Annotated in this window: 50 protein-coding genes (2 of these 50 only partly in view); 13 read left to right on the forward strand and 37 right to left on the reverse strand. The window is 70.4% G+C overall.

The features are described from left to right. The 5 genes in view from BZB76_RS09635 to BZB76_RS09655 are tightly spaced (at most 18 nt apart) and all read right to left on the reverse strand, a layout consistent with a single transcriptional unit that may run on beyond the window. Nucleotides 1–641, reverse strand: the 5' portion of a protein-coding gene (locus BZB76_RS09635) for a thiamine pyrophosphate-dependent dehydrogenase E1 component subunit alpha (RefSeq protein ID WP_121433943.1). The gene continues 340 nt to the left of window position 1, outside the view; 641 of the gene's 981 nt are visible here — the first part of the coding sequence; its start codon is at nt 639–641; the stop codon falls past the left edge of the window. Further along, on the reverse strand, nt 638–1,093 hold the full coding sequence (locus tag BZB76_RS09640) for an FAS1-like dehydratase domain-containing protein (RefSeq protein ID WP_121433944.1): 456 nt from the start codon (nt 1,091–1,093) through the stop codon (nt 638–640). Before BZB76_RS09640 ends, BZB76_RS09635 begins: the two co-directional genes overlap by 4 nt. Next, the gene (locus BZB76_RS09645; RefSeq protein ID WP_121433945.1) at nt 1,090–1,557 is read right to left on the reverse strand and encodes an FAS1-like dehydratase domain-containing protein; all 468 of its coding nucleotides are present in this window, start codon (nt 1,555–1,557) and stop codon (nt 1,090–1,092) included. The genes BZB76_RS09640 and BZB76_RS09645 overlap by 4 nt, the downstream gene beginning before the upstream one ends. Next, complete coding sequence (locus tag BZB76_RS09650) at nt 1,554–3,119, reverse strand: AMP-binding protein (protein WP_121433946.1); 1,566 nt, start codon at nt 3,117–3,119, stop codon at nt 1,554–1,556. The genes BZB76_RS09645 and BZB76_RS09650 overlap by 4 nt, the downstream gene beginning before the upstream one ends. Before the next feature lie 18 nt (nt 3,120–3,137). After that, entirely contained in the window at nt 3,138–4,283 is a 1,146-nt protein-coding gene (locus BZB76_RS09655; RefSeq protein WP_121433947.1) for an acyl-CoA dehydrogenase family protein, read from the reverse strand. 360 nt (nt 4,284–4,643) lie between these two features. Between BZB76_RS09655 and BZB76_RS09660 the strand changes: the two genes are divergently transcribed. Continuing rightward, nucleotides 4,644–6,041, forward strand: coding sequence for an amidase (locus BZB76_RS09660; RefSeq protein WP_121433948.1), 1,398 nt, complete (start codon nt 4,644–4,646; stop codon nt 6,039–6,041). Here BZB76_RS09660 and BZB76_RS09665 read toward each other — a convergent pair. After that, the gene (locus tag BZB76_RS09665) at nt 6,022–6,870 is read right to left on the reverse strand and encodes an LLM class F420-dependent oxidoreductase (protein WP_246006850.1); all 849 of its coding nucleotides are present in this window, start codon (nt 6,868–6,870) and stop codon (nt 6,022–6,024) included. The genes BZB76_RS09660 and BZB76_RS09665 overlap by 20 nt on opposite strands. A 383-nt stretch (nt 6,871–7,253) precedes the next feature. Here BZB76_RS09665 and BZB76_RS09670 point away from each other — a divergent pair, with 383 nt between their 5' ends. Continuing rightward, entirely contained in the window at nt 7,254–8,642 is a 1,389-nt protein-coding gene (locus BZB76_RS09670) for an MFS transporter (protein ID WP_121433950.1), read from the forward strand. Between the two features lie 42 nt (nt 8,643–8,684). Here BZB76_RS09670 and BZB76_RS09675 read toward each other — a convergent pair whose 3' ends face one another. Further along, a complete protein-coding gene (locus tag BZB76_RS09675) occupies nt 8,685–9,257 on the reverse strand; it encodes a TetR/AcrR family transcriptional regulator (protein ID WP_211342921.1) in 573 nt (190 codons plus the stop codon). A 318-nt stretch (nt 9,258–9,575) separates the two neighbouring features. Here BZB76_RS09675 and BZB76_RS09680 point away from each other — a divergent pair, with 318 nt between their 5' ends. The 3 genes from BZB76_RS09680 to BZB76_RS09690 all read left to right on the forward strand — a co-directional run bounded on the left by BZB76_RS09680 (nt 9,576) and on the right by BZB76_RS09690 (nt 12,898). Continuing rightward, nucleotides 9,576–10,025 carry a helix-turn-helix transcriptional regulator gene (locus tag BZB76_RS09680; protein WP_121433952.1) on the forward strand — a complete coding sequence of 150 codons (450 nt, stop codon included), beginning with the start codon at nt 9,576–9,578 and terminating at the stop codon, nt 10,023–10,025. A gap of 5 nt (nt 10,026–10,030) precedes the next feature. Beyond that, nucleotides 10,031–10,444 carry a VOC family protein gene (locus BZB76_RS09685; RefSeq protein WP_121433953.1) on the forward strand — a complete coding sequence of 138 codons (414 nt, stop codon included), beginning with the start codon at nt 10,031–10,033 and terminating at the stop codon, nt 10,442–10,444. A 72-nt stretch (nt 10,445–10,516) separates the two neighbouring features. After that, entirely contained in the window at nt 10,517–12,898 is a 2,382-nt protein-coding gene (locus BZB76_RS09690) for an ATP-binding cassette domain-containing protein (protein WP_246006851.1), read from the forward strand. Nucleotides 12,899–13,011: 113 nt separating this feature from the next. Here BZB76_RS09690 and BZB76_RS09695 read toward each other — a convergent pair whose 3' ends face one another. The 16 genes from BZB76_RS09695 to BZB76_RS09765 all read right to left on the reverse strand — a co-directional run bounded on the left by BZB76_RS09695 (nt 13,012) and on the right by BZB76_RS09765 (nt 35,212). Further along, nucleotides 13,012–13,803 carry a DUF3050 domain-containing protein gene (locus BZB76_RS09695; protein ID WP_121433955.1) on the reverse strand — a complete coding sequence of 264 codons (792 nt, stop codon included), beginning with the start codon at nt 13,801–13,803 and terminating at the stop codon, nt 13,012–13,014. A gap of 29 nt (nt 13,804–13,832) precedes the next feature. Continuing rightward, nucleotides 13,833–15,017, reverse strand: a complete 1,185-nt coding sequence (gene ispG / locus BZB76_RS09700; RefSeq protein ID WP_420534770.1) for a flavodoxin-dependent (E)-4-hydroxy-3-methylbut-2-enyl-diphosphate synthase — start codon at nt 15,015–15,017, stop codon at nt 13,833–13,835. 26 nt (nt 15,018–15,043) lie between these two features. Beyond that, a complete protein-coding gene (locus tag BZB76_RS35800) occupies nt 15,044–17,065 on the reverse strand; it encodes a 4-hydroxy-3-methylbut-2-enyl diphosphate reductase (RefSeq protein ID WP_246006852.1) in 2,022 nt (673 codons plus the stop codon). Nucleotides 17,066–17,377: 312 nt separating this feature from the next. Further along, complete coding sequence (locus tag BZB76_RS09710) at nt 17,378–18,538, reverse strand: AfsR/SARP family transcriptional regulator (RefSeq protein WP_211342922.1); 1,161 nt, start codon at nt 18,536–18,538, stop codon at nt 17,378–17,380. 622 nt (nt 18,539–19,160) lie between these two features. Further along, nucleotides 19,161–19,367: a hypothetical protein gene (locus BZB76_RS34190; protein WP_147449393.1), complete on the reverse strand. Its 207-nt coding sequence runs from the start codon at nt 19,365–19,367 to the stop codon at nt 19,161–19,163. Between the two features lie 5 nt (nt 19,368–19,372). Beyond that, nucleotides 19,373–21,646, reverse strand: coding sequence for an ATP-binding protein (locus tag BZB76_RS09715; protein ID WP_211342923.1), 2,274 nt, complete (start codon nt 21,644–21,646; stop codon nt 19,373–19,375). 67 nt (nt 21,647–21,713) lie between these two features. Then, nucleotides 21,714–22,706, reverse strand: coding sequence for a class I SAM-dependent methyltransferase (locus tag BZB76_RS09720; protein WP_211342924.1), 993 nt, complete (start codon nt 22,704–22,706; stop codon nt 21,714–21,716). Then, complete coding sequence (locus BZB76_RS09725; protein ID WP_121434599.1) at nt 22,703–23,863, reverse strand: DegT/DnrJ/EryC1/StrS family aminotransferase; 1,161 nt, start codon at nt 23,861–23,863, stop codon at nt 22,703–22,705. Before BZB76_RS09725 ends, BZB76_RS09720 begins: the two co-directional genes overlap by 4 nt. 23 nt (nt 23,864–23,886) lie before the next feature. Then, nucleotides 23,887–24,411 carry a cupin domain-containing protein gene (locus BZB76_RS09730; protein ID WP_121433957.1) on the reverse strand — a complete coding sequence of 175 codons (525 nt, stop codon included), beginning with the start codon at nt 24,409–24,411 and terminating at the stop codon, nt 23,887–23,889. Beyond that, nucleotides 24,408–25,547 carry a type III polyketide synthase gene (locus BZB76_RS09735; protein ID WP_121433958.1) on the reverse strand — a complete coding sequence of 380 codons (1,140 nt, stop codon included), beginning with the start codon at nt 25,545–25,547 and terminating at the stop codon, nt 24,408–24,410. Before BZB76_RS09735 ends, BZB76_RS09730 begins: the two co-directional genes overlap by 4 nt. A 110-nt stretch (nt 25,548–25,657) precedes the next feature. Beyond that, nucleotides 25,658–27,295: a prenyltransferase/squalene oxidase repeat-containing protein gene (locus BZB76_RS09740; protein ID WP_121433959.1), complete on the reverse strand. Its 1,638-nt coding sequence runs from the start codon at nt 27,293–27,295 to the stop codon at nt 25,658–25,660. 92 nt (nt 27,296–27,387) lie between these two features. After that, nucleotides 27,388–28,347 (reverse strand): aromatic prenyltransferase, encoded by a 960-nt coding sequence (locus tag BZB76_RS09745; protein ID WP_121433960.1) that lies wholly within the window; start codon nt 28,345–28,347, stop codon nt 27,388–27,390. 203 nt (nt 28,348–28,550) lie between these two features. Further along, a complete protein-coding gene (locus BZB76_RS09750; RefSeq protein ID WP_121433961.1) occupies nt 28,551–30,068 on the reverse strand; it encodes an FAD-binding oxidoreductase in 1,518 nt (505 codons plus the stop codon). A 94-nt stretch (nt 30,069–30,162) separates the two neighbouring features. Further along, nucleotides 30,163–31,941, reverse strand: a complete 1,779-nt coding sequence (locus BZB76_RS09755) for an FAD-dependent monooxygenase (protein ID WP_121433962.1) — start codon at nt 31,939–31,941, stop codon at nt 30,163–30,165. Nucleotides 31,942–31,997: 56 nt separating this feature from the next. Continuing rightward, nucleotides 31,998–33,521, reverse strand: a complete 1,524-nt coding sequence (locus tag BZB76_RS09760; protein WP_121433963.1) for an MFS transporter — start codon at nt 33,519–33,521, stop codon at nt 31,998–32,000. Nucleotides 33,522–33,640: 119 nt separating this feature from the next. After that, nucleotides 33,641–35,212: a class I adenylate-forming enzyme family protein gene (locus BZB76_RS09765; RefSeq protein WP_170180562.1), complete on the reverse strand. Its 1,572-nt coding sequence runs from the start codon at nt 35,210–35,212 to the stop codon at nt 33,641–33,643. A 265-nt stretch (nt 35,213–35,477) separates the two neighbouring features. Here BZB76_RS09765 and BZB76_RS09770 point away from each other — a divergent pair, with 265 nt between their 5' ends. From BZB76_RS09770 to BZB76_RS09780, 3 genes are all read left to right on the forward strand, one after another. After that, on the forward strand, nt 35,478–36,053 hold the full coding sequence (locus BZB76_RS09770; RefSeq protein ID WP_121433965.1) for a snapalysin family zinc-dependent metalloprotease: 576 nt from the start codon (nt 35,478–35,480) through the stop codon (nt 36,051–36,053). A 134-nt stretch (nt 36,054–36,187) separates the two neighbouring features. Next, nucleotides 36,188–37,360 carry a 4-hydroxybenzoate 3-monooxygenase gene (locus tag BZB76_RS09775; RefSeq protein WP_211342925.1) on the forward strand — a complete coding sequence of 391 codons (1,173 nt, stop codon included), beginning with the start codon at nt 36,188–36,190 and terminating at the stop codon, nt 37,358–37,360. A gap of 286 nt (nt 37,361–37,646) precedes the next feature. Beyond that, complete coding sequence (locus tag BZB76_RS09780; protein WP_121433967.1) at nt 37,647–38,150, forward strand: lytic polysaccharide monooxygenase auxiliary activity family 9 protein; 504 nt, start codon at nt 37,647–37,649, stop codon at nt 38,148–38,150. On the opposite strand, the gene BZB76_RS09785 is transcribed toward BZB76_RS09780, so the two are convergent. The 3 genes from BZB76_RS09785 to BZB76_RS09790 are packed head-to-tail and all read right to left on the reverse strand — an operon-like array spanning nt 38,144 to nt 42,799. Then, a complete protein-coding gene (locus tag BZB76_RS09785) occupies nt 38,144–39,196 on the reverse strand; it encodes an FAD-dependent monooxygenase (protein WP_170180563.1) in 1,053 nt (350 codons plus the stop codon). The two genes, BZB76_RS09780 and BZB76_RS09785, sit on opposite strands and share 7 nt — an antisense overlap. Next, nucleotides 39,193–41,454, reverse strand: coding sequence for a LodA/GoxA family CTQ-dependent oxidase (locus BZB76_RS34675; protein ID WP_170180564.1), 2,262 nt, complete (start codon nt 41,452–41,454; stop codon nt 39,193–39,195). Before BZB76_RS34675 ends, BZB76_RS09785 begins: the two co-directional genes overlap by 4 nt. Continuing rightward, complete coding sequence (locus tag BZB76_RS09790; protein ID WP_147449394.1) at nt 41,447–42,799, reverse strand: ferritin-like domain-containing protein; 1,353 nt, start codon at nt 42,797–42,799, stop codon at nt 41,447–41,449. The genes BZB76_RS34675 and BZB76_RS09790 overlap by 8 nt, the downstream gene beginning before the upstream one ends. On the opposite strand from BZB76_RS09790, the gene BZB76_RS09795 reads away from it, so the two are divergent. Further along, nucleotides 42,768–43,346, forward strand: a complete 579-nt coding sequence (locus tag BZB76_RS09795; protein ID WP_246006853.1) for a hypothetical protein — start codon at nt 42,768–42,770, stop codon at nt 43,344–43,346. The two genes, BZB76_RS09790 and BZB76_RS09795, sit on opposite strands and share 32 nt — an antisense overlap. 5 nt (nt 43,347–43,351) lie before the next feature. On the opposite strand, the gene BZB76_RS34680 is transcribed toward BZB76_RS09795, so the two are convergent. Then, nucleotides 43,352–43,552 carry a DUF6059 family protein gene (locus tag BZB76_RS34680; protein WP_281273860.1) on the reverse strand — a complete coding sequence of 67 codons (201 nt, stop codon included), beginning with the start codon at nt 43,550–43,552 and terminating at the stop codon, nt 43,352–43,354. Nucleotides 43,553–43,907: 355 nt separating this feature from the next. Here BZB76_RS34680 and BZB76_RS09805 point away from each other — a divergent pair, with 355 nt between their 5' ends. After that, entirely contained in the window at nt 43,908–44,342 is a 435-nt protein-coding gene (locus BZB76_RS09805) for a GNAT family N-acetyltransferase (protein WP_170180566.1), read from the forward strand. Here the strand turns inward: BZB76_RS09805 and BZB76_RS09810 are convergent. After that, nucleotides 44,294–45,592: a helix-turn-helix domain-containing protein gene (locus BZB76_RS09810; protein WP_121433972.1), complete on the reverse strand. Its 1,299-nt coding sequence runs from the start codon at nt 45,590–45,592 to the stop codon at nt 44,294–44,296. The genes BZB76_RS09805 and BZB76_RS09810 overlap by 49 nt on opposite strands. Before the next feature lie 471 nt (nt 45,593–46,063). Between BZB76_RS09810 and BZB76_RS09815 the strand changes: the two genes are divergently transcribed. Further along, on the forward strand, nt 46,064–46,270 hold the full coding sequence (locus BZB76_RS09815; RefSeq protein ID WP_121433973.1) for a hypothetical protein: 207 nt from the start codon (nt 46,064–46,066) through the stop codon (nt 46,268–46,270). Nucleotides 46,271–46,330: 60 nt separating this feature from the next. Here the strand turns inward: BZB76_RS09815 and BZB76_RS09820 are convergent, their stop codons facing one another. The 9 genes from BZB76_RS09820 to BZB76_RS09860 all read right to left on the reverse strand — a co-directional run bounded on the left by BZB76_RS09820 (nt 46,331) and on the right by BZB76_RS09860 (nt 55,431). Beyond that, on the reverse strand, nt 46,331–47,092 hold the full coding sequence (locus BZB76_RS09820; RefSeq protein ID WP_246006854.1) for an aldo/keto reductase: 762 nt from the start codon (nt 47,090–47,092) through the stop codon (nt 46,331–46,333). Between the two features lie 48 nt (nt 47,093–47,140). Continuing rightward, entirely contained in the window at nt 47,141–48,397 is a 1,257-nt protein-coding gene (locus BZB76_RS09825) for an ABC transporter substrate-binding protein (RefSeq protein WP_121433975.1), read from the reverse strand. Then, nucleotides 48,315–49,427: a branched-chain amino acid ABC transporter permease gene (locus BZB76_RS09830; RefSeq protein WP_246006855.1), complete on the reverse strand. Its 1,113-nt coding sequence runs from the start codon at nt 49,425–49,427 to the stop codon at nt 48,315–48,317. The genes BZB76_RS09825 and BZB76_RS09830 overlap by 83 nt, the downstream gene beginning before the upstream one ends. Next, nucleotides 49,420–50,307 (reverse strand): branched-chain amino acid ABC transporter permease, encoded by an 888-nt coding sequence (locus tag BZB76_RS09835; protein ID WP_121433976.1) that lies wholly within the window; start codon nt 50,305–50,307, stop codon nt 49,420–49,422. The genes BZB76_RS09830 and BZB76_RS09835 overlap by 8 nt, the downstream gene beginning before the upstream one ends. Further along, nucleotides 50,304–51,062 (reverse strand): ABC transporter ATP-binding protein, encoded by a 759-nt coding sequence (locus BZB76_RS09840; protein WP_121433977.1) that lies wholly within the window; start codon nt 51,060–51,062, stop codon nt 50,304–50,306. Before BZB76_RS09840 ends, BZB76_RS09835 begins: the two co-directional genes overlap by 4 nt. Next, entirely contained in the window at nt 51,059–51,841 is a 783-nt protein-coding gene (locus BZB76_RS09845) for an ABC transporter ATP-binding protein (RefSeq protein ID WP_121433978.1), read from the reverse strand. Before BZB76_RS09845 ends, BZB76_RS09840 begins: the two co-directional genes overlap by 4 nt. A gap of 130 nt (nt 51,842–51,971) precedes the next feature. Continuing rightward, complete coding sequence (locus BZB76_RS09850) at nt 51,972–52,835, reverse strand: IclR family transcriptional regulator (protein WP_121433979.1); 864 nt, start codon at nt 52,833–52,835, stop codon at nt 51,972–51,974. Nucleotides 52,836–52,981: 146 nt separating this feature from the next. Next, nucleotides 52,982–54,559, reverse strand: coding sequence for a class I adenylate-forming enzyme family protein (locus BZB76_RS09855; RefSeq protein WP_121433980.1), 1,578 nt, complete (start codon nt 54,557–54,559; stop codon nt 52,982–52,984). 149 nt (nt 54,560–54,708) lie between these two features. Further along, the gene (locus BZB76_RS09860) at nt 54,709–55,431 is read right to left on the reverse strand and encodes a TetR/AcrR family transcriptional regulator (protein ID WP_121433981.1); all 723 of its coding nucleotides are present in this window, start codon (nt 55,429–55,431) and stop codon (nt 54,709–54,711) included. Between the two features lie 117 nt (nt 55,432–55,548). Between BZB76_RS09860 and BZB76_RS09865 the strand changes: the two genes are divergently transcribed. Both BZB76_RS09865 and BZB76_RS09870 read left to right on the forward strand, forming a co-directional pair. After that, the gene (locus tag BZB76_RS09865; RefSeq protein WP_121434602.1) at nt 55,549–56,388 is read left to right on the forward strand and encodes an alpha/beta fold hydrolase; all 840 of its coding nucleotides are present in this window, start codon (nt 55,549–55,551) and stop codon (nt 56,386–56,388) included. Further along, nucleotides 56,385–56,543, forward strand: the 5' portion of a protein-coding gene (locus tag BZB76_RS09870; RefSeq protein ID WP_121433982.1) for a hypothetical protein. Its footprint extends 135 nt past the window's final position; the window shows 159 of its 294 coding nt (coding positions 1–159); its start codon is at nt 56,385–56,387; its stop codon lies beyond the right edge, outside the window. The genes BZB76_RS09865 and BZB76_RS09870 overlap by 4 nt, the downstream gene beginning before the upstream one ends.

Raw genomic sequence — 56,543 nt, forward strand, 5'->3', positions numbered from 1 at the left:
CGGCGGACGGCCGTCACGTCGTTGCCGTCCACCCGGACACCCGGGACGCCGTACGGGGCGGCGTGGTCCGCGACGTGCCGAGCGGCCAGATGCACGGAGACGGGCGTCAGCTCGACGTACTGGTTGTTCTCGCACACGAACACGAGCGGCAGCTTCCACAGCGCCGCCAGGTTCAGCGACTCGTGGAACACACCTTGGGCGACCGCGCCCTCACCGAAGAACGCCACCGCGACGCCGTTCCGGCCCTGCCGGGCGGCGGCGAAAGCGCCGCCGAGCGCGATCGGGATGCCCGCCCCGACGATCGCGTTCGCGCCGAGGATGCCCACGGCCGGGTCCGCGATGTGCATCGAGCCGGACCGGCCGCCGCAGTACCCGGTCGCGCGGGCGAGCAGCTCCGCCATCATCGCCTTCGGCTCGCCGCCCTTGGCGAGGCAGTGCCCGTGGCCCCGGTGCGTCGTGGTGATGGGGTCGTCGCGGCGCAGCACGTCGCAGACACCGGCCGCGATCGCCTCCTGGCCGATCGAGACGTGCAGTGTTCCCGGTAGCCGCCCGGTCGCCATCAGTTTGGCCGCCGCGACCTCGAAGTGCCGGATCCGTGCCATCGTCCGGTACAAACGCCGCGCCACCGTCGTGTCGGTCATGCTGGGACCTCCTCTCCGTCGCCGGACCTTCGCGGGAACTCCAGGACGGCGGTGCCGGGAGCGCAGAGCGTGCCGTCGGCCTTGCGTTCCTCCAGCGCGCATTCGACGAGCCCGGCGCCGGAGCCGTCGACGCGGCAGGCGGTCACGACGCCGGTGCAGGTGAGCGTGTCGCCGGGGACGGCGATGCCGCGGTTGCGCCAGCCGAACCGGCGCAGCCGGGCCCGCGGGCCCGCCCAGGCGAGCGCCGTCCGCAGCAGGAAGCAGCCGTGCAGATGGGACTGGACGAGCACGTCCGGGTAACCCTCGTGCTCGGCGTAGGCGGTGTCGTAGTGAATGCGGTGCGCGTTCCAGGTCGCCGCGCTGAACCGGAAGAGCTGGATCGTGGTCGGACGGATCGTCACCGGGTCGAGCGCCGTGCCGACGGTGACGTCCTCGAACGTCGCGGGGGTCATCGGGTCGCCTCCGGGCGGGCGATGAGGTTGTCCCGGCAGATCACCAGGGGAGTGCCCGACTCGTCCGAGAACATGCGCAGCATCGTGATGACGAGGAACGGACCGGAACCGCCCTGTTTGAGCGTCACGTCCTCGACGGACGTCTCCCGGACGACCTGCGTGCCGTCGCGGACCGGGGCGTGGAAGTCGAGGTCCTGACCGGCGCCCATCAGCCGCAGGCCGTCGAGGGGGAGCCCGGCCGTCTCGTCGCCGGTGCCGTCCGGGCGCAGCGCGTCGTCGGCGGGACCGGCGCCCCAGCCGAGCACGCTGCTGAGGAACAGCGGAGGCGCCGTGTCGCCGGGAGGCTCACCGGCGGCGACCGCGAACCGTTGGAAGTCCTTCGCGGACACGGGCCCGAGGTCGTCGCGGGTGACCGTGCCGATCCGCTTCCGCACGCGTTCGCACACCTCTTCCAGGGTGCTCATCGTTCACCTCCGGGAACGAGCCGCCGCCTCAGCAGCTTCTTCTCGATCTTGCCGATCGACGTCTTGGGCAGCGCGTCGACGACCTCGATCCGGGTGGGCACCTTGAACGCCGCGAGACGGGCCCGGCAGTGCTCGGCGATCTCCTCACGGGACGGCGCCGCGCCGGACGCGCGGGGCACGACGAAAGCGCACACCTCCTCGTCCCGGACCGGGTCGGGCGCGGCGACGACCGCCGCCTCCGCGATCGACGGATGCGCCAGCAGCGCGAACTCCACCTCGCTCGCCGAGACGTTCTCGCCCGCGCGTTTGATGACGTCCTTCTTCCGGTCGAAGAAGTACACGTAGCCGTGCTCGTCGAGGTAGCCGTTGTCGCCGGTGTGCAGCCAGCCGTCCCGGATCGCCGCCGCGGTGGCCTCCAGGTCCTTGAAGTAGCCCTTCATCAGCGTCCTGCCGGGCACCCCGGACACGAGGATCTCGCCGACCGTGCCCGGGGGGACGTCGTGTCCGTCCTCGTCCACGATCCGGATCCGCCGGTCGAAGTTGGGCAGGCCGATGGACGGCCACCGGCGGTCGCCGAACACCGGGGACATCGTGACGACCGTGCCGCCCTCCGACAGCCCGTAGCCGTTGATCAGTTCGACGCCGAAGCGGCGTTCGAACGCGTCCTTCTCCCGGTCGGTGACGTTGATGGCGTAGACGGCGCGGTGAACGCGGTGGACGGCGTCGTCCGGCGACGGAGGCTGCGCGAGCATCGTCCGCACCTGCATCGCGACCAGGCTCACCGAGGTCGCGCCGTGGTGCCGCACCCGCGACCAGAAGCCGCTCGCGTGGTACTCCTCCAGCAGGACGGCCGTGCCGCCCACGGTCAGCGCCGCCAGCACCGTGATCTCCTGCGCGTTGATGTGGAACAGCGGCAGCGCGGTCAGCAGCCGGTCACCGCCGTGCAGCGCGGCACCGCGCGCCACCCGCTCACCGCCCCACAGACAGTTCGCGTGCGTGATCATGACGGCCTTGGGGCGGGCGGTGGTGCCCGAGGTGAACAGCATCTCCACGACGTCCTCGGAGTCCACGCGGGCGGGCTCGACGGGCGGGCCGGACGCCACATCCGAGAACGGGACGAACCCGCCCCGCCCGTCGCCGCCGCGCGCCACGATCCGGTGCGCGACCTTCGGCGTGCGCGCCAGAACCTCCTCGAACATCGGGACGTGGCGAGGTTTGGTGAGGACGCCCACCGCCTCGGAACGCTCGACCAGATACGCCAGCTCGGCGGCCGAGGCGGCGACGTTGGACGGCACCATGACCGCGCCGAGCCACGCCAACCCGAACCACGCGAACACGAACTCGGCGCAGTTGCGCAGATGGATCACGACCGCGTCGCCATGGCCGACCCCGAGGGCGGCGAACCCCCCGGCGGTGCGGCGGACGGCGTCGAGCGTCTCCCGGTAGGTGTACTCGGTGACGGCGCCCGAGGCGTCCTCGACGACGAGGCAGGCGCGGTCCGGATGCCGGTCGCACCGCTCGACCAGCAGGTCGGCGAGGGCGCGGTTCCCGATCAGGTCCACGAACGGCTCCTCGTGCTCTCAGTCCCGCGAGGACAGGCCGAGCAGGTTCCGGGCGATCATCCAGCGGTGGATCTCCGAGGAGCCATGCCCGATCCGCCAGACCCGTACCTGCCGGTAGAAGCTCTGGATCGGCAGCTCCTTGCTGTAGCCGAGCCCGCCGAAGATCTGGAGGCAGCGGTCGGTGACGCGCTGGGCCATCTCGGTCGCGTACAGCTTGGCCATGAACGCCTCGTTGCGGATCGGCCTGCCCTCGTCCGCCATCCAGGCCGCCCGGTACACCAGGAAGCGGGCCGCGTCGAGTTCGACGACGGAGTCGGCGAGCATCCACTGCACCGCCTGCCGTGTCGCGATGGGCTTGCCCCACGTCACCCGTTGCTTGGCCCACTCGACGGCCATGTCGACGCACCGCTGCGCGATGCCGAGCTGGAAGGCGGCGATCTTGAGGCGTCCATGGGTGAGCTGTTCGGACGCCAGCGTCCAGCCGCCGCCGACCGGGCCGAGCCGCGCGGAGTCCGGGACCACGCAGTCGCTGAACGACAGCTCGTACGGCTCCCAGTCGTCGCCCATCGTGGGAATCGGCCGGGACACCTCGAAGCCGGGCGTGCCCATGTCGACGAGGAAACAGGTGATGCCGCGACTACCCGCGCTCGGGTCGGTGCTGGCGAACAGGATGCAGAAGTCGGCGCGGTCCACCTCGGAGATGAAGATCTTCGTTCCGTTGATGATCCAGTCGTCGCCGTCGCGGACGGCCGTGGTGGTGATGCGGGCGAAGTCGGAGCCGGTGCCCGGCTCGGTGAACGCGTAGCAGCTCCGCCGTTCCCCGGCGATGACGGGGTACAGGTAGCGCTTCTTCTGTTCGTCGTCGGCCTGGTAGAGAACCGGTTCGGGGCTGCCGCCGAACTCGAACATCGCCGGATGCTTGTACAACTCCTCGGCGACCAGGCAGGACGCGAGGGTGCCCATGCCCTGACCGCCGTACTCCTCGGGAACGTCCAGGGCCCACAGCCCCTGGTCTCTGCCCCGTTCCTGGAGGGTGCGGCGCTCCTCGGGGGAGAGCCGTCCCTCGGCGAGGAAGCGGGGCTCCAGCGGCATCAGCTCGCGCTCGCGGAACCGGCGCACCGAGTCGACGAACATGCTGAGTTCGGCCGGGACGGTGAAGTCCATATCGCCGTGACCTCCATTCGACCGACTAGTCGGTCGGTTCGACTTTCGCACGGCCCCCGGCCGTTGTCAACGGTCGGCCGAACGTTCCGCGAAAGTGAGCGTGAATGGCTCTTCCGTCGCCAGGGAAGCGGGGGTTGACGGCCTCGCCGAGCCGGAGTTAACGTGAATCGTCCGACCGGTCGGTCGAGAGCGATTCGACCGCTCTGAGCTGCATAGATGTCTGCCTGGATGCCAGGCCGACCCGGATCTTCGGCTTCCGTCACTCCATTGATCTTGTCCCGTTCGTGGGCTTCGAACGGCGTGCTCCGCCGCCGTCCACGGCGAAATACATATCCTCGGTCGAATTTCTCAGGAGGACGGATGGCGGCCGATCTGAACAATGCGCCGACGGCGGCCGAGCTCGTCACCGCGTACGCCGCCGGGACGCTCTCGCCGGTGGAGGCGGCGACCGCGGCCCTGGAGACGATCCGCGAGCGCGACGCCGACCACAACGCCTACGCGCTCGTCGATCCGGACCGGGCCCTCGCGAGCGCCCGCGCCGCCGAACGGCGCTGGCGCGACAAGTCGCCGCTGGGGCCGCTCGACGGCGTACCGATGTCGATCAAGGATCTCTTCCTCACCCGGGGCTGGCCGACCCTCCGCGGTTCACGGCGCATCGACCCCGACCAGCCATGGGACGTCGACAGCCCCGTCGCCGCCCGGCTGCGCGAGGGCGGCCTGGTGCTGCTCGGCAAGACCACCACCCCGGAGATGGGCTGGAAGGGCGTCTGTGACAACCCGCTGACCGGGATCACCCGCAACCCGTGGGACACCTCCCGCACCTCCGGCGGCTCCAGCGGCGGCAGCGCGGTCGCGGTCGCCACCGGCATGGGGCCGCTGTCGGTCGGCACCGACGGCGGCGGCTCGATCCGCATCCCCGCCGCGTTCTGCGGCGTCGTCGGCTTCAAACCGACCCACGGCCGCGTCCCGCAGTACCCCCTCAGCTCCCTGGCGGTCCTCGCGCACGCCGGACCCATGGCCCGCACCGTGACCGACGTCGCGCTCCTCCTGGACGCCCTGGCGAGGCCCGACCACCGTGACCCCTACCACCTCGGGCCCCACGGCGGCCCCTACGGCCGGGCCGCCGACCGGGACGTCCGGGGCGTGACCGCCGCCTTCTCCGCCGACCTCGGATACGTCCGCGTCGATCCGGAGATCGCCGCCGTCGTCGCGTCCGCCGCGCAGGCCCTCCAGGACGCGGGGATGCGGGTCGAGGCGGCCGATCCCGGGTTCCCCGATCCGCTGCCCGCGTTCGACGTCCTGTGGTGCGCCGGGGCGGCGAAATGGCTGGACGTCTTCGACGCCCGCGCCGATGACGTCGACCCCGGGCTGCGCGCGGTGATCGAGCGGGGGCTCACCTACTCGGCGGGCGACTATCTCGCCGCCGAGGCGGAACGGCTCGCGCTCGCCGTCCGGATGGGCGAGTTCCACACCCGCCACGACGTGCTGATCACCCCGACCGTGCCGATCCCCGCGTTCGCCGCCGGGCACGACGTGCCGCCCGGCAGCGGCATGAGCGGCTGGCCCGAATGGACGCCGTTCACCTACCCGTTCAACATGACCCACCAGCCCGCGATCAGCGTGCCGGTCGGGTTCACCGCCGCCGGGTTGCCGATCGGTCTCCAGATCGTCGGCCCCCGGCACGCCGAGGAGCTGGTTTTGGCCGTGGCCCGCGCGGTCGAAAGAGGGCCGGGCGGGGCTAGCGGAGGCGGGACGTGAACGTCGCGAGGTCGTCGAGGGCGCGGAGGGCGTCGGCCGCCGGCACGGTGGGGAGCGCGAGCCCGACGCGTTCCACGCCCGCGTCGGCGAGCTCCTCGACGGCGCGGGCGTCGGCGCCGAGCCCGCAGAGCGTGATCGGAACGTCGGGTCGTCCGCGCTCGGCGAAGAGCCCGGCGACCCGCCTGATCTCGGACGGCGGCGTCGCGGCGCGCGGCAGCCATCCGTCTCCGTGGCGGACGACCCGCGCGATCGCCGCCGGGCTCTCGCCGCCGACGTAGATCGGCGGATGCGGCTTGCGCACCGGCTTCGGCCAAAGGTGGATGGGGTCGAAGTCGACATGGTCACCGTGGAACTCCGGCTGGTCCTTGGTCCAGATCGCCTTCATCGCGGCCAACTGCTCGTCCATCCGGGCGCCCCTCGTGCGGGGATCGACGCCGTGGTTGCGCATCTCCTCCCGGTTCCACCCGGCGCCGACCCCGAGGATCACGCGGCCGCCGGAGAGCACGTCCAGGGTCGCGACCTCCTTGGCGGTGTGGATCGGGTCCCGCTGGGGGAGCAGCGCGATGGCCGTGCCGAGCAGCAGGGTGCCGGACGCCGTGGCGGCCGCGGCGAGCGCCGGAAACGGGGCCAGCGTCCGGTGGTAGGCGTCCGGCAGCTCGGCGCCGCCCTGCCATGGGGTCTCGCGCCGTACCGGAATGTGCGAGTGCTCGGCGACGAAGAGGGAGTCGAAGCCGCGCTCCTCCGCCGCGCGGGCCAGGACGTCCGGACGGATGCCCTCCGCCGTCAAAAGCGTGTAGATGCCGAACTTCACGGGATCACCAATTTCCATGTATCGCGCCTTCCGAGCCTAGGAGGACGCGGGGTGAACGGCAATGGCAAAACGTTGATGGATCATGAAATCAGGGTTGACACGTGCTCTCCACCCTGTAATCGTAATCATACGCCCGACCGGTCGGTCGGGAGGAGTGGGGAAATGGTCGGCGCGCCTCGCCCACAAGGCGGCGGGGCCGACCCCGAGATCGCCGCCCCGCACTGACGACGCGGACGATCGATAACGCGCTGCCCGGGGGAACCAGCGCACTGAGAGCCGTGCCGAGAAATGTCGGGCCCGGCCGGTGAAAACCCGGACGTCCGCACTTTCCACGCGCGCGGCAGGTGGCCGGGAGACCGCCGACGGCGGTCCGCCACTTCGTTTGGGAAAGGAAAACGCGGATGGCCTCCGGAACGACACCCGCGAAAGGCGTGCCCGCGAAGGGCAAACTGCGGATCGCCGCCGCCGCGCTGGCGGCGTCGAGCATCGAGAACTACGACTTCTTCATTTACGGAACCGCCGCGGCACTGGTCTTCCCGGACCTGTTCTTTCCGGGACACAGCCCGCTCGCCGGGGCCCTGCTGTCCTTCTCCACCTTCGCGATCGGGTTCGTCGCCCGGCCCCTCGGCGCGGTGATCTTCGGTCATCTCGGCGACGTCCACGGCCGGAAACGGTCCCTGGTGATGGTGCTGCTGACGATGGGTCTCGGCACCACGCTCATCGGCGTCCTGCCCACCTACGACGCCATCGGACCCGCGGCCCCGCTGCTGCTGGTGCTGCTGCGGCTCGTCCAGGGAATCGCGCTCGGCGGGCAGACGGGCGGGGTGATCCTGTTGGCGTTGGAGAGCGCGCCGTCCCACCGCCGCGGCTTCTTCTCCAGCTTCGCGCTCGCGGGCGGACCGGCGGGCATCCTCGTCGGCAACCTCGCCTTCCTGCTCGCCGACCTCGGCACCACCTCGGCCGCCTTCGAGGCGTGGGGCTGGCGGCTGCCGTTCCTCGCCAGCGTGGTCCTGCTCGGGCTGACGATCTACATCCAGTTGCGGATCGAGGAGACCGAGGCGTTCCGGCGCCTCAAGCGCGCCGCGACGGTCGACAAGGCGACGCGTCCGGCGCCGCCCGCCAGGCGTTCCCCGGTCCTGGAGGCGCTGAGCCGCTACCCGAGGCGGATCGTGCTCATCGGCGGCGCCTACGTCGGCATCAACGTCACCTACTACCTCTTCATGACCTTCGCCGTCGCCTACGGCACCAACGAGGACATCCTCGACATGCCGAAGAGCAGGATCCTGCTCGGCGTCCTGCTCGGGGCCGCGGTCCAGCTCGTCATGCTCCCCGTCGCGGGGGCGCTGTCGGACCGCGTCGGCCGCCGCACGATGATGACGGCCGGATCGCTGCTGCTCGCGGTGTGGGCGTTCGCGTTCTGGCCGCTGCTCAACACCGAGTCGCCCGTCGTCATCGCGTTCGCGTTCGTCGTCGGGCTGGGCCTGCTGCACACGACCATGTACGCGCCGCAGGGCGCCTTCTTCGCCGAGACGTTCCCGACCGCGACCCGCTATTCGGCGATGTCGCTGAGCATCCAGGTCGCGTCGGTGGTCGGCGGAGCGGTGGCGCCGCTCATCGCCACGTCCCTGTACGCCTGGACGGGAACGTGGGTCGCCATCGCCGTCTACATGGCGGCGGTGTGCCTCATCACCGTCGTCTCGGTGCGACTGCTGCCGGAGACGTACCGCAAGGACATCGAGGAGCCCGCGACACCCGGCCCGGACGAGGCCGACACGGTGGGCGCGGCCTAGGCCGAGGAGCCCGAGGCCGGGGACGTCCCGGCCTCGGCTCCGTCAGGGCCGCAGGCCGCGATACGCGTAGTCCCAGAAGGCGTCGGCGATCTCGTCGTAGGTGAGCTTGCCGTCCGGGTGGTACCACTGGTACGCCCAGTTGCTCATGCCGAATATCGCCAGGCAGAACAGCTTCGTGTCGACCTCACGGAACGTTCCGGCGGCGATGCCGTCCCGGATGACGTCCTCCACCATCGCCTCGTAGCGGGCGCGTTTCTCGGTGGCGACGGCGAGATCGGCGTCCGGCAGTTCGCGGTGGTTCTCGAAGAACACCCGGCACTGGCCGCGCCGCGTCACGATGTTCCGCAGAAAGTCACCGATCACGCCGCGCAGCAGTTCCGCGGGCCCGACGCCCCGCTCGACCCGGGCGAGATGCGATTCGATCAGCCCGTCGATCAGTTCTTCGTGCATGTACCACAGCAGCTCCGACTTGCTGCGGAAGTAGTGGTACAGGGTGGGTTTGCCGATACCGACGGCGGTGGCGATGTCGTCCATGGACGCGCGGGCGTAGCCCAGTTTCTCGAAAAGGTCGGCGGCCACCCGGATGATCTCCGCGCGCCGTTCGTCCTTTGACATCTGCCGCCGCCTCGACCGCCGCGCCGACTCAGCTTCCGACATCCGCGTTCACTCCGCATCGCTGGAGAACATCAAGAGGCGAGCCGACCTTGAGAGTCGGAGCGGAACCCCCGCCAGATCGCTTGATCCAGAAGTATACCAGGATGTTGATAAATGCCTTGCCGTCCACGGGTAAGGACACCGCCCGGCGGAATGGGACGCACTTAACAAAGCAATGAACGGCGGCGTCGCGGTGAAATGGGGAAGAGGCCGACCGGACGAAGTGACCCGTCCCACGGATTGCCGGAGCGTCGTGTGTGACGACGTACAATCGCGCATGTGACCAGCAGAACCGCCTCCGCGCAGCAGTTGCGCGACCTCGCGCTGCTGCGTCGTGTCCGTGACCGGATCGACCGGGAGTACGCGCAACCGCTGGACGTCGAAGCGCTCGCCCGGAGCGTGAACATCTCCGCCGGGCATCTCAGCCGACAGTTCCGCCTCGCCTACGGAGAGTCACCGTACTCGTACCTGATGACGCGGCGCATCGAACGCGCGATGGCGCTGCTGCGCCGGGGCGACCTCAGCGTCACCGAGGTGTGCTTCGCGGTCGGCTGCTCCTCGCTCGGCACCTTCAGCACCCGCTTCACCGAACTGGTCGGCGTGCCGCCCAGCGTCTACCGGCGCGAGGCGGCACAGGCGACGGCGGGCATGCCCCCCTGCGTGGCGAAACGGGTGACCCGACCGATCAGGAATCGAGAAGCCCCGCCTGGTGAGCCGCGGTTAGCGTGAGAGGCATGAACCTCACCATTCACGCGAGCTTCCTTCCGCACGACGACCCCGACGCGTCCCTGGCCTTCTACCGGGACGTTCTCGGCTTCGAGGTCCGCAACGACGTCGGCTACGGCGGAATGCGCTGGATCACGGTCGGCCCGCCCGGCCAGCCCGGCACGTCCATCGTCCTGGAGCCGCCCGTCGTCGAGGGCTGCGGCATCACCGAGGAAGAGGGCCGCACCATCACCGAGATGATGGCCAAGGGCACCTACGCCGGGATCAACCTGGCCACCGAGAACGTCGATGATACGTTCGACAGGTTGCAGGCGAGCGGGGCCGAGGTCGTCCAGGAACCGATCGACCAGCCGTACGGCGTCCGCGACTGCGCCGTCCGCGACCCCGCGGGAAACCTGATCCGCATCCAGCAGTCGAGCTGACCCTCACCCCTCCCGTGCCCGGTGGCCGTGCGCCCTGGGCGGACCGGGCCCCGAGCAGTAGATGGAGACATGATGAGCATGGCCGCGGACACGTCCGCTGTGCACGTAGCCGACAGCCACGACCTGATCCGGGTGCACGGCGCGCGGGTGAACAACCTCAAGGACGTCAGCGTCGAGATCCCGAAGCGCCGCCTGACGGTGTTCACCGGTGTCTCCGGTTCCGGCAAGAGTTCGCTGGTGTTCGGCACGATCGCCGCCGAGTCCCAGCGGATGATCAACGAGACGTACAGCGCGTTCATCCAGGGGTTCATGCCGACCCAGGCGCGGCCGGAGGTCGACGTCCTGGACGGGCTGACCACCGCGATCATCGTCGACCAGGAGCGGATGGGCGCCGACCCCCGCTCCACGGTCGGCACCGCCACCGACGCCAACGCGATGCTGCGCATCCTGTTCAGCAGGCTCGGGCGGCCGCACATCGGCTCGCCGCAGGCGTTCTCCTTCAACGTCGCCTCGATCAGCGGGGCGGGCGCCGTCACCATGGAGCGCGCGGGCAAGACCGTGAAGGAACGCCGCTCCTTCAGCGTCACCGGCGGCATGTGCCCCCGGTGCGAGGGGCGCGGCGCGGTCACCGACATCGACCTCTCCCAGCTCTACGACGACTCCAAGTCCCTCTCCGAAGGGGCGTTCACCATCCCCGGCTGGAAGTCCGACAGCTTCTGGACGGTCCGCGTCTACGCCGAGTCGGGCTTCGTCGACCCGAACAAGCCGATCCGCGAGTTCACCAAGAAGGAACTCGACGACTTCCTCTACAAGGAGCCCGTCAAGGTCAAGGTGGACGGCGTCAACCTCACCTACGAGGGCCTGATCCCCAAGATCCAGAAGTCGTTCCTGTCCAAGGACCGGGAGGCGATGCAGCCGCACATCCGGGCGTTCGTGGACCGCGCGGTCACGTTCACGACCTGCCCCGACTGTGCCGGCACCCGGCTCAGCGAGACGGCCCGGTCGTCCAGGATCGCGGGTGTGAACATCGCCGACGCGTGCGCGATGCAGATCAGCGACCTCGCCGAGTGGGTCCGCGGCCTCGACGAACCGTCGGTGGCGCCGCTGCTCGGCAAGCTCCAGCACACGCTCGACTCGTTCGTCGAGATCGGGCTCGGCTACCTGTCGCTGGACCGTCCGTCCGGGACGCTGTCGGGCGGTGAGGCGCAGCGCACCAAGATGATCCGCCATCTCGGTTCCTCGCTCACCGACGTCACCTACGTCTTCGACGAGCCCACCACGGGCCTGCACCCCCACGACATCCAGCGGATGAACGACCTGCTGCTCCGCCTGCGGGACAAGGGCAACACGGTGCTGGTCGTGGAGCACGAGCCGGAGACGATCGCGATCGCCGACCATGTCGTCGACCTCGGCCCCGGCGCCGGAACGGCGGGCGGCACCATCTGCTTCGAGGGCACCGTCGAGGGGCTGCGGACCGCCGACACCGTCACCGGCCGGCATCTCGACGACCGGGCGGCGCTCAAGGACGACGTCCGCAAGCCCACCGGCGTCCTGGAGATCCGCGGCGCGAACACGCACAACCTCCAGAACGTCGACGTCGACGTGCCGCTCGGCGTGCTGTGCGTCGTCACCGGCGTCGCCGGGTCGGGCAAGAGCTCCCTCATCCACGGTTCGGTGCCCGCCGGCGCGGGCCTGGTCTCGGTCGACCAGACGCCGATCCGCGGGTCGCGGCGCAGCAACCCGGCGACCTACACCGGGCTGCTCGACCCGATCCGCAAGGCGTTCGCGAAGGCGAACGGGGTGAAGCCGGGGCTGTTCAGCGCCAACTCCGAGGGCGCCTGCCCCAACTGCAACGGCGCCGGGGTCGTCTACACCGACCTGGCGATGATGGCGGGCGTCGCCACCACGTGCGAGGAGTGCGACGGCAAGCGGTTCCAGGCGTCGGTGCTGGAGTACCTGTTCGGTGGCCGCGACATCAGCGAGGTCCTCGCGATGTCGGTGGGCGAGGCCGAGGAGTTCTTCGGTTCCGGTGACGCCCGCACTCCCGCCGCGCACAAGATCCTGCAGCGGCTCTCGGACGTGGGGCTCGGCTACCTCAAGCTCGGCCAGCCGCTGACCACGCTGTCCGGCGGGGAACGGCAGCGGCTGAAGCTCGCCACGCACATGGCCGACAAGGGCGGCGTCTACGTCCTGGACGAGCCGACCACCGGTCTGCACCTCGCCGACGTGGAGCAACTGCTCGGGCTGCTCGACCGGCTCGTCGAGGCCGGAAAGTCGGTGATCGTCATCGAGCACCACCAGGCGGTCATGGCACACGCCGACTGGATCATCGACATCGGTCCCGGCGCCGGTCACGACGGCGGCCGGGTCGTGTTCGAGGGCACCCCGGCCGAGCTGGTCGCCGCCCGTTCCACGCTCACCGGCGAGCATCTCGCGTCCTACGCCGGCGCCTGATCCGCCCGAGGCGCGGGGCAGGGGCGGCCTGGACAGCCGCATCGCGGGGTTCGACGCTCGCGATGCGGCCGACATCGAGGTGGCCCCGCCCGGGCCGGTGGGCGAAGGCCGCGTCAGGCCGCTTCGGGCATCGCGCCGAGAATGCCGTCCCACAGCCTGAGCCGCGCGGCGAAGGCGAGGTCGACGGTCGCCTCGCACTCCGCCCATTTGGCGTCGTCGCCACCGCACAGGTCGACGAGCATCTGCATCGCCATGGGCGTGTGCTCCTCGCTGTCCACCTGGATGTGGCGCCGGAGGTAGTCGACGAACGTCGACAGACTGCCCGATTCGGCGTTCAGGGCCGCCACCTGGTCGAACATTTCGGGGATCAGGTCCTCGCGGCCGAACGCGAACGCCGCGGCCTGGCGGTGCACCGGAGCGTCGGCGATGAATCCCCAGGTCACGTCGACGAACTCGGCGGCCGGTTCCGGTACGCCCGCCTCGCGCAGCGCCGGGGCGACGGGCCTGCCGGCGCGGAGCAGGTCGATGAAGGCGTCGACGCGTGTGGTGTCGGCGCCCGCCTGCCGCATGCCGTCCAGGTACAGCTCGAAGTGGCTGATGAAGCCGCCGTCGAGTTCGTCGCTCTCCTCGACCAGCGTGATGTCGTTGATGAGCCGCCGGCTGACCGTCGGCCCGGTGGGCACCCAGGGCACCTGGACGCAGGTCAGGTTGCGCTGGAGGGACTTCAGTAAGGACATGAAGTCCCAGACGGCGAAGACGTGGTGCTCCATGAACGTCACCACCGCGTCCTGGGTGTTCAGTCGCTGGTACAGCGGGTGGCCGATCACCTTGTCGCGGGCCGACTCCACGGCCTGTTTGAGCTTTTCGATGGCCGGATCGGTGTCGTCCCAGTCGTATCTCGACATGGCCGCTCTCCTTCTGGGTCGTCCCTCGGTCAGAGGGTGATGACTTCCGGTTCGCCCGTGGCGGCCTGGCCGTCGCGGGTCGTCTCCTCGGCGAGGCGCAGGGCCTCGTCGATGAGGGTCTCGACGATCTTGGACTCGGGGACGGTGGTGACGACCTTTCCCTTCACGAAGATCTGGCCCTTGCCGTTGCCGGAGGCGACGCCGAGGTCGGCCTCGCGGGCCTCGCCGGGGCCGTTGACGACACAGCCCATCACCGCGACCCGGAGCGGCACGTCCAGACCGTCCAGCCCGGCCGTGACCTCGTCCGCGAGCTTGTACACGTCCACCTGCGCGCGACCGCACGAGGGGCACGACACGATCTCCAGGCGGCGTTGCCGCAGCGCGAGCGACTCCAGGATCGCGATGCCGACCTTGACCTCTTCGGCGGGCGGCGCGGACAGCGACACCCGGATCGTGTCGCCGATGCCCTCCGCGAGCAGGGCACCGAACGCCACGGCCGACTTCACCGTCCCCTGGAACTGCGGGCCTGCCTCCGTCACGCCGAGGTGCAGCGGGTAGTCGCACGCCGCCGCCAGCTTCCGGTACGCGGCGATCATCACGACCGGGTCGTGGTGCTTGACGGAGATCTTCAGGTCCTGGAAGCCGTGCTCCTCGAACAGCGAGCACTCCCACAGCGCCGACTCCACCAGGGCGTCCGCGGTCGCGCTGCCGTGCTTGGCCAGCAGCCGCTTGTCCAGCGACCCGGCGTTCACCCCGATCCGGATCGGCACCCGCGCGTCGGCCGCCGCCTTCGCGATCTCCGCCACCCGGTCGTCGAACGCCTTGATGTTCCCCGGGTTCACCCGCACCGCCGCGCATCCGGCGTCGATCGCCGCGAACACGTACCGGGGTTGGAAGTGGATGTCGGCCACCACCGGGATCTGCGACTTGCGGGCGATCTGGGGGAGCGCCGCGGCGTCGTCCGCCGACGGCACCGCCACCCGGACGATCTGGCATCCGGACGCCGTCAGCTCCGCGATCTGCTGCAACGTCGCGTTGACGTCCGCCGTGACCGTCGTCGTCATCGACTGCACGCTCACCGGCGCCCCACCGCCGACCAGCACGGCCCGATCGTCGTGCCCCAGTCGTAGCTGCCGGGTCGTCCGGCGCGCGCCGTTCGCCGGGCCGTCCGGCGCGGGTGTCCCCGGCATCCTCGGTAATCCGAGATCAACCATGTGCAGGTCTTCCCTTCCGTTCGTGGTCAGTGGTCCCGGTAGGCGACCCGCGCCGCCATCTGCCCCAGGCGCCGCCGCCAGCCGTCCGTGAGCGGCGCCGTGGCGAGCGCCGTCCGGGCGGACGCGACGAGGCGGTCGATCCGTTCCTCGATCTCCTGGTCCGCGCCGGACTCGAGCAGCGCGGCGCGCAGCCGGTCCGGGTCCCAGCCGCCGCGCTCCAGACCGTCCGCGACCAGCCGTCCCACCTGGGCGTCCCGGGTCGCCGCGAGGGCCAGCAGCAGGTTCATCCGGTGTTCGTCGACGTCCAGGCCCGCCGGTTTGCCGGTCGCCGCGGAGTCGCCGAAGGCGTCGAGCAGGTCGTCGCGGAGCTGGAACGCCTCACCGGCCGCGACCCCGTACGCCTCGAACGTCTCCAGAAGGTCGGACCGCCCGGCGATGGACGCCCCGAGGGCCAGGGGCCGGTGGATGGTGTAGCGGCCGGACTTGCAGACGGCGATCCAGCGGGCGAGGTCCGGGTCCGGCGCGGGCTCGGCGGCCAGGGCGACGTCCAACTGCTGGCCGATGATCATCTCGGTGGTGAGGTCGGTCCAGATCTCCATGGCCGGTCCGGGCAGCCCGGCGGTGAGCCGGTTGGCGTAACCGAACGCCAGGTCTCCGGCCAGGATCGCCATGCCCTCCCCGTACCTGCGGGCCTCCCCGACCCAGCCGCGCTCCGCGTGGATCGCGGTGTGCTTGACGTGGACGGTCGGCACACCGCGCCGGGTGGGCGAGTTGTCCAGGACGTCGTCGTGGATGAGGGCGAACGCGTGCAGCAGTTCGAGCCCGGCCGCCGCGGCGACGACCGCGTCCGCGCCCGCCGGGTCGTCGACGGTGCCGCCCGCCGCCAGATAGCCGCTGACGCAGAACATGGGCCGCAGCCGCTTGCCGCCCGCGGCGACCAATTCTGCGACGGCCTCGACCGGTAGGGCGGCGCGGGCGTCGACGGCGCCCCAGCGCGAGCACTCGGCGCTCAGCAGCTCCTCGATACGGGCGGTGGCGCGGGCGAGCAGCGCGGCCGACGCCGCGTCTTCGTCCTCGTTCCGGGACGGCCGCTCGAGCCCGGACGGCAGCTTGAACACGACGGTCTCGCTGGCCGTCGTCTCCGTCTCGACCTCGGTGAAGCCGAGGGCGTCGAGCCGCTCGATGACCTGCTCGACCAGCACCTCCGGCGCGCTCGCCCCGGCGCTCAGGCCCACCGTCTCGACATCGGCCAGCCATCCCGGGTCGAGCCGGTCGGCGTCCGGGAGCAGCCGCGCGCGGGTTCCGGCGGCACGCGCCACCTCCACCATCCGGATGGTGTTGCTCGAGTTGGCCGAGCCGACGACCAGTACGAGGTCGGCGCGCTTGGCGATCGCCTTCACCGCGTTCTGCCGGTTCTGGCTGGCGTAGCAGATGTCCTCGCTGCCGGGGCCGACCAGCCCCGGGAAACGCTCGCGGAGAATCGACACGATCTCGGACGTGTCGTCCACCGACAGCGTGGTCTGGGTGAGGAAGGCGGCGGACGTGCCGGGCGGGAGTTCGAGCCGCCTCGCCTCGTCCGCGTCCTGCACGATGACCGTGCGGTCCGGCGCCTCGCCGTAGGTGCCCTCGATCTCCTCGTGGTCGGCGTGACCGACGAGGATCAGCGTCCGCTCGTCGCGGGCGAACCGTCTGGCCTCCTGGTGCACCTTGGCGACGAGCGGGCAGGTCGCGTCGATGACCGTGAGGTGACGCCGGGCGGCGTTGTCACGCACCTGCGGGGACACCCCGTGCGCGGAGAAGATGCACACCGCCCCGTCCGGCACCTCGGTCTCCGAGTCGACGAACCTCGCGCCCCGCGCCTCCAGCTCCCGGACGACGTGTTCGTTGTGCACGATCTGCTTGCGGACGTACACCGGCGCCCCATGAATCTCAAGCGCGCGTTCCACGATCTCGATAGCCCTGTCCACCCCGGCGCAGAAGCCGCGCGGCTCCGCCAGAATGACCCTCTTGCCGCCCGTTCGCCGGCTGTTCTCCACTGCGGTAGCCATAAATTAAAGGGTGCGGAGCGGCAGAGTGGACCGTCAAGGATCGGCGTGGGGCAACATATTGTCACCGAACTTCGGTCGGTGCATCCGACTATATCGCCGATCTCGGTGATACAACTTGTCGCGGTAGGAAAGTCATGTGGCGCCTGAGGAGGAGCCCGAAAAATGCGCGGGGAAGCCATTGAGTGGATGTGATCGGCCGTTTCGTCGAACGGCGACGTGGAACGTGTGCTCGGCTCGGCGGCCCGCCGCGGGCGGCCTCGGGGGGTTCGGCGGCGGGCCGTCGAGCGCGAGAGGACGCGGCCGTCGGGCCGCTCAGATCCCACCTCCGGGAACCGGACGCCAGTCCAGCGCCGGGGCGTGGTTCAGGATCTCGTTCTCCAGATGTTGGAGCGCCGGCCGGGGATCGATGCCGAGCTCCTCCGCCAGCCGTTTCTGGTTGGTGCGGAGCACCGCCAGCGCCTCGGCCTGCCGGCCGGACCTGTACAGCGCCAGGCTCAGCAGCTCACAGCCGTACTCGCGGAGCGGATGGGCCTGGGTGAAGGCCTCCAGTTCGGCCACCGCCATCTCGTGGGCGCCGACGGCCAGCAGCGCCGCGCAGCGTCCCTCGACGACCGACAGCCGCAGCTCCTCCAGTCGGGCCGCCTCCGGCCGCACGTAGCCGGTGTCGGCCACCTCCGCGTACGCCTGGCCCCGCCACAGCGTCAGCCCCGCCTCGAACTCGCGGAGCGCCTGCCGTGGCTCACCGCGGTCGAGGGCCCGCCATCCGGCGGTGGCGCGTTCGCTGAAGCGGTGGACGTCGACCTCGACGACACGGTTGTCCAGCAGGTAGCCGCGGCCGAAGGTGCGCAGCACCGTCGCGGGGGTCCGCGGCGCGCGGTCGGGTTCCAGGACCCGTCGCAGGTTGGCCACATAGGCCTGCAACGAGGTGATCGCCGATGGTGGCGGGTTACCGGTCCACAGCTCCTCGACGATCACGTCGACGGCCACGGGCTGACCCACCTTGCTGACCAGGACCGCGAGCAGCGCGCGCTGCTTGGGCGCGCCGAGGTCGACGAGCCGTCCGGCGACGACGGCCTCGATCGGCCCCAGCGCCCGGAACTCCGCCAAGGGACGCGGCGTGCGCGAGGCGCGCGCCGGGGGCGTGGCCCACCGGACGGTGCCCGCCGCCACGGGCGGCATGGTCGGGGTGATCTCGGTGCCGTCCCGGTCGCCCGTTGCGGGGTCGAACGCGGCGGACGCGGGTGGTGTCGGTGCCAGGTCGAGATCGAGCCCCTGGGCGAAGTACACCTTGAGCATCTCGTTGGCGCGTCGCAGCTCCCGCACTTCGCGTTCGAGTTCCGCGATGCGCCGGGCGTCCCCGTTGCCGTGGCCGTTGCCGCGACTCGACCGCCGTCCACTTTCGACCCGTGACCGGCGGCCGCCGGTTCTTTCGCCGATGACCATTGTATCGACGTTGGTCTTCTCGTTCGTCATCTGTGAACTCCCAACATCTCACCGCCTTGTTCGGGGGCGCCTGGCGAGAAGCGGGACGGCGGCCCGGCACGGCAGTGTCGGTGCATGGAGGTGACGAGCACGCGTGAACGCTGAAACGATATTCCCGGGCGAGCGCGTTGATATCGCGACAGGTGTGTGACCCGGAGGTCATGCGGCATTTGATAATTCTGCCGCGCGCCATTCATGTCGAATGGTGAGGGAGGTGTCGAGGCGTGCCGCCGAAGAACGGCGACGCCAGCTGGGATTTCATTGATTCCGACATGCATCGAACCTGGCGCCCATAAATTCGTAATGTGGCCTATTCGACCGCATACGAAGTCCGGCGCCGCGCAAAATAACTGCATTCCGCAGCCCCCGTGATGATTTTTTCCAGCCCCCGATGCCGGCGCAAGCCAATGTAGCCGCGAACCGTTACCCCGTCAATGTACGGTACGTGCATGAGCCATTGCGTTGCGTATTGACTTTCGCGGTGTCCTGGAGGTGAACGCCGCGGGCCGTCGCCGTCAACGCGAGGCGGTGGTCGGTCCGGCCCGGCCGCCCGCCATGTGAAGTTGCTAGGTTTTCGCAGGTCATCGCCCTGTTGGACGAGGTCGGCCGGTCGTCAGGCGCGGGTCGGCACATGGCAACAAATTGTCATGTGGTCGACGCCTGGATTCCCGTCAAGATCATCGAAATTGCCGGGCAAGATTTTTTGTTTCTCCGGTTTTTCGGGAATCTTCAGGATCACGGGTCGCATAATGCTCGGCGGTGCGGCGTTTCCCGATGCCGGGACATTGTCGGTCGGCTGCCTGATCAAAAGATCATTCACCCGGTTCATCGGATGGAGAGCCGCCGGGCCACCTGGACTCGCGACTGGCAGCCGAGCTTGCGCATCACCTTCCGGAGGTGGTTCACGACCGTCCATTCGGCGATGCCGAGCCTGCGGGCGATGACCCGGTTGGTCAGTCCCTCGGCCACCAGCAGCGCGACCTCGAGCTCCCGTTTCGTCAGGATGTCCGCGACATCGGGGGCGGTGTCCGCGGCCGGCTCGTCGTCCGGTACCAGCCGCAGTGCCTCCGCCCAGGACGGCTCGGCCCCCGCCTGCCAGGCCCGGACGTACTCGTCGGAGGTGAGCGCCTCGCCGGCCGCCGCGAGAATCGGCATGATCTTCTCGCTCAGCGGTTCCGGCCGTGCCGCGCCCGACCTCTGCCGCAGCCGGTCGGCCGTCCCGAGGACGGCGGTCAGCGGACGCCAGTCGGTGATCCGGCCCCATCTCCCCAGGATGATCGCCAGCATCTCCAGGCATTCCGGCTGCTCCGCCGTCTCCGGCAGCCGCCCGAGCTGCGCCGCCGCGTCGGCGAACAGCGCCCTCGTCTCCGCCGAGTCCTGCCCCAGCCAGCGGATGCTCGCGAGGACGTACCGGGTGAGCACCGCGGCACCGAAGTCCTCCCGTCCGAGTTCCGCCGCCAGCGTCGCCCGCGCCACCTCCTCGGCCCGTCCCAGGCTGCCCGCGTCCCGCAACACCACCGCGAGCCGCCGCATGAGCGAGGTCCGCTCGTTCGGGTGCGGTGGCTCGGTGTCCGTGGCGAGAGCCTGCTCGTAGTGGTCGCGGGCCCGGTCGAGGTCCCCGGTCGCGTACGCGTCGTCGGCGAGGAGGATCAGGCAGCGCACCGTGCCGTCCTCGTCGTCCGCCTCGCGGTAGGCGTCCCGAGCTTGGGCCAGGTAGCCGCGCGCCTTCGACACGTCCAGGCGCATCGCCGTCTCGCCCGCCGTTTCGAGGGTGCGGGCGCGCAGGCGCGGGTCGTCGACGCCGGCGCGCAGGGCCTCCTCGACCAGCTCCAGGCATCGCCGGTCGTGCGCCTCTCCGGTGGACTGCCCGAGCAGGGCGTTCGCGATCGACGCCATGGCCTCTCCGGCGCCGGCCTCCCGCCAGTAGCCGTACGCCGCCAGCAGGTCCGCCCGCAGGTCGAGGCCGCCGGTGCCGGTGACCGTGCGGAAGTACTCGGCGTGGGCCCGCCGTAGCACCGGGTGGACCGGGAGGCGCGCGAGCGATCCGGCCGCGGCGAGCCGGACGTTGTTCGGAACGCTGAGGATCACTTCGCCGTGGCGTCGTTCACCCGGAACGAGGACGCTCTTGTCGAGGAGCCGTTCCATGGTCCGGTAGGTGGCGGCGTCGAATCCGCCCACCACCTCGGCGGCCGCCCGGGTCGTGAACGGGCCCTCGAAGATCGCGAGAGAGGTCAGCAGCGCCCATTCGTCCGCGTGGAGACGGGCGAGAACCCATGACGTCAGGTCGCCGACACTCGAATGCCGGGAATAGGGGTGTCGCCCGATCCGCCGGAGGTCGCCGGAGCCGTGGCCGAAGCGTTCCAGGATCAGGTCGGGTTCGGCCAGCGCGACCTGTGAGGCGGCCAGCTCGATCGTGAACGGAAGCCCCCCGGCCAGGTGGCAGAGCGTGCCGACGGAGTCCTCGTTCTCCATGGTCAGCGCGAAGTCCGGGCGTACCGCCCGAGCGCAGTGGACGAACAGTTCCACGGCCGGCGAGGTCGCGCCCGCCGTGCCCTTCGTCGGCAGGGGCCGGAGCCGGACGACCCGTTCCCCGTACAGGCCGATCCGGGTCGTCCCGACGACGACCATCCGTAATCGCGGGCAGCACCGCCGGATCGTCGTGAGCAGCGGCGCGAGGTCGCCGGCGACGTCCTCGACATGGTCGAACACCACGGTGTGCCCGTCTTCTCCGAGGTGTTCGAGACCGTCCGGACTCTCGTGGCGGCGCTCCCGGAGCCGCCGCAGCGTGCGACGGAACGCGGGGACGTCCGCGACCTGCCCGAAGTCGAAGACCTCGACCGTGCCGTCCGTCCGGTGGCGGCGGAAGAACTCCGTCACCAGCCGGCTCTTGCCCACCCCTGCGGGGCCGGTGACCATGACCACCCCGGCGTCCGGGGCGGTCAGCGCGGAACCGAGCCGCTCCAGATCGCCGGCGCGGCCGACGAGCGGTGCGGGCGCGGCGGCGTCGTAGCCGGCGGGGCCGACCGCGGTGGGCTGGATCATCCGGTCGAACAGCAGGTCGGCGACGTCCCCGGCCGCCGCCGCGGCGGCGCCGGTCATGGCGATCCCTGCGTCGCGACCCGGGCGGCCGGACGGTGCTGAGCGGTGGTCATGCCGGACTCGTCTCCTAGCGGGCGAAGATCAGGGTGCTGGGGGACGGGGTGGGCTGGAACGACACGTCCTCGAACCCGGCCTTGTCGAGCCAGGACCGGTAGTCGGCGCGGCGCCAGGTACCGCCGAACCTGCTCTTGAGGAGCATCTCCGCGGCGAAGGTCAGCGGGTAGGGCGGGCCGGTGCGGTCGTCGTCCACCACATAGTCGGAGATCACCAGCGTTCCACCGGGCTTGAGGGCGCTGCGGATCCTGGCGAAGATCGCCATGTTGTCCTCCGGGCCCTCCTGGTGCGCGATGTTGGAGTACACGACGATGTCGTACGCCGAGTCGCCGAGGTCGGTGGTGTGGAGGTCGCCGTCGATGTGGCCGACGCGGTCGGCCACGCCCCGCTCGGTGAGCAGGCGGCGGGCGATCGCGTTGATCGGGGCCCAGTCGAGCTGGGTCGCGCGGGCGGCGGGGTTGAGGTCGAGCCAGATGGCCGAGTAGACGCCGGATCCGCCGCCGATGTCGAGGATGGAGATCTCACCGGCGTCCGCCAGCCGCAACGTCTCGGCCGCGATCGCCGCGACCGGGACCGACTGGGCGGCGATGGCCTGGATCAGGTCCTCCCAGTGCGGGTTGTCGGCGACCTCCACCACCGCGTCCGTCACCGGGCCTCCGGCGCGGACCACGTCGGGCAGGTCCGCCAGAGCCGCCATGTGGCGCATCTTGACCTTGGCGAATCCGGCCAGGCTGGTGGGCCTGCCCTCGACCAGGAAGGCGGACGCCTCGGCGGTGTTGCGGTAACGGCCGTCGTCCACCTCGACGAGGCCGACGCTCACCAGCCCGTCGAGAAGGGCCTGCGCTCCGCGGTGCGCGATCCCGGCGCGGGCGGCCAGCTGGTCGGTGGTGGCCGGGCCGTCCTCGAGATGGGTGAAGATCGACAGACTCGCCGCGGTGCCCACGATCCCGGTGGCCCAGTAGCCGGTGATGAGCCGCATGATCCGGTCCGAGTTCGGCTCGTTCACGCCGCGCCTCCCTGCTTCTCGGTGGTGGGACGTCGGTGTTCCCTCAGCGCGGCGCGCAGCGCCACCCCGACCCGCTCGACCTGCTCGTCGGTGAGTTCGGCGTGCATGGGGATGGCGAGCTGCCGTTTGAAGAGGTCCGCGGAGACGGGACACGTCTGATCGCTCTGGTAGACGGGTTGCAGATGGCTCGCCCAGGTGCCGTGCCCGCAGCCGATGCCCTGGGAGCGCAGGTCGGCGGCGACGCCCGCGCGGTCCACGCTCGGGTCGAGCGTCACCAGGTACGACTGCCAGGCGTGGGTGCGGTCGTCCGGGACATGCGGCGGCGTGACCAGCTCTTCGTCCTTGAGCAGCTCGCCGTAGCGGGCCGCCACCGCGCGCCGCCGGTCCAGCATGGCGTCGACGCGGCCCAACTGGACCTGGAGAATCGCGGCGGCGATGTCGGAGAGCTTGTAGTTGTAGCCGATCTCGGTGAACTCCGGGATCGGCAGCCCGATGATCCGGGCCTTGTCGAAGATGCTGCCGATGCCGAAGGACGACCGTAGCCGCACGTCCGCGGCGAGTTCCGGATCGGTGGCGAGCAGCGCCCCGCCCTCGCCGCTGGTGATGCCCTTGCGTCCGTGGAAGGACAGGCAGGCGATCGGAGCGAGCGCGCCCGCGGGACGTCCCCGATAGGTCGCGCCGACCGCGCACGCGGCGTCCTCGATGAGGAACAGGCCGTGGCGTTCGGTGATCGAGGACAGCTCCGCGTAGTCGGCGGGCAGGCCGACGGTGTCCACCGCGATGACGCCCACGGTCCGGGAGGTGATCAGGTCCGTGACGGCACGCGGGTCGATCGTGCCGGTGTCGGGACGCACATCGGCGAAGACGGGTGACGCGCCGACATGGCGGACGGCGTGGGCGGGAGCCGGGAACGTGTAGTCGGCGACGATCACCTCGTCGCCCGGCGCGACGCCGATCGCGAGCAGGCTCAGGTGCAGCGCGGCGGCGCAGCTGCTCAGCGCGACCGCGTCACCGACGCCGTGGCGTTCGACCAGCGCCCGCTCCAGGGCCTTGCCCCGGGGGCCCTGACCGGCCGTCCAGTCCGAGGCGAACACCTCGGCGACGGCCGCCAGTTCTTGTTCTCCCAGACTCGCGTGAACCAGGGGGATCGGATTCAAGATGGCCACCTCCGGCGGCGATGTCAGGAGGCCGGCGGCCCGTAGCGAAGCGGCGTGATCTGGTGGACGTCATAACGGTCGCGGAGCCGCTGGACGGCACCCGAATCGACGTCCGGGCCATGCGCGAAGATCTCGCAGATCTCTTCGAAATAGCGTTCGTGGGCGGGCGGCGGAAAACTTTGGAAGAGCATTCGCGCCGGCTTGTCGGTGGGGTTTCTGAACGCGTGGGGGCATCCGTTCGGAACGAACATGCAACTGCCCGCACCGGCGCGGACGACCCGGTCACCCTCGGGCGACTCCCAGTCCTGCCAGCCGTCCTCCGTGCGTTCGACCGGCTCGAACGCGAAGAGGTCGACCTCTCCCTCGATGACGTAGAAGAATTCCTTCCCGTCCTCATGGGTGTGCGCGCCGACATCGAAGCCGGGCGGCACGATCACCTCGAAGCACGACGCGAAGCCGCCGTCGGCGCCGGTGACCTTGAAGGTGACCTCCTGCGCCTTGGTGACGAGCCTGCGGCCCTGTCCGGGCGGGACGACCAGGCCATTCATGCGATTCCCCCCTTCGTGGTGTGCGCGAGGTCGCGCGCCAGATAGCCCGCCGACGCGGGGATCGAACCGGACTCCATGGGGAGCGGCGTGCCCGTGCTCCAGCGGCCCACCGCCATCTCCGCGGTGATGCCAGGACCGAAACCGGCGATGATCCCGGTGGCGCCCGCCGGCATCGAGCCCTCCTCGAACAGCCTGCGTAAGGCTTCCAGGACGACGACGCTGGCGATGTTCCCGTAGTCGGTCAACGTCGCCCAGCTGTGCCGGAACATGTCGTTGTCGACGTCGAGGAACTTCGCCAGGTCGTGCAGGATTCGCGGGCCGCCCGCGTGGATGATGTAGAAGTCCAGCTTGGAGGCGTCCCAGCCGTGGTCGTCGGCGAGGTCGCGCAGCACGGGCGCGAGGGGCTCCATCGTGCCCGGCACCCGGCGGTCCAGGAGGAAGTGGAAGCCGGTGGCGCGTACCGCGTACGAGATCCAGTCCTCGGTGTCGGGGATGAGGTACGAGGCGTTGCGTTCCAGCGCGACGCCGGTGCCGCCGTGGCCCCGCACCACGGCCGCTCCGACGGCGTCGCCGAACAGGCCGTCCGACAGCAGCGACCCGACACCGTCGTCCGTCGGCTGGTAGCACAGCGAGCACAGCTCGCAGGCGACGATCAGGACGTTGTACTCGGGGTACGCCGTGCAGAAGTCATGGGCGCGTCCGATCGCGGCGCCGCCCGCCGCGCAGCCGAGCTGGGCGATCGGGACCTGCCGGGTGTCGGACCGGAACCCCATGTTGTTGATCAGCCAGGCGGTGAGCGACGGCATCAGGAACCCGGTGCACGACACGTAGATGATGACGTCGATGTCCCGTGTCGTCAGGTCCGCGTTCGCCAGCGCCTCCTCGATGACCGGGGGGCACCGCCTCTTGGACTCCAGCTCGTAGATGCGGTTGCGCTCCTCGAAACCCGGATGTTCGAGCGCCTTCTCGATCGGCTGGACGATATGTCTTTTACGCACCCCGGTTCTTTCGATCAATCGGAGCGCCAATGGAAGTTGCGGCTTTCCCGCATGCACCTTCTTGGCGAATTCCAGGGTGTCTTCCATGGTGATGACGTATTCCGGCACGCTCACCGCTGGCTTACAAAGAGTCGGCATGCCTGGTATCCACCTTCGGTAGCTGAGAGTTCCCCGTGGCCTTCCGGCAGAAATATCCTCGCCTGGTGCTCTTGCTATCGGCTTGGCGTCGACTTGGGCGGTAATGGCGCTCAGGCCACGCCCTGAAGCAGCGCCGCCGCACCGTGCACCCGGGCCCGGACGTGACCGAACGCGAGAAGCACGGGCACGTCGGTCAGGATCGGGAAGTGGTACGGGAACGGGCGGGGGCCGACCATGTCGGGCGGCCCGTCGTAGCCGCCGTCCGCGTTCTGGCGGTCGAGCAGCCACGTCAGGGCGCGTCCGATCGGTTCGGGGTCGGTGCCGTAGCACAGTGTGATCAGACCGCAGGCGGTGCTGATGTCGTCGCTGGGATCGCCGGGCTGCATCCCCCAGCCGCCGTCGGCGTTCTGCGTCTCGCGGACCGAGCGCTCGATCCGTTCGACGAGTCCGGCCGTGCGGTGGTCGTCCGGTCGCGCGCCGCACGCCGCGAGCCGCGCGCGGAAGATGGTGTGCAGGCGGCTGCGGCTCCAACCGGGCTCGAAACCGCCGTCCGGCAACTGGCTCTCGGCGAGAGACGCCAGCGCCCGGTCCCGGGCGGGCGCGGTGTGCGGATGGGGTATGAGGGCGTTGACGGCGGCGGCCGTCATGCACGGCTCCGACGACGCGCCGGCGACGTAGGTGGGGAAACCGCCGTCCTCGCCCTGGACGGCGAGCAGCGCGTCCACCCCGCGCCGCACGGACTCGCCGAACGCGGACGGGTCGGTGGCCTGGAGGAACTCCAGGGCGCACGAGGTGTCGTCGACATCGTTCAGCGCCACGTCGGTGGACATGGACCAGCCGCCGCTCAGCGCCGAGCCGCGCGAGAGCGATGGGCGTACGGCGCCGCCCTGGTGCGCGACGAGCATCCCCGCCATCGTCCGCAGCAGGCTCCGCGGAGCACCGGCGGCGGCGAGCCCCATTCCGGCGGTCGACGTGCACCAGTTGTGCATCGCCGCCACGAACGGGAAGCCGCCGTCGTCCCGCTGGTACCTGAGCAACGTGTCGAGGCCCGCGCGGACGGTCGCCTCGTGCCCGGGGACGCCGGCGAGCCCGTGCAGCGTCAGCACGTGCATCAGCACGTAGCCCTCCCACACCGTGTTCGCCGGGTCGACGGCGACCAGCGTCCGCGACGCGGCGTCGGTGGCCTCGTTGCGGACCCCGGCGGCGTTGGCGAGGATCAGCGTCACCGCCGCCTGCTGGACGACGGCCCAGGAGTGCATCGGGTCCGTGGGCGCCTTCGCGTCGGGCGCGGGCGCGGCGTCGGGCGGCAGCGGGAACCCGAGGACCGACAGCACCGCGTACACCATCATGCGGCGCCGGGCGGAGATGAACCCGGGCGCGGCGCCGAGGACGCCGTCCGTCAGCTTCGCGATGAGGTCGGCGTCGTCGGCGGGCTCGCGGCCCGTGGCCCGTCCGATGGCGAGTTCGGCGAGGACGCGGTCGAGTTCGTCCGGGGCGTCGCGGTGCGCGCGGAGGAAGCCGAGGAGGCGGTCCCGGGCGGGTGAGGTCGTCCCGGCGCGCACCATCAGCGTCAGCGCGAGCGCCGACTCCAGCACCCGGCTCTGACACTCCTCGCGTAACGCGCCGTCGGGATCGACCCTGCGGCCGACGTGCGCGAGCAGCCGGGTGGTGGCCTGGCGTACATGGTCCCGGTCGACCTCGGCGGGCCACGGTACCGGGGGCAGGCGCGTCACGTCCGGTGGTCTCATTGCATGCTCCGATCTCGATGCGGGGGAGACAGGGGGTGGGGGCGGGGTGGCGGACGTGAGAGGTCGCCCGAAAATGTCAGACCGGGTCTTTGTCAGACCGGGTCTTTGATGGCGCCGTCGGAAAGCTGCATCATGTCCAGCACTCTGGGCTGCCACCGGTAATAGGACTGGAGTTTGTAGTACTCGCCCTGAGGTGACGACGCGACGGCGTAGACGAATCTCTGGTCCGAGTCCGAGCTCCGGACGTAACTCACGAACCGTTCGATCCGCGGGTCGAGCGGGACGGGAAGTTCCGCCGGATCGGCGGTGGCGACGGCGAAGCAGATCCGTTCGAGCCTTGGCGAGTCCCAGTTCAGGGTCACGTAGATTCCGAACGCGCGCTTGGCGAGCGTGAGCATCTGCTCGCTCGGCTCGCCCTGGCCGAGTTCGTCGAGCATCGACCGTACGGTTTCCGGCTCGAAGCATTGGGCGGGCTGCTCACCGAAATACACGTTGACCGTTCTGCTCCGGTAGTCGATGCCGAGCAGACCCGCCTTGTCACCGAGGCGGTGGCGGGCGAAGAAGTCGACGCTCTCGCCGAGGCCGCGCGGCATCGAGGGAAGGGCGGCGAGCCGCGACACTTCCTGAAGGTGGCCGCGGCGCAGCACCGCCCAGATCTTCTTGAGGCCGCCGACGACCCCGAAGTCGATTCCGTAGCAGTCGAGGGGGCAGCCCGCCGCGATGTCCGACAGAAGCGTCCCTGCGGGATGGTCGCCGTCGGCGATGAAACCGTTCGACACGGCGAGGCCGTACGGATCGACGTCGAGCGGAATCGAGAAACGGCAGTCGAGCTCGCCCGCGTGGCGTTCACCGGTCGCCACCCTGAAGGCGACCACGGCGTCCGCGAGCGCCTCACCGTACACGGTCAGGATGGGCAGGACCTTGTCCGGCGAACAGGGCACCTCCAGCAGCCGGGCCGATTCCTCGATGACGGAATAGAGACCCGACACCGATTCCGACGGATTCGTTCCGGCGATTCCGGTCGCGGCGGTGTTCACGCTCTTGTGATCCATGCTTTCCAGGTTCGACCACGCTGCTTGGTCCGGACTGGTTCACAGGTTGGCGCCGGCTTGGCGCCAACTTGGCGTGACGCTTCGCCGGATGCCCATTTCCCGTCCGCGCATACTGAACGGCCCGCGCTCGCGCGATGGCCGGTGCATCGCCTGCGAACGCGGGCGGCGGGTTCCGCGGAAATGGCGGAACGCGAAAATCAGCGTCAGCGAATGCTCTGTGGTGAGCGGAAGACGTTGTGCGGGTCGTAGCGGTGCTTGATGCGCTTCAGCCGTCGATAGTTCTCGGCGTAGTACGAGCGCTGCCAGTCCGTCAGGCGAGGGTCGATGAAGTTCTGGTAGGTCTCACCGTTGGAGTAGGGGTCGATCACGTTGAAGGCGGCGTCGATCCAGCGTCCGGCGACGGCCTTGTCCTCGGCGGAGACCGGTCCCTCGCGGTGCCAGCCGTAGAGGGTGACCATGAAGCGGGTGTCGCGGTGCACGTAGGCGGTCTCGGTGCGCGACAGCGTGTTGGCCCGTCCGCCGAGCGCGGTGACCTGCAACTGGTGCGTCTGCCTGGCCCTGCGCTCGGTGTCGAAGAGCGCGAGCGTCTTCGCCCAGCCGTCCCGGGGCATCGCCCTGCCGAACATGCGGCTGCGCTCGAACCCGAACGCCGCCCGGGGCAGCCGCCCCGAGGGGAACGTGTCCGACCGGTGGCATTCGTCCACCGTCAGATCGTCGCAGTCGAACAGGCCCATCATGATCTTCTGGTAGGGCTCGACCTCGTCGCGCCGGAACGTCGGGGCGTGGCCGACCAGGGACACGAGCCGTTCCACCTCGGCGGCGAACCCCGGCCCGGTGTCCGTCGATCCCACCAGGACGGACGCGACCGGGACCTTGCCGGGCGCCGAGTCCTCCAACTGGACGTTCAGGCCGGAGCCGATCGTCCACGGCGCGTCCTCGAGCCACTTCGTCCAACCGTCCAGCATGTCCAGCGCCTGGTCGTAGCGCCAGATCAGGATGGCGGTGGCGAGATGGGTGAGGGGGGTCGGGGTGACCTCGTAGGAGGTCACGATGCCGAAGTTGCCGCCCCCGCCGCCGCGCAGGGCCCAGTAGAGGTCCTCGTGCCGGGACGGCGACGCGGTCACGACCCGGCCGTCGGCGAGCACCACCCGCGCCGACCTCACCTTGTCGGAGGCGATGCCCGTGGCCCGGGTCAGCAGACCGACGCCGCCGCCCTGGAGGAATCCGCCCGCCGCGACGGTCGGGCAGTAGCCGGTGGAGACCGCGAGACCGGCGGGGGCGAGCGCGTTGGTGATGTCGACGGTCTGCGCCCCGGTGCCGATGGACGTGCTCTGCTCGCCGGGGACGACGGAGTTCATCCGGGACACGTCGATGACGAGGCCCGGTGTCGTGGAGTAGCCGCCGTGGCTGTGGCCGCCGCTGCGCACGGCGAGGTGCAGGTCGTGGTCCTGGGCGAAGCGGAGGCACAGCGACACGTCGGAGGTACAGGTGCAGTAGGCGATGGCCTGCGGATGGATCTCGTCGAATTCCATCTGGTAGAGCTGCTTGGCCTTCGGGTAGTCCGCGTCCGACGGCAGCACGAGCCTTCCCCGCAGGTGTCGGCGCAGCCGGTCCCAGCGGATCCGGGACGCGGGACGGGCGTGCGCCGGGGTGGGCACCGCCGTCGCGGCCAGCGCGGCGGCCCCGCCGACTCCGGCGACGAACGACCTTCGACTGATCATCAAGTGACCTCTCATGCAGGGGCGGGGCCGGGGCCGCGAGCACGCGACGCCCGGCCCGCCCACGGGTTCCTGAACTGAGGGGGCTGGCCGGGAGCTAGGGGGCGCCGTGGTCCAGGACGCGGGAGACCGCGGCGCCGAGAACGTCCACCGGGTTCTCGGCACCGTCCGCGCTGCGCCAGGCCACGTGGTTGTCGGGGCGCACCAGGAGGGCGCCGCCGCCGGTGGTCTGCCGGACGGCCGCCCAACCGCCGTCGACGTCGGTGTACTCCGTGCCGTCCGCGTCGCCGTCCCCGATCCGGACCGCGTTGATCGGGACGGAGAGCTTCTCCGCCACCTGCGCCGCGGCCTCGCACCACGCCGACCCGTCCGGGCCGGTGATCAGCGTGAGCCCGGTCATGGTTCCGGTGAGGTCATGGGTCGACAGCCGTTCGCCGTCGTGTTCCAGCCACGCGTGCGGCAGCCGGTGCCCGGGGCGGGTCGTCGGCTCGTACACGTCGCCCAGCGGCGCGCGGGCGGGCGGCGGCCCGCCGTCGGGGACGACGGCGCCCTGCTCGTAGGCGAAGCCGATCTCCACATCGAGCGCCTGGCACTCGCCGCGATGGGTGGCGAAGATCTCCGCGGCCCGCGCCCGCTGCGCCGCGCCGGTCGGGGCGGGGGCGAAGTAGCCGAGGAACATCAGCGTCCGGCGCTCCGGCGGGACGTGCCGGCCGAGACCGACGGCGGCGTCGATGACGACCTGGTGGTTGGACGCGGCCGACATCGCCCAGCCGATGTTGAACTGGCCGATCGGACGGCGCTCCGCCTCGTAGGTGTCGAGGAGCGCGTCGGGCGCGCGGTCGGTGAGCACGGCGGCGAGCTTCCACGCGAGGTTGTGCGCGTCCTGGATCCCGGTGTTCAGGCCGAGCCCGACGGCGGGCGGCTGGCGGTGCGCGGCGTCGCCGGCGAGCAGGACCCGCCCGTACCGGTAGTGCTCGGCGAGCACCGCCTCCACGGTCCAGGTCGTCACCTCGTGCAGGGTCAGGTCCAGGTCGGGCAGGCCGAGGACCTGGCGGATCCTGGCGGAGACGGCGTTCTCGTCCGCCGGGTCGATGTCGCCGAGCTGGACGTGCAGACCCCATTCCTCGCAGTTCTTGCCCCAGGTCGGACCCATTTCGAGGAGGGCGCTGGAAAGGTCCGCGCTGTACGGGTTGAGGAACCAGGTGATGAGCGAGCCCTCGTTCCACCATTCCGACAGATCGGCGGAGAAGTACACGGTCGTGGCGTCGAACAGCGCGGGCAGGCCCTGCATCTGGACGCCGAGCGCGGGGCCGACCGTCCGGCCGGCGTCGGCCGCGATGACGTACCTCGCCTCGACCGTCGTGGTCTCCCCGGTCGCGACGTCGCGGATCTCGGCGACGACGCGGTCGCCGTCGTCGGTCAGGGACGTCAGCTCGGTGCCGAACAGGATCCGTCCGGGATTGCGCTGTTCGGCGTGCCGCCGCAGGATCGGCTCCAATCGGACCTGCGGCAGCTTGGCGGGCAGAGCGGGTCCGGCCGCCGTGTACCGGTCGCGCAGCGCGCCGCCGCCGAAGGCGTCCATCTCGTGGATCACCTTCGCGTCCAGCGCCTCCGTTCCGACGAGCGTGGTCTGCCAGCGCACCTTTCCGAACTTCTCCGGTGGCGCGGCCTGCTCGTTCACGGCCCCGTCCAGCCCGTGCTGGCGGAAGATCTCCATGGTGCGCTGGTTCAGATAGTGCGCCTTCGGCAGGTTCGACGTGTCCGCGTGCCGTTCCACCAGCAGGTGACCGATGCCGTGGTCGGACAGGAATACGGACGCGGAAAGGCCGCATCCGCCGCCTCCCACGATCAGAACCGGAACCTCGATTGTTCCCATGTCCGTCCTTCCAGAGAGTGATGTGCCAGGTGATGGACCGCCGGTCGGGGCTCCGGTCATGACGGGGCGGACTTGCTGGACGGCGCCGCGGACGGCGTCGTGGACGCCGGGTCGCCCGGCATCTCGGCGAGGGCGTTGCGTCGCCGCGTGCTCACCCGTTCGAGGACGAGCGCGGCGACGACGCCCGCGACCACGAGGGCGGCGGCGCCGACGCGGAACGCCAGCGCGTACCCGTCGGTCTGCGCGACCGGTGGGACCGTTCCGGCATGGACCTCGTTCTCGGTGTGGCGGAGCGCGACCGTGACCAGGACGGCCAGGCCGAGCGCCGCGCCCACCTGCTGCATGGCGTTCTGCACCCCGGAACCCAGCCCCGAGTCCTGCCCGGTGACCTGGTGCAACGCGCCGTTGATCAGGCCCGGGTAGCACAGCCCGCTGAAGATCCCGAACACGATGAGTCCGGGCAGGATCGCGCCCGCGTAGGACGAGTCGACCTCGATGAAGCTCGCCAGCAGCAGCCCCGCCGCGCTGCCGAGGAACCCGATGGTGAGCAGCGGCTTCACGCCGATCCGGGGCATCAGGACGGTGCACAGCACGATCCCGGCGGCGATCGCGGCGCCGCGCGGCAGGTTCATCAGCCCCGTCCGCAACGGCGAGTAGTCGAGGACCTGCTGCATGTACCAGTTCAGCAGGACGACGTAGCCGATGAACACCGCCCAGATGACCAGGCTCAGGACGTTGGACGTCACCCGGGTCCGGTTGGCGAGGAACCGCAACGGGATCAGCGGGTCGGGGGAGCGGGACTCCACCACGACCATGGCCACCAGCAGTGCGACCCCGCCGAGCAGCGGCGCCAGCACCTGCCAGGAATTCCACGGGTGCGAGGCGGCCTGCAACAGGCCGTAGACGACCGCGACCAGTCCGCCGGTCGCCGTCACCGCGCCGGGCACGTCCAGCCGGGGGCTCTCGCGGGCCATCCGGCTCTCCGGCAGCACGCGCGGGATCAGGAACACGGCGAGGACGACGATCGGGATGTTGATGTAGAAGATCCACCGCCAGTCCACGCCGGTCAGCGCGCCGGAGATCACCGAGCCGAGCGTGCCGGCGAGCCCGGCGATGCCGCCCCAGATCCCGAGCGCCTTCATCCGCTCCCGGCCGTCGGTGAACAGCAGCGGGATCATGCCGAGCGCCGCCGGGGCGGCCAGCGCCTCCCCGGTGCCCTGCGCGAACCGGCTGGCCACCAGCATCGACGACGAGGTCGAGGCCCCGCAGACCACCGATGCCACCCCGAAGATCAGCACGCCGGCCAGGAACAGCCTGCGGCGGCCGAACATGTCGGCGAGCCGCCCGCCGAGCAGCAGGAACCCGCCCGCCGTCAGCACATAGCCGTTGATCACCCAGGGCAGGGCCGCCTGGGAGAAGCGCAGGTCGGCCTGGATCTCGGGAAGCGCGACGACCACGACGGTCATGTCCAGGACGAGCAGGAACTGCATCGCCGCCAGCACGACCAGGGCGAGCCAGCGCCGCGGATCGGGGGTACCGGGCCCGGCGGCCACGTCACGCGCGTCCCGCTTCGTGGTCATGAGGCGCGCCTCCCCGGGGCCTTCGCCGGGTCGTGGCCGTCCTTACCGGGGACCGCGCGGCCGGAGCCGAACGTCCGCCGGGTCGCCGTCGTCGAGGTGGGGCACCGGTACGCCACGGCTCACGTCCGCTCTTGGAGCTGGTCGCGGAGCATCCGGGACAGTTCGACGCGTCGGGTCTTCAGCGTGGCGGTCCGCGGCAGTTCCGCCATCGGGATATGCACCGGGTCGGCGAGCTGCGGGTACTCGGTGACGGCCGCGCGCCAGCGGTCCAGATCGAGCGGCTCGTCCCTGAAGGTGCAGACGACCGGGGTCGGCTCCGACTCCGGCCCCGGCACCACGACGAGTTCGGTCAGCTCCTCCAGCCGGTTCAGCACGAGATCCTCGATCTCGAGGTTGCTGCCGACCCCGTCGATCGTGTCGATCTCGCGGTCGAGCATGTGGAGGCAGCCGAACCTGGTCCGGTAGCCGACGTCGCCGGTGCGCCACCAGCCGTCGTGGACGTTGGCGTCGTACCGTTCCTGCTCGCCGAAATAGGTCTTCGCTATGCCGTCCCATCTGGCCTCGATGTGCCCGGGATTGGTCTTGGACGGTCGTTTCCCGTCCTGGCTCACCACACGGACCTTCGCGCTGCCCGGGAGGGGGAAACCGACGCAACGTCCGTCCATCCGGCGGACGGTTCTGCGGAAATAGGGGCGGCCGACCGCCGGGCCGACCTCGCTCTGCCCGTAGATCTGGAAGTACTGCGGCACCCGACGCCGGGACGACGCGAGAAGCCGGCGGATCGTCCGGGGATGTATCGCGTCGAACGTGCTGCTGAAGTACTTCACCGACGCGAACGGCTTCCGTGGATCGTCGGCGAGCCCTTCCCACGCCATGAACGAACTGGGCAGCGCCTCGATGAGCCCCGGCCGGTTCGCCGCGAAGAACGTCGCGACCTCGTCCGGATCGGCTTCGTTCACCAGCAGCGTCGGCAGGCCCTTCGTCAGGCACAGGGCCATCGCCGCGAACATCCGCGAATGGACGAAGGAGATGTGAATGGCGACCTTCTCGCGTCTGCGCATCAGCGCCAGGAGGAAAAGCTGCGGACGGAGCCGGGCCCGCATCGTCCGGGGCGTGTGCACGACGAGTTTGGGCAGCCCGGTGGTCCCGGACGTGTGCGTGATCATCGCGGGCTCGTCCAGGCCCTGGAACACCGGCCGGACCGGTGACGTCTCGGCCAGTTCGCCGAGCGACACCGCACCGGGCCTGGGGCCGTTCACGGTGATCACCCGGTCGGCCAGCTCCGCCAGCGGCACGTCGGCCAGCGCGTCGAGCTTGCCGTCGTCGGTGAGCAGATGCGGCTTGTTCAGCCGCTCCAGCAGTGCCGCGATGGTCGCGGCGTCCAGCGCGTGCGACAACAGCACCGGAATGGCCCCGGCCCGCGCCACGGCGGTGCCGAGCAGCCAGACGTCGAAGTTGGCGGCCTTGTGGATCACGACATGCTCACCGCGCCGGACTCCGGCCGCGGCGAGCCTGCCGGCCAGATCGTCCACATGCCGGGCGAGTTCGGCGATCGTCAGGCGCCGTCCCACCGCCGGCAGAACGTCGAGGTCGTGATCGAGAACGAGCGGTGTCGCGCCGTTCCGCACGGCGGCGCGCTCCGGCACGACTCCCAGGTAAAGGCCGCGCTTGTGAGTCGGATTCTGGCTCATCAGGCCCTCCATCCAGACCAGCTTCTTCCCGGCATTCGATGGAATTCGTGCCGTCACTTTCCCGGCCCCCAGCATTGGCCAGGCGGCTTGGGCGTGACTGGTCGGCGGCTTGGCGCCCGCTTGGCGCACAGATCTGCCAGGGTGGAGGCCTTATCTATGACAGTTCGCGCCGTTGTTGCACCCGGACGCCCCTCATAGGCTCAGGCCGACCCGTAGCCGGGTCACCCGCAGTAGTGTCCGAAACTCACTCGGAGGAGCTCCCCGCATGCTGCGAAAGTTCAGCGTCGGCGCCGTGGTCGGCGCCGCCGCGATCTCGTTGACGGCGGCACCGTCCGCCGCGGCCGCCCCGGCCCCCGCCACGGCGCCGCGCCCGGCCCTCGCGACCACCCTGTACTACGACGCCACCCAGGCCGGTGAGTTCAAGACCGCCGTGGCCGAGGGCGTCAAGGTGTGGAACACCCACGTGAAGAACGTCCAGCTCGTCGAGGCGCCGCAGGGCCGCCGCGCCGAGATCCAGATCGTCGCCGACCCGGGCTGGCCGCGCGCCACCCTGGGCCCCGTCCGGCCCGGCCAGCGCGTCACGGTCTGGTTCGGCCGCCAGGCGGTGACCCAGGGATACAACACCACCCGGATCGCCTCGCACGAGCTGGGGCACAGCCTCGGTCTGCCGGACGCCAAGCCCGGCCCGTGCTCGTCGCTGATGTCGGGCTCCACGGGCGGCGTGAGCTGCGCGAACCCGAACCCGAACGCGACCGAGGCCGCGCGGGTGGAGGCCAACTACCGGGGTGTCGGCACCCCGCGTGGCCCCCTCGAGGGACGCGTTCTGGTCGACGCCCCGTAACCTTCGCACGACAACGGCACGGTGCCCGTCCACCCACCAGGTGGACGGGCACCGTCCTGTTGTGGACGCCCTTCCACCATGCGCCGTCGGTATGGGCACTGTCCCGGCGGGGTCCGGTGCGATACATGTCGGACATGAGCGAAACCACCCAGGTCGTCATTGTCGGAGCCGGTCCCGCGGGACTGACCCTCGCCAACCTGCTCCGGCGGGCCGGGGTCGACTGCGTCGTCCTGGAACGGCAGAGCCGGGCGCATGTGGAGGAACGGCAGCGCGCGGGCGTCCTCGACCACGCCGCCACCCGGATCTTCGAGGAGTGGGGGCTCGGGGACACGCTGCTGGCGGGCGCGCGCGAGGACGGCGTCCTGGAGATCCGCGTCGACGGGAAGCCCCACCACCTGGACATGGCCGCGCTCTCGGACGGCCGGCCGGGCCGGATCATCCCGCAGCAGATCCTGGTGACCCGCCTCATCGCCGCGTTCCTCGCCGACGGCGGCGACCTGCGGTTCGACGCCGACGAGGTGGCCCTGCGCGACCTCGACCGCGCCCGCCCGAAGGTCACCTACCGCGACCTGGACGGCACCGTCCACGAGATCGCGGCCACCTATGTCGCGGGCTGCGACGGGTACCACGGTGTCAGCCGCGCCGGCGTCCCCGCGGGCGCCGTCACCACCTACTCCTACGATCACGGCATCGGCTGGCTCACCGTCCTCGCCGACGCCCCGCCGCCCCGCAACCCGCTCTTCGGGATCAGCGACCACGGCTTCGCCGCCCAGTTCCCGCGCGGACCGAAGGCCAGCCGCTACTACCTGGAGTGCGCACCGGACGCGGTGCCGGACGACTGGAGCGACGAGCTGATCTGGGCACAGTTGCGTCTCCGCCTCGGCGACCCCGACCTGCCCGGCGGCCCGATCACCGAGAAGTCCATCGTCGAGATGCGCAGCTTCGTCGTCGACCCGATGCGGTACGGCAATCTCTTCCTCGTCGGCGACGCCGCCCACATCATCACCCCCATGGGCGGCAAGGGGATGAACCTCGCGATCGCCGACGCGGACGTGCTCGCCCACGCGCTCCGCGCGGCCGTCCACGACGGCGACGAGGAGCCGCTCGCGGCGTATTCGGCAGCCCGCCTGGCGAAGGTGTGGAACCAGCAGGAGTTCTCCCGCTGGCTGACCGAGATGACCCACGAGGCGGGGGACACCACCCTGGCCGGGCCGTTCCGCCGCCAACTCGCGCGGGCGCGCCTGGCCCGGCTGTTCACCTCCCCGCACGCCGCCCGCGCGTTCGGGGAGCTGGTCGCGGGCGGTTGACCGGTCCTTTCGGTAGATCATGCCGAGGAATCGCCGGATCCGCCGGAGAACACTGACGAATATTCCGCGCGCGAGGCCGTGGTTCGGGTGCTGGCCTGCGGGGGCATGTCCCGTGCCAAAACGGTACGGACGGCGGAGCCTTGCCCGCCAAGAGGCGGAAGGTTAACGTTCAACTACGAAATAGGAACATTCCTATTGATGGAGCTCCCATGCCCCGCGCCCCTCCATCATCCGGCCTCCGGGCGTTTCCAAAGAAAATGACCACCCCAAAGCAAGGACCCCCCGCATGAAATCTTCCAGGCGCAAGCTCGCCGCGGTCGCGGCCGGCGTGGCCATCGCACCCCTCGTCACCGTCGTCCTCCCCGCCACCTCCGCCTTCGCCCACGGCTATGTCTCCTCGCCGCCGAGCCGGCAGGCTCAATGCGCGCAGCGAGTCGTCCAGTGCGGACAGATCCAGTGGGAGCCGCAAAGCGTCGAAGGGCCGAAAGGGCTAAAGAGCTGTAGCGGCGGAAACGGTCGCTTCTCCGACCTCGACGACGACAGCAAGGCTTGGCGGGCCACCTCCGTCGGCCAATCGGTGACGTTCAACTGGACGTTCACCGCCAGGCACAGCACCCGCAGTTACGAGTACTTCCTCAACGGCAAGAGCCTCGGCGTGTTCAAGGGCCAGTCCTCGTCCCACACGGTGAACCTCGGTGGAGTGACCGGTCGGCAGAAGGTGCTGGCCGTCTGGAACATCGCCGACACCGGCAACGCCTTCTACGCCTGCGTGGACCTTCAGGTTCAGTGATCGACGCGTCCTGACGCAGGACGGTCGACGCCCGAACGGACAGCGGGCCGGCGCCGTTTCTCCCAGAACGGTCCGTGGCCACCGGTGAGCATCACGAAGTGACCGCGCTGATCCAGATGCTCGTCGACGATGGCGCGGACGCACCGCGCGTACTGGTGCGCCGGCCCGGTGTCCCCGTCCAGCAGGCCGAGCACGGCGGCGGCCGCGGGCCCCGCCAGCCGGAGCGCGTTGCGCACCCCCGACGACGACAGCGGATCGACCGCGACCGCCGCGTCGCCCACCGCGACCAGCCGCGACGACCAGGGCGGGTTCGCGTACCCGACCGTCGCGACCCGGTAGTCGGCCGTCGCGGGAAGGACCCGCCGCCCGAGACGCCGGGCGGTGTGCTCCGGCGGCTCCCGGCGGTCTTCTGCTCCGGGCAGGTCACCCACCTTCATGACGGTCAGCCGGTCGCCCGCCGGGTCCGGCGCCGTGTACCACCAGCCGTCGGGCGCGGCCTCGACCAGCGACCAGGGTTGTGGTGCCGGGTCGGCGGGCGCCGCCTTCCACAGGGCGCAGCGCAGCCGGTCCAGGCACGTCCAGCGCAGTCGAGTGCGAGACAAGACGCGGCTGCTCCCGGTCGCGTCGACGAGCACGGCGGCCCGCTGCCCGTCCGCCGGGTTCCGGACGTGGTCGCGGACGAGCCGTGCCCCGGCCCCTCCGGCGGCGGCGCGGAGCAACGCGTCCAACCGGGACCGTTCGACGGCCAGCGGCGGGCCGAACGGGTTGAGGATGGCGGAACGCGAGTCGACCTCGGGGCCCGGCCAGGCGCTGCGGGCCTCGTGCACGGGCGCGGACTCGGCGACGACGGCGTCCAGCACCCCCATCGCCCGCAAAACGGGACGCGCCGCGCCCGCGAGCTGCTGCCCCACCGGCCGCCACCGGTCCCGATGGTCGTGGACGAGCGTGACGGCGGCCCCGGCGGTGGCCAGTTGCCAGGCCACCGCCGCGCCCGCCGGACCGCCGCCGACCACCACGACATCGGGCGTCCGCGGCGGTGCCGTCAAGGCAGATCGTCCGTCCGCATCAGACGCTCCCGGACGAACGGGTGCCCCATCGGCGACGTGCCCGTGACCTGAACCCGCAGGTAGGGGGCCTGCTGGACGGCGACCTGCCCGACGACCCGGTCGGACATGGGCGCCGTCTCGCTCCGCAGCGCGACCGCCTCCAGTTCCCGCCGGGGCGCCATCGGCTGCACGACGGCCGCGCCGTTGGAGATCGGCGCGCCGGTGAAGTCGACGAGCGCGCTGATCGAGCCGTCCTGCGTCGCGGTCATCACCGCCGGGAACGTGATCAAAGACGTGGTCGTGGCGGCGAGCTGGTACGTCACCTCCGCGTCGGCGCGCACGTCCACCCGCCACAGACCCTGCCGGGCATACCGTCCGGCCTCGACGTGGTAGGGGAGTTCGATCCGCAGTTCCAGCCGCCCGTACTCGCGGGACGTGATGACGCCGAAGTCGCCGGGGCCGAGGCTCGGACCGAGCGGCGGCCCCAGCCTGACCTCCAGCCGGTCGAGGTCGGCGCTGCGGATCTCCACGGCGATCTCACGGTCGATCTCGGTCAGCCACAGCGGCCAGGACTGCGTCCGCCCCGGCTCGGTCGTGGCCTGCCCGAACGACAGCACGGCCGCGTCGGCGAGGTCGGCGGCGAGCCGTCCCACGTCCGACCACAGGGGATCCGGCCCGGCGATCGCCGCCGTCGCCGGGAACGCCACCGAGGTGAGCTGCACCCGACCGGGTTCGGCGAGGCTCCGCGCCACCTCCACGAACGTCCCGCTCGCGTCGCGGATGACGACGCCCAGTTGCCGCCACACATGGACCATCTGCCCGCTGCTGCCGACGTTCCTGTCCCAGTCCTTGTAGGCGTTCGTGCCCTTCGGGACGGCCTGGTTCGGGCGCGGCACGGGCCACCACGATTCGCCGCACGCCCAGAAATCGGCCTGCCAGGGGAGCGCCATCTTGGCGGTGACGTCCCCGGCCTTGACGTGCTCGGCGAACCGGAGCGCCTGATACGGCTCCCGCCAGTTCTTGGGTTTCCCGTGCTCGTCCTTTTCGATCAGGAATCGGCCGCCCTCGATGCCGGGCAGGAACGCCGCGCCGACGCAGGCGTGCAGCGCGGCATGGTCAAGGCCCTCGGGGGTGATGGGGACATCGGCGTACGACGGCCGGTCATGGCCCCATTCGGGTTTCCAGTCGTTGTCGAACGCGCCGTCCCGCCACCGCTGCATGATCTTGTACTGGCGCGGGGTCAGGCTGGGATACTCCTTTTCGAGCCCGACGAGCTTGGGCATCAGGGAACCGCCGCCGCCCGATCCGTTCTGCAGCGGGTTGCCGATCTTCTGGAAGATGCGTTTCCGGGTGGTCTCGGCGATCACCGGATGTCTCCACCCATGGTGCCCATCGGACCCCTGGTTCACCGCCTTGATCGTGCGGGCGCTCTGCAGGACGGGGAAGATGTCCTTGACATAGGACGGCCGGTCCGGCGGCTGGACGCCGAAGAAGTTCATGACCTGGTCCCACAGCGTGGTCGGGCTGTCGGCCTCGGGCGCGAACTTCGGTGGAGTGTTGATCACCCAGCCCGGCGTCGCGGTGAACTTCCGCTCACCACCCCCGACGCTGATGGTGACCTCGGCTTTGACCGGGCCGTCGGAGACGTCGTCGCACCAGTTGTCATTGTTGAAAGCGCTCAGGTATTCCTGCTCGGCCTTCGGGTGGCACTGCGACAGTCCCCGGCCCCCGAGCACCAGGAGGCGACCGTTCTCGTCGGTGCGAAGTTCCCCCAGATAGATGTTCTTGATCTCGTGCGCGGCGCCGTCGATGGTGAACCGCACCCGCCCGTCGTCGAACGCGACGGGAGCCGATGGACTGTTGGTCTTTCGCCCGATGATGCTGCGTGACCCCGGCGCGATGACCAGGTCGTTCTCCGACTGGCCGGGGTTGCGGCGCGGACCGTCCGGGAACTCGGGCGCCGCGGCCTTCTTGTTGGCCAGGGTGACCTCCCAGTTGATGGTCACCTCTGCCTTTCCGGTGAGTTCGACATATCCGCCCTGGTCGTCGTAGCCGAAACAGCGGAACCGGGCGGCCTGCCGCTTGAGGCGCCCCTGGGCGTCCTTGTACTTGGTCTCCAGGGTGTCGCCGGACGGCTCGGGCGGAGCACCGGGGATCTCCGGTCCGGTGAAGTACTCGTCGCTGTCGCCGACCCGGCCGATTCCGATGGCGGGATGGACGCGCACCGTCTTGACGTCGGCGATGTCGATCTCAGCCATTGCCTGCCCCCCGATGTGTGAACGCATTGCCGACCGGGTCGGGGGGTCTGAACTCCGGGCCGTAGAGTTTCGGGAACTTCTTGTCGACCTGATACCGGACGATGTCGTCGGCCTCGGCCCCGAGGTTTCGCATCTGCTCGATGGCCTCGTCCATGTCCTCCGCCCGGCCGGTCTTCCAGGCGGTTTCGAGGTCGCTGAGCACGGCGTGATAGGTGCGGTTGCACTCGTCGAGTTTCTTCCGCAGATCCGGATCCGTGACGGGTGCGCCACCGGCCGGAAGCCGCTCCAACCGATGGACGGCGGGCCGTTTCATTTCGGGCCCGTCGAACTTCCATTTCTTGTCCGCGGCGTCATACCGGAGATGATGACCGGTCCAGATCTCTTTGAACCGGTAGTAGTGGGCGACCTTGGCGGGGCTCTGGTCGGCGGGCAGCTCCGCGAGCGCGACCTCCTCGCCGACTTCGGGCCTGCCCTCGCCCTGCTCGATGATGAGGTCGATCGCCTTGTTCGCGTCCGCCATATCGTTGATCTTGAATAGCCCGAAGAGCGGATCCTCCAGTTGCGTCCCGCCGAACTTCGGCGCCGGACGCAGCCCGTTGAGGCACGTCTTCACCGCCTCATAGAAGGCCCCGATCGTCGGGAACGACTCGGCCTCCGCCGCGAACGCGACGGGATGCTCCGGCATCTCGATCTCCATGAAGACGCGCCGCACCACGTCGTCCGGGTCGTTCGGCGCGGGTGCCAGCCCTTCGAGGTGGACCGACAACTGTTCCCGCACCCCGCCGGGAAGTTTCGTGGGATAGGCCCGCGCCGCCGCCCCCGATATCTCGGGACGTCCACCGATCGCCGCCAGCAGGTTGCAGACCAGACCCATGTGCAGCATCTCCTGCAACACGATCGCCTGGATATGACCGTGAACCTCAGCCGACTTGTCCTTGATCGACCACATGCCGTACAGATAGGGCGGGATGGTCGCCAGTTCCACGGCGATGGCGGATTGCAGACTGTCGCGCAACCACTTGATGTCCCGTTCGTTTTCGGGTATCGCGAGATGCGCCGCGATCTCCTCGACCAGCAAGGCCATGGCACGAGCGTCCTTCCGTGTGTTCGCCGCATCCCGGTCTCCCCCTAACCGGATCATCCGCGCACAACCGCTGGAACTGGAATAACTGCGGTGAACGTTTCCCCAAGCACGTTCGCCCTGGGCGTGGATCTCCTTGATGGCCTGCCGTGGGGCATCGAGACGTGGATACTCCGAACTCAGAGCCCAAGGCTTCCCGGGGAGCCTCCGCTGACCGGAAAGATCATCATAAATGAGCACACAGCAGGCGTTCTGGCTGGACAACCGGCACGACAGGGCGGCCGGTGAGAGCGGCGCGGGCCGCTACGCGGAGACGCTTCTCGCCCATCTCGGTGAGTTCGAGGGCACCTGGGGCGATATCGCCCCGGTCTCGTTCGCCTGCGCCGCGTGGCGGGTCGCCACGCCGCCGATCTCGTCGCCCGGCCTGGTGCGCTGGCATCGCCGGGTCCTGTCGGCGTCCTGCGTCCGCAACACCTGGGACGGCTCGCTGACCGCCAAGGTGACGCTCGTGTCACCGCTGCCGGAGGCGCTCCAGACGTCCCGCACATGGTGGCGCGACCGCGGCTGGCAGGGCTGGCCGGAGGTCTTCGGCCAGTTCGTCGAGCCCTCCCGTCGGGACCTGGCCAAGGTCCCCTACGCGCGGGCGACGCTGCTGGTGGACGCGCCCCTACCGCTGGAGGGCCTACCGGCCGCCCCCGACGACCCGGACGACCATTTCGTCGACACCGCCCACCGCGCCCTCACCGTGATGGTCACCGGCCTCAACGACCTGCTGACCCCCATCATCACGCAACTGGAAAGCGCCCCCTGAACGGCTCAGTCCCGAAGCTGTCCGTTGATGTGGCGCCACAACCGCTCTTCCTCGGCCGTCAGCGGCTCCGCCGACACCCGCTCCGGATGCCCGGACGGCGGCGCCGCCAACTCCCGCGTCGTGCCACCTTCACCCGAGCCCGACTTCCTCGTCCGTGGCATGGGATATCCGAGGAGCACACCGCACACATAACCGATTTCCTGCATCAGGCACCCGAAGAATACCTTGATTCGCCGCCGCTTCGTGGCCACAGGGCGTTCCCCTCTATGCGGAGTAATTGCCGCATTAAAGTCAAACTCCCTAAAGCCCCGCTAAGCACCACCACCAACAACCGCACCGGACGCCTTCGCGCTAATCCGCGTCGCCGCACATCAAGCGGCTTATGGTCAGGCTCCCGAAGTCCCGGCCGGGAAGGCTTGCAGTTGTCGGGGGAGGTGGTCTGATGGAGGTCGACGGACATCGAGTACCTCGACGGCGATGCCGTCCGCGATCAACTCGACGAGATCGAGGCCGTCTACACCGAAGCGTTTCCGCGGAGTGACGGGCCACTACCGGGTGCGCATGGGGCGCCAGCTCGCGTCCCCCGGGTTCGAGGCGGTGACGGCCCGGTCCGAGGGTGCGCTGACCGGCTTCGTCTACGGATTGCCCCTACCGACCCGCACGGCTTGGTGGAAGGGGGTGAACCCCGCGCCCGGCGCGGGGTTCACGGACGAGACCGGACGGCGGACGTTCGCCGTGATCGACTTAGCCGTGCGAGCCGTTCACCGCGGACGCGGCGTTGGGCGCCGCCTACTCGACGAACTCCTCTCAGGCCGGGCCGAAGAGCGGGCAACGCTGGCGACTGTTCCGGAGGAACGGCAGAACCAGGCCATGTACCAGCGGTGGGGCTGGCGCTACGTCGGTCGGGTGCCGGGGGCCGAGGGCGAGACCGACCCTTGGTTCGACCTCTACGTGATCGCCTTGCGTTCCGATCCGGAAGCCAGCAGCTCCCGGTAGGCGGAAACGGTGGGCTCGGCGCGGCGGTTGGCCGGGACAGCCGCGGCGACCTGGTGGGCCAGGCTGGTCACCATGAGCGCCCGGTGCTGGGGAAGGAGGGCCTCATAGGCGGCATGGGCGAACCGCACGCCCTCTGTCGTGTCTCCGGCGCGCACGTGTCCCGCCGCGCGCATCAGGTCAAGTTGGGTCCTCACCCGGACGCTTTGTTGATTCGACACCGTGTGGGCGCGTGCGACCGTAGCGTCGAGCTGGTCCCGCTTGCGGGTGTGCGCATGGACCCACGCCTGGGTGTAGCGCAGGCGATCCTCGCCCCATCCGTGGGTCGACTTGTCCCGGGTCACCGCTGCCGGTAGTCGCTGGTAGATCTCCTCGCAGGTACGGATTTCGTCTGCCGCCGCCCTCTCGGACCCCTTCTCCATCGAGAGGAGTTGCGCGCGGACCGCGCGAACGTGAATGAGACCTCGGCGTGGGGTGGCCGGTGCCTGGGCGAGGACCCTGTCCGTTTTGTGCAGCAGGGTCTCGGTGGGACGGTTCTCGTAGAGGCCGTAGACGAGCCGCTCTCCACTGATCCAGAGGCTGAGGTCGACGTCATGTGAGGAGTCGGCGGCGTGCTGGGCGGTCATCCACCAGTCCCGCGCCAGCCGGGATTCGCCGAGGTTGCTCAGGGTCTTGGCCATGAGCACGGACAGGCCGCCGGTCACGCGTTGCCAGGAACGCAGTTGTGGGCCGTCGGAGTGGCGGGAGGCGACCCGTTGCAGGATGACCATGTCGGCCGCCAAGTCGTTCAGCAGTTGGCGGGGCGGCTGCTGCTGGTAGGTGTAGCCGTACTCGGCGACGGTCTCCTCCCATTCGTCGAGGTGGCCGTCCTCGTCGCGGCCGATGGCGCGATCGACGCTTTGCCGGATCTGGTCGATGGCGTCGACGGCCGGGGTGGCCACGCCGAGTGCCGCGAGTGCTTGCAGAAGTCTGCGTCGCTGCATCTCCTCGTCCTTGTCTGAGTGGATGTCCGCGCCGCTGTCGGTCACCGCGCGGTCTGTACCATCGGTTGCTCTCCTGGAGAGAGCGAGGAGCTCGCCCTCCGCGCCGAGCAGTTCGTCGAGACGGGTCGCCGTTTGTTCTGAGGGGCGCCTATCGCCTGTCGCGAGTCGCGACAAATAACCGTCACTGCACGGAACGAGCTTGGCCAGCTTCCGCTGGCTGATCTTCCGCTCGCTCATTAGCGCGCGGAGCTTCTCCCCGAATGTTGCCATCGCTACATCCGTTTCGCCCGGGTTGACCCGTTGTCTAACTCTGCCAGCGCCGTCAGTGGACGGGCAGCAACTACCACGTTAGCGCCGGACACGGTCTTGTGGTGGGCGGAAGGTGGCACAGACCACGAAGCGGCCCCGGCCCGGCGGTGCGAACGCCGGGGAATTCCGGGGCCTGACCGGAAGGGATCTCCGGCTAGTGAGAAATGTACCCAATTCGCCACACCTTCGTGGCGGGGAGGCCGATGCTGTCCTGGAGAAGCTGCGGGCCGAATTCCCTGATTGGGGGTGTCAGTATTTGGAGGTGGGGGATTTGCCCTGGGAGGCACACCGGCGGCCGTTTCGGCACCCGGTCGAGGGTGGGTACTCGTGGATCCGCGCTCGGACGGTGGAGCGGCTCCGGGCACTCCTTGAGGGCGTCCGCCAGGTGGAGGGTCGGCTCGACGCCATGGACGAGGGTGAGCGGTGTGTCCGGTGAACGCGCCGGTGTACGCGTGGGACCGTGCCCGCGTCGCGGCGGAGGTGAAGCGGCGGTACGGGGCGCTGGCGTGGTACGGCACGTACACCGGGCGCTGGTGGGCGATGGTCGACGGGGCGCGGCTGGTCGAGGCCGACGATCCGCGGCGGCTCGTCCAGGAGATCATGGCCGCGCGGAGGGCCCTGTCATGGCGGCCGTACTGACCCGGTGAGGGCCGGGCGGCACCGTCGATACCGCCGTTCGGCGGTGCCGCCCTTCCGCGGTCAGGACAGGGAGTCGATCGCCGCCACCTCTTCCTTGGTGAGGGCGAAGCCGTTCAGGTCGAAGTTGGAGGCGATGCGCTCGCGGCGGGAGGAGCGGGGGATGACCACGATGTCGTGTTCCAGGTGCCAGCGGAGGACGACCTGGGCGGGGGTGACCCCGTGCCGTTCGGCGATCTCGGTGAGGGTCGGGTTGGTGAGGTCGGCGTTCTTGAGGCCGCTGTAGCCCTCGACGACGACTCCCCGGCGGCGGTGTTCCTCCAGGAGGGCCGGGTCGTGTCGGGAGGGGCTCCAGGAGATCTGGTTGACGGCGGGTTGGTGGCCGGTCGCCTTGGTCAGCAGGTCGATCTGTTCGGGGCTGTAGTTGCTCACTCCGGCGTTGCGGATCAGGCCCGCGTCCTTGGCGTCCAACAGGGCCTGCCACGTCGGGACGAGGTCGTCCTCGCCGGTCGGCCAGTGGATCAGCCAGAGGTCCACATAGTCGGTATCGAGGAGGCGGAGGCTCGACTCCAGGGCGCTGCGGGCCTGCCGCGCGTCCTGCGGGCGCAGCTTGGTGGTGATGAAGACCTGTTCCCGGTCAAGGCCGCTGTCCTTGACGGCGCGGCCGACGTCCGCCTCGTTCTTGTACAACGTCGCGGTGTCGAGGTGCCGGTAGCCGATGTCCAGCGCGGCGCGCACCGAGTCGTACGCCGTCGTGCCTCGCAGCTCCCAGGTTCCGAAACCGATCAGCGGCAGCGCGGTGCCCTCAGGCAGTTTCACAGTCATGCTTGGCATTCTGCCCGTTCGCCGCCCGAGGACCCGCGCCGCCGTCGCTCATCCGACCTTGTACTCGGGGGTGATCTGGGCGCGGTAGAGGTCGGTCTCCGCGACCAGGCCGCCCTCGGCGGACGCGTCGACTCTGGAGATGAACGTCTGCGTCGACGCGGGGGCGCCGCGGACGGTGAAGTCCATCGGGGCCATCAGCCCGCCAGTGTCGAGGCTCTTCAGCTTCCGGTAGGCGCCGCTCAGCCCTTCGCGGGTGAGGTCCTTGTCGGTGCACGCCTGCTTGAGCGCCTCACCGACGACCTGCGCGGACACGTAGCCGTAGTCGACCAGCGCGTTCGGGGGCTCGTTCGGGTGCTTGGCCTTGAACAGCGCCGCCACCTCCTTCGGACCCGGCGCGTCCGCTCCGTAGGGGGCATAGGACGTCAGGACGGTCAGGTTCTTCTCCAGGGCCGCGCGGACGGGAGTGTCGAGCAGCGCCGGGTCGAAGCCGGGGGTCTGCGTCATGATGGGCACGTCCAGGCCGATCGAGCGGGTCACGCCCGCGACGGACGCGGTCTGGCGGGCCGACGCGCTGAGCAGGATCGCCTTCGCCCCGTCCGACTTCAGCTTGGTGACCTGGGCGGTGAGGTCTGCGTCGGTCGCCTTGATCTGGACGCCCTTCAACGTCAGGCCGAGCCGTCCCGCCGCCCAGGTGCTGCCCCGGAGCGCGTTGGTGCCGTACTCGCCCTCGAAGTAGATGTGGCCGACCGTGTCGCCCTTCGCGAGCTTCCCCTTCGACACGAGATACGCCAGGCCGTTGATCATGTCGATGTCGTAGGTGGTGCCGAGGACCGCCAGGTACTCGCTCTTCAGCAGGGACGACGCGAACGACGACGGAACCGTGAGCAGCTTCTTCGCCGTGATCTCGGGCTCCAGCGCGGCGGTGATCGGCGAGCCGAGCAGGTGCGTGATGCCGAGCACCTGCGGCTCCAGCTCGCTGAACGCGACGGTGGCCTTCTGGACGTCGTAGCCGTGGTCCTTGACGACCAGTTCCAGGCGCCGCCCGCAGATGCCACCGGCCTTGTTGATCTTGTCGATATAGAGCTGGTTGCCCTGGACCTGGGTGCGGCCGAGCGGCCCGAAGACGGCACCCGACAAGTCGCTCATCGCGCCGAGCCGGATCGTCTTGGCGGTGACGCCGGGGCCCGTCTTCACCCCGTCGTCGCCCGCGCCGCCCGTGCCCTCAGCGGCCTTGCCGCTGCAACCGGCGACGAGAAACGCCAGGCAGAGCGCGCCGAGCGCGGTCCATCGTGTTCGTGATGGCATGGGGTCTTCCCTTCTGAGCTGAACCGATGACGAACGCGACGATCGCCGCGCCGTAGAGCAGGCGGACGGCGGTGGCGGCGTCGATCCCGTCCTCGCCGGGCCGGGCGAACACGCCGATCGCGTCGCCGTAGTGGGACAGGACGAGCGGCGTCCCGGTGATGAACGCCGCGCCGATCGCGGCGCCGCGGACCGAGCCGAGGCCGCCGATGACGACCATCGCCAGGTACTCGACCGACAGGACCAGGCCGAAGTGGTCGGGGACGACGCGCCGCGCGGTGAGCGCGATCAGAATCCCGGCGACCCCGGCGTACATCGCGGAGAACACGAACGCGCCCGCCCGGTACCGGCGGAGCGGCACGCCCATGCTCGCGGCGGCGATCGGGTTCTGTCGCATGAGGCGCAGCGCCCGTCCCGGCCTGCCGCGGACGATCCGTCCCGCGACGACGTAGGCGGCGACCGCGCAGAGGAGGGCCACGTACCAGAGGCGTTCACGGGCACCGAACGGGACGCCGAGCAAGACCAGTTCTGGCTCGTCGCCGGTCAACTCGAACCCCAGGACGGACAGTTCGGGGATCGGACGCCCGTTGAAGCCGCCGGTGACCGGACGGGCGTTGAACAGGACGTGCTGCCCGAGGAACACCAGACCGAGGGACGCGACGCCCAGATACAGGCCGTGGAGCCGTCCCGCGACCGGGCTGAACGCCAGCCCGGCGGCCCCGGCGAGGGCGACGGCGAGCAGCGCGGCGACGGTCGTCGGCAGGCCGGGGCCGGACAGGGGCGTCCCGGCGGAACCGGCGCCGGGCTCGCCCGCCAGGAACGCGTAACCGTACGCCCCTACGGCCAGGAAGAAGGCGTGCGCCAGGGACAGTTGCCCCGCCGACCCCACCAGGACGGTCAGCCCGATCGCGCCGATGATCGCGGCCATCACGAACGCGCCGACCTGCAACCAGAACGCGTCGAGGTAGTAGGGCATCGCGAGGAGGAGCAGAAGCGCCGTCGCGGTGCCCGCGTACTGGGTGACCTTAGACACGGACGGCCTCCCTGCTTCCGAACAGCCCGGACGGTCGCCACAGCAGGACGAGGATCATCAGCAGGTAGGGCGTGACGTCCCCGGCGCCCTGGCCGAGGAAGCCCAGCTCGTCGCCGTATCCCGCGACGAGGGTCTCGGCGACGCCGACCGCGAGGCCGCCCAGCACGGCGCCCTCGGGAGAGTCCAGCCCGCCGATGATCACGGCGGGGATGGCGCGCAAGGCCAGGAGCCCGGTGTGCGCCTCCACCCCGGTGTTGGGGAAGGCGACGAGGAACAGCCCGGCGAGCGTGGCGAGCGCGCCGCCGATCAGCCAGGACGCGCCGCGGACGCGGCGGAGCCTGATCCCCATGAGGGTCGCGACCTCCGGGTCGGCGGCGGCGGAGCGCCAGGAGACGCCCCAGGCGGTGCGCTGGAACACCACGAACAGCAGCCCGATCACCAGCAGCGCCGACAGCAGCGCCGCGACACGCGCGTGCGGGACGGTCAGCCCCGCGAACCGCAGCACCCCGTCCGACCACGGGTCGCCGGTCGGCATCACCCGCGACCCGACGCGGCGGGCGAGTTCGGTGGCGAGCAGCACGTCCGCGCCGATCGTCAGGATCGACAGCGTCATGTGCTCGCCGTGCCGGACGAGCGCCACCAGCCCGTACAGGGCGAGGCCGCCGAGCGCGCCCGCAGCGAGCCCGAACGCGAGCGCGGCCCAGAAACCGACATGCGGGGACAGCACCGCGACGATGTAGGCGCCGAGCAGCAGGATCGATCCCTGGGCGAAGTTCACCACCCGGGTGCCCTTGAAGATCACGGCGAAGCCGACGGCGATGAGGGCGTAGATGGATCCGAGCGAGACGCCGATGGCGAGAAGTTCGATCAGACGGTTCATGGATGTGCTCCCAGGTAGGCGCGCAGGACGTCCGGATGCGCGCGGACCTGGGCGGGCGGCCCGTCGGCGATCACCCGGCCGAAGTCGAGGACGGTGATCCGGTCGGCGAGGCCCATGACGAGCGGCATGTCGTGCTCCACGAGCACCACCGAGACGCCGAGCACCTCGCGCGTCTCCCGGATCAGCGCGACGGTCGCGGCCTTCTCGTGGTAGGTCATCCCGGCGACGGGCTCGTCCAGCAGCAGCACCCGCGGTTCCATCGCGAGCGCGCGGGCGAACTCGACCCGCTTGCGGTCGCCGTAGGACAGTTCGGCGACGGGCGTGTCCAGGACGTTCCCCAGCCCGCTGAACTCGGCGATCTCCGTGACCCGCAGCCGGTGCCGGTGCTCCTCGCGGCGGACGCGCCGCAGCCCGAGCCCCGCGGACACGAACCCGGCGCGGGTGAGGTGGTGCCGGGCGACCATCAGGTTGTCCAGGACGGTGTCCGCGCCGCCGAGCGCGATGTTCTGGAACGCGCGGGCGACGCCCAGCCCGGCGATCACGTGCGGTGGGAGCCCGGTCAGCTCCCGGTCGCCGAGGCGGATCGAGCCGCCGACCGCGTAGATGCCGCAGACGGCGTTGAAGCACGAGCTCTTGCCCGCGCCGTTCGGCCCGATCACGGCGTGGACGCTGCCGGGTTCGACGTCGAAGGACACCCCGTCCAGCGCGCGCACGCCGCCGAAGTTCAGGGACACCTTCCGCAGGCTGAGTCTCATGGCACCCACACGCTCAGCGAGCGGCCCCCGCCGGTCGTCGTCGGCTCGGGCCCGCGCGGGTCGCCTAGGTAGCGGGCCCGGACCTCGTCGGACGCCTCCAGGTCGGCGGCGGGGCCCTCCAGCGCCACCGTCCCGGCCTCCATGACGTAGGCGTGGTCGGCGATCGACAGGGCCATGGCCGCGTTCTGCTCCACCAGGAGGACGGCGGTGCCCTGCGCCCGGATCTCGGTGATGACGCGTCCGATGTGCTCGACCATCTTCGGGGCGAGGCCGAGGGACGGCTCGTCGAGCAGCAGCATGTCCGGCTCCGACATCAACCCCCGGCCGATCGCGAGCATCTGCTGCTCGCCGCCCGACAGCAGCCCCGCGCGCTGGTCGCGGCGCTCGGCCAGGACGGGGAACAACGCGTGGACGCGGTCGTACGCCTGCGCGCGCACCGACCGGGACCCGGCGCGGACCGCCCCGGCTCGCAGGTTGTCCTCGACGGTCATGCCCGCGAAGACCCGCCGACCCTCGGGTACTTGGACGACGCCCGCCCCGACGATCCAGGCGGGATCCCGGCCGGTGATCGTCTCCCCGCGAAAAGTGATCCGGCCGCCCGCGACGCGGCCGCCGTGGTGGTCGAGCACACCGGAGATCGCCCGCATCAGCGTGGTCTTGCCGGCGCCGTTGCTGCCCAGCACCGCGACCACCCCGGAGGCCGGGCACGACAGCGAGCAATGGTCGAGGGCGGTCATGTGCGGGCCGTACCGCACGGTCAGGTCTGTGACTTCCAACATCTGGACGGGCCCTCCTCCACAGGGAGTGCATGGCTGTTATGCGGCTCGACTGTGAACCGAGCCCGGGAGAACCGGAAGCGGATGTGCCGCCATGTGGCACGCGACGAGAACGCGCAGGCCAGGGAGAAGATCAGGGACGGCGCGGAGCGCCGGTCGACAGCGCGCGGGACGCCTGGTGGGCCACCCGCCGCAGCGCGGGCGCGAGCCGGGCAGGGTCGAACCTGTGGTCCGCGACGACGACGGACAGCGCCGCCACGGGACGCCGCCCGGCGCCCATGACCGGGGTCGCGACGCAGCAGAGGCCGGTCACCGTCTCCTGCCGGTCGACGGCGATACCGTCCTCCCGGACGCGCCGCAGCTCCCGCCGCAGCGCCTCGGGGTCGCGGATCGTGTACGGGGTGTGCGCCGGCAACGGGCCGTTGAGGACGAGTTCGGCCGCGTCGTGGTCGAAGGCCAACAACGCCTTCCCGACGCCCGTGGAGTGCGCGGGACGGCGGCACCCGATCTCGGACGGCACCCGCGCCGACCGGTGACCGTGCAGCTTGTAGACGTACACGATCTCGGTGCGGTGCAGCACCGCCAGATGCACGGTCTCATGGGTCATGCCGTGCAGATCGACCAGGTACGGCAGGAGCCGCTCGCGTAGCAGCCCCGGGCCCGGCCCGTACACGCGGGTGCCGATGTCGAACAGCCGCGCGCTGAGCCGGTAGCCCCCGCCGACCCGGTCGACGAGGCCGTTGCGTTCCAGGATGCCGAGCAGCCGGAAGGTCGTGGACTTGGTCAGCCGGGTCCGCCGGGCGAGTTCGCTCACCCCGATCTCGGTGTCGTACTCGGCGATCGACTTCAGCAGCATGACGGCCTTGTCGACGGCCGTCCGCCGGTCCTCGTCCGCCGCCCGAGTGGTGGTGACGAGGGAGAGGAAGGGGTCCGTGGCGGGCGTCCCCGGCCCGCCGCCGTCCCAGGTGACGCGTTCTTTGAGTGGTCCGCCCGCCATATGCGATCACTTCCGTCGGTGAGGTCCGGTCGGCCGAACCCGCCGGCGCGTCCCACCGGATCTCGTTGGCGGACCGTCCGTGGGGTTCGCGGCGTGCTCGGCGGCAGTGCAGGGGAACGGGAGACGGACCACGCTGTCCGCCCGGGTCAGCTCGTCGACGGCGGGGTGCCGGACGCGAGCGCCGGATGGCGGCGCAGCGCGATCCGGTCGATCTTGTTGGCCGGGGTGCGGGGGAGCTGCGGAACGGCGATGATCCGCACCGGCTGCTTGTAGGCGGCCAGGTGCCGCGCGCAGTGCTCGGTGAGCTCCGCCGGGTCGAGCGGGGCGTCCGGCCCGGCCGCCACGAACGCGACGGGACGTTCGCCCTTGCGCTCGTCGGGGACGCCGACCGTGGCGGACTCGGCCACGGCCGGGTGCGCCAGGAGCACGTCGTCGATCTCGCGGGGGTAGACGTTGAAGCCGCCCACGATGATCATGTCCTTCTTGCGGTCGACGATGTGCAGGTAGCCGTCCTCGTCGAAGCGTCCCATGTCGCCGGTCGGGAACCAGCCGTCGGTGAGCGCCTCGATCGGCGCGCCGTCCAGCCCGAGGTAGTGGTGCAGCATGTACGGGGCGCGGACGCGGATCTCGCCGGTCTCTCCCGTCGGCAGCGGGCCGTGGCCGGTCAGGTCGACGATCTGGATCTGGACACCCGGGGTGGGCAGCCCGACCGAGCCGGGCCGCGGGGGCGCGCCGGCCGGGTTGCACGCGATCGGCGCCAGCTCGGTCATGCCGTACGCCTCGTGAATGGGCAGGCCGGTCGCCGTCTGCCAGCGTTCCTGGAGGTCCGCGGAGATCGCCGAGCCGCCTCCCTGGCAGACCCGCAGCGCCGACAGGTCGGCCTCCGCCAGCGCCGGGACGGACAGGACACCGCCGTAGACGGCCGCCGGGCCGCCGCTGAACATGGTCGCGCGATGCCGCTCCAGTTCCTGGACGACGGTCGCGGGAACGAACCGGGGCACCATGACGAGGCCGCCGCGCGCGTACACCGGGTGCAGGAAGCCGATCGCGAGGCCCCAGATGTGGAACATGGGCGCCACGTTGAGCCAGGTCTCCTCGTCCAGCCGGGTCGGCCAGCACAGTTCGGCGCCCTCGACCGTCCTCAGCAGGGCCTCATGGGTGTACTCCACGCCCTTGGGCAGGCCGGTGGTGCCGCCGGTGAACAGCAGCGCCGCCCGGTCGCCGGGGGCCGGGTCGCCCACCGCTTCGGGGGTGGGGCCGTCCGGGCGCAGGTCCTGGTCGGTGACCGGCAGGATCGTCAGCCCGAGTTCGGTGGCGGCGTCGTGCGGTCCGGGCGCCTCTGCCGCCGCGTCGGTGAGCACGAGCGCCGGTGCCGACGCTCGTAGCAGCGGGGTCAGCTCGGCCGGGGTGTAGCCCGGGTTCAGGCAGGCGATGCGCGCGCCCGCGGCCCAGACCGCGAAGATCGCCACCGCCATCCGGGGCGAATTGGGCATCGCGAGCGCGACCGTGCCGCCGCGCGCGCCCGCTGCCGCCAGCCGCGCCGCGAGCGCGTCCGCGGCTCGGCCGAACTCGGCGTAGGTCAGGGTTTGGTCGTCGCATGTCAACGCCGTCCGGCCGGGGGCGTGGGCGACCGCGTCGCGCAACGCCCCGACGATCGTGGTGACGCGGCGGCCCTCCGCCATCGGCCGCTCACCACCGGGGACGGCCTCGTCCAGAGCAGGCATGGGGTTCTCCTCTCACCCGCGGTGGATTTTTTCTATCGTTCAATTGATTGAACGTCAACACCCACATTGACGCAGGTCGAGCCCGCGAGGAGAACGAGAGGTGACGGAGAGGCGACCGAAGGACGGCGCCGCCGGGCCGGCCGGACGGGTCAGTCGCCGGACGCCGGGGGCAGTCCGATCAGATCGCAGAACGCGTCGGCGACCTGGTCGGCGTCGAACTCGTCGGGCTTGAACCACCAGTGCATCCAGCTCATCATTCCGAGGATCCCCTCGCTGACGATGCGCGTCGGATGCCCCGACGGCAGAATTCCCTGTTCCTGGGCGCGTGCCACCACCTCCTCGACCCGGACGACGAAGTCTCGTTCGTGGCCGCTGACCTCGCGGCCGACGTCCTTGGGCAGCGAGCGGAACTCCTTCCAGTACACCGCGAACGTGCGCTGGTTGAGCGCCAGCGCGCGCACGAACGCCTCGATCATGCGACGCAACTGCGTCTCCGGCGGGGCGGGCTCGGCGAGCGCGTCGTCCAGGGCGGCGGTGAAGTCGCGGTCGACCTGCCGCGCGATCTCCGTCATGAGGACTTCCTTGGAGCCCACATAGTGGTAGATCGTCGGCTGGCTCATCCCGGCCCGCTCGGCGATCTCCTTGGTGGTGCCCCGCTCGTAGCCGCGGGTGAAGAACACCTCGGCGGCCACGTCGAGGATCCGGCGGCGCTTGACCTCCCAGTCGTCGGCGCGGCTGCCGGGCTTGCGTCCGGGCCGCCGTCGCGGCGCCTTCGCGCCGTTCCCGGTGCCGTTCTTCTCGCCGTTCGGTGCCTGGTCAGCGGCCTCGCCGAGGGCCTGTTCCGTATCTGGTGCCGCCTTCTCCGGTGTCATCCGCCGATGGTACCCAACGTCCGATCGGTCGACCGATCGGCTTTACAGTGCGGGGACTCGGCTGCTAACTTCCGTTTTATTCGATTGATCGACCGACCGAATTGAGGGGTGGTGTCGATGGACAGCGGGCTTCGCGAAGAGGCCGCCCGGACCCGCCGGATCATGGCCGCCGGGCACGAGACCGTTTACCACGAGGCGGGCTCCGGGCGGCCCGTGGTGCTGCTGCACGGGTCCGGGCCGGGCGTGTCCGCCTGGTCCAACTGGTCGCGGACCCTGCCGGAGCTGGCGCGGCACCATCGCGTGCTCGCTCCCGACATCGCCGGGTTCGGCCGCACGAGCTTCCAGGAGGACGCCACCTATGGCATCAAGCTGTGGGTCCGGCACCTGTTCGGGTTCCTGGACGCCCTGGCCATCCCGTCCGCGGTGCTGGTCGGCAACAGCTTCGGCGGCGGTCTGGCGCTGGCCGCCACGCTGCGCGACCCGTCCCGCGTGGACGGTCTGGTGCTGCTCGGCACCCCGGCCGGGACGTTCACGATGACCGAGGGACTTCGGGCGGGCTGGCACTACGAGCCGGACCTCGACGAGATGCGCCGCATCCTGCGGCTGTTCCCGCACGATCCCGGCCTGGTCACCGAGGAGATGGTGCGGGCACGGTACGAGGCGAGCGCCCGTCCGGGTGCGCAGGACGCCTACCGCAAGCTGATCCCCGAGCCCGCGCCGGGGGACACGCCCATCAGAGGTGTCCCCGAGGAGCGGCTCCGGACCATCGACCGTCCCACCCTGGTCGTGCACGGCCGCGAGGACAGCGTCATCCCGGTCGAGCTGGGCTGGCGCCTGGCCCGCGAGATACCGTCCGCCGACCTGCACGTGTTCGGCCACTGCGGCCACTGGGTGCAGTTGGAGCGGCCCGCCGCCTTCACCGCGCTCGTCGACGACTTCGCCGGACGGCTGTCATGAGTTTCGCGGGCGTCGAGAAGGCACTGTACGACCTGAACACCGACCGGCGCGCCCGGGAGACGTTCACCGAGGACCCCGACCGCTTCTCCCGCCGCTACCGGCTCACCGGCGACGAGCTGCGCCTGCTCATCGACCGGGACGTGCGCGCCCTGGCC

It is taken from the genome of Actinomadura pelletieri DSM 43383, assembly GCF_003634705.1.
Lineage (GTDB): Bacteria > Actinomycetota > Actinomycetes > Streptosporangiales > Streptosporangiaceae > Spirillospora > Spirillospora pelletieri.

Excerpts from the sequence above, each read along its gene's own strand:
- BZB76_RS09655 (WP_121433947.1), bottom strand. The coding sequence starts at position 4,283 with ATGGACTTCACCGTCCCGGCCGAACTCAGCATGTTCGTCGACTCGGTG.
- BZB76_RS09765 (WP_170180562.1), bottom strand. The coding sequence starts at position 35,212 with ATGAGCCAGAATCCGACTCACAAGCGCGGCCTTTACCTGGGAGTCGTG.
- BZB76_RS09865 (WP_121434602.1), top strand. The coding sequence starts at position 55,549 with ATGGACAGCGGGCTTCGCGAAGAGGCCGCCCGGACCCGCCGGATCATG.
- BZB76_RS09665 (WP_246006850.1), bottom strand. The coding sequence starts at position 6,870 with ATGGAAATTGGTGATCCCGTGAAGTTCGGCATCTACACGCTTTTGACG.
- BZB76_RS09835 (WP_121433976.1), bottom strand. The coding sequence starts at position 50,307 with ATGAACCGTCTGATCGAACTTCTCGCCATCGGCGTCTCGCTCGGATCC.
- BZB76_RS09745 (WP_121433960.1), bottom strand. The coding sequence starts at position 28,347 with ATGGATCACAAGAGCGTGAACACCGCCGCGACCGGAATCGCCGGAACG.
- BZB76_RS09775 (WP_211342925.1), top strand. The coding sequence starts at position 36,188 with ATGAGCGAAACCACCCAGGTCGTCATTGTCGGAGCCGGTCCCGCGGGA.
- BZB76_RS09730 (WP_121433957.1), bottom strand. The coding sequence starts at position 24,411 with ATGAATGGCCTGGTCGTCCCGCCCGGACAGGGCCGCAGGCTCGTCACC.
- BZB76_RS09850 (WP_121433979.1), bottom strand. The coding sequence starts at position 52,835 with ATGGCGGGCGGACCACTCAAAGAACGCGTCACCTGGGACGGCGGCGGG.
- BZB76_RS09810 (WP_121433972.1), bottom strand. The coding sequence starts at position 45,592 with ATGGCAACATTCGGGGAGAAGCTCCGCGCGCTAATGAGCGAGCGGAAG.
- BZB76_RS34675 (WP_170180564.1), bottom strand. The coding sequence starts at position 41,454 with ATGGCTGAGATCGACATCGCCGACGTCAAGACGGTGCGCGTCCATCCC.
- BZB76_RS09660 (WP_121433948.1), top strand. The coding sequence starts at position 4,644 with ATGGCGGCCGATCTGAACAATGCGCCGACGGCGGCCGAGCTCGTCACC.
- BZB76_RS09770 (WP_121433965.1), top strand. The coding sequence starts at position 35,478 with ATGCTGCGAAAGTTCAGCGTCGGCGCCGTGGTCGGCGCCGCCGCGATC.
- BZB76_RS34680 (WP_281273860.1), bottom strand. The coding sequence starts at position 43,552 with ATGCAGGAAATCGGTTATGTGTGCGGTGTGCTCCTCGGATATCCCATG.
- BZB76_RS09690 (WP_246006851.1), top strand. The coding sequence starts at position 10,517 with ATGAGCATGGCCGCGGACACGTCCGCTGTGCACGTAGCCGACAGCCAC.
- BZB76_RS09840 (WP_121433977.1), bottom strand. The coding sequence starts at position 51,062 with ATGAGACTCAGCCTGCGGAAGGTGTCCCTGAACTTCGGCGGCGTGCGC.
- BZB76_RS09860 (WP_121433981.1), bottom strand. The coding sequence starts at position 55,431 with ATGACACCGGAGAAGGCGGCACCAGATACGGAACAGGCCCTCGGCGAG.
- BZB76_RS09855 (WP_121433980.1), bottom strand. The coding sequence starts at position 54,559 with ATGCCTGCTCTGGACGAGGCCGTCCCCGGTGGTGAGCGGCCGATGGCG.
- BZB76_RS09675 (WP_211342921.1), bottom strand. The coding sequence starts at position 9,257 with ATGTCAAAGGACGAACGGCGCGCGGAGATCATCCGGGTGGCCGCCGAC.
- BZB76_RS09805 (WP_170180566.1), top strand. The coding sequence starts at position 43,908 with ATGGGGCGCCAGCTCGCGTCCCCCGGGTTCGAGGCGGTGACGGCCCGG.
- BZB76_RS09715 (WP_211342923.1), bottom strand. The coding sequence starts at position 21,646 with ATGACCGGCGCCGCCGCGGCGGCGGCCGGGGACGTCGCCGACCTGCTG.
- BZB76_RS09820 (WP_246006854.1), bottom strand. The coding sequence starts at position 47,092 with ATGACTGTGAAACTGCCTGAGGGCACCGCGCTGCCGCTGATCGGTTTC.
- BZB76_RS09685 (WP_121433953.1), top strand. The coding sequence starts at position 10,031 with ATGAACCTCACCATTCACGCGAGCTTCCTTCCGCACGACGACCCCGAC.
- BZB76_RS35800 (WP_246006852.1), bottom strand. The coding sequence starts at position 17,065 with ATGGCTACCGCAGTGGAGAACAGCCGGCGAACGGGCGGCAAGAGGGTC.
- BZB76_RS09825 (WP_121433975.1), bottom strand. The coding sequence starts at position 48,397 with ATGCCATCACGAACACGATGGACCGCGCTCGGCGCGCTCTGCCTGGCG.
- BZB76_RS09735 (WP_121433958.1), bottom strand. The coding sequence starts at position 25,547 with ATGCCGACTCTTTGTAAGCCAGCGGTGAGCGTGCCGGAATACGTCATC.
- BZB76_RS09640 (WP_121433944.1), bottom strand. The coding sequence starts at position 1,093 with ATGACCCCCGCGACGTTCGAGGACGTCACCGTCGGCACGGCGCTCGAC.
- BZB76_RS09710 (WP_211342922.1), bottom strand. The coding sequence starts at position 18,538 with ATGACGAACGAGAAGACCAACGTCGATACAATGGTCATCGGCGAAAGA.
- BZB76_RS09755 (WP_121433962.1), bottom strand. The coding sequence starts at position 31,941 with ATGGGAACAATCGAGGTTCCGGTTCTGATCGTGGGAGGCGGCGGATGC.
- BZB76_RS09845 (WP_121433978.1), bottom strand. The coding sequence starts at position 51,841 with ATGTTGGAAGTCACAGACCTGACCGTGCGGTACGGCCCGCACATGACC.
- BZB76_RS09750 (WP_121433961.1), bottom strand. The coding sequence starts at position 30,068 with ATGATCAGTCGAAGGTCGTTCGTCGCCGGAGTCGGCGGGGCCGCCGCG.
- BZB76_RS09670 (WP_121433950.1), top strand. The coding sequence starts at position 7,254 with ATGGCCTCCGGAACGACACCCGCGAAAGGCGTGCCCGCGAAGGGCAAA.
- BZB76_RS09695 (WP_121433955.1), bottom strand. The coding sequence starts at position 13,803 with ATGTCGAGATACGACTGGGACGACACCGATCCGGCCATCGAAAAGCTC.
- BZB76_RS09740 (WP_121433959.1), bottom strand. The coding sequence starts at position 27,295 with ATGAGACCACCGGACGTGACGCGCCTGCCCCCGGTACCGTGGCCCGCC.
- BZB76_RS09795 (WP_246006853.1), top strand. The coding sequence starts at position 42,768 with ATGAGCACACAGCAGGCGTTCTGGCTGGACAACCGGCACGACAGGGCG.
- ispG (WP_420534770.1), bottom strand. The coding sequence starts at position 15,017 with ATGGTTGATCTCGGATTACCGAGGATGCCGGGGACACCCGCGCCGGAC.
- BZB76_RS09760 (WP_121433963.1), bottom strand. The coding sequence starts at position 33,521 with ATGACCACGAAGCGGGACGCGCGTGACGTGGCCGCCGGGCCCGGTACC.
- BZB76_RS09780 (WP_121433967.1), top strand. The coding sequence starts at position 37,647 with ATGAAATCTTCCAGGCGCAAGCTCGCCGCGGTCGCGGCCGGCGTGGCC.
- BZB76_RS09645 (WP_121433945.1), bottom strand. The coding sequence starts at position 1,557 with ATGAGCACCCTGGAAGAGGTGTGCGAACGCGTGCGGAAGCGGATCGGC.